Origin of the sequence: Mesorhizobium shangrilense (genome assembly GCF_040537815.1) — a bacterium.
Classification (GTDB): domain Bacteria; phylum Pseudomonadota; class Alphaproteobacteria; order Rhizobiales; family Rhizobiaceae; genus Mesorhizobium; species Mesorhizobium shangrilense.
In genome coordinates this window covers 1-57671 of record NZ_JBEWSZ010000004.1, presented here as the reverse complement: position 1 = coordinate 57671, position 57671 = coordinate 1, and the positions used below count along the sequence as shown (strand labels likewise).

Annotated in this window: 52 protein-coding genes and 1 pseudogene (1 of these 53 running past the window's edge); 25 read left to right on the top strand and 28 right to left on the bottom strand. The window is 62.7% G+C overall.

All coding sequences use genetic code 11. The features are described from left to right. Positions 1–695, top strand: the end of a protein-coding gene (locus ABVQ20_RS31120; protein WP_354463528.1) for an extracellular solute-binding protein. The gene continues 1003 nt to the left of window position 1, outside the view; 695 of the gene's 1698 nt are visible here — the last part of the coding sequence; the start codon falls outside the window, past its left edge; its stop codon occupies positions 693–695. 76 nt (positions 696–771) lie between these two features. Here the strand turns inward: ABVQ20_RS31120 and ABVQ20_RS31115 are convergent, their stop codons facing one another. From ABVQ20_RS31115 to ABVQ20_RS31030, 18 genes are all read right to left on the bottom strand, one after another. Then, the gene (locus tag ABVQ20_RS31115) at positions 772–1578 is read right to left on the bottom strand and encodes an SDR family NAD(P)-dependent oxidoreductase (protein ID WP_354463527.1); all 807 of its coding nucleotides are present in this window, start codon (positions 1576–1578) and stop codon (positions 772–774) included. A gap of 11 nt (positions 1579–1589) precedes the next feature. Next, positions 1590–2447: a sugar phosphate isomerase/epimerase family protein gene (locus ABVQ20_RS31110; protein ID WP_354463526.1), complete on the bottom strand. Its 858-nt coding sequence runs from the start codon at positions 2445–2447 to the stop codon at positions 1590–1592. Between the two features lie 11 nt (positions 2448–2458). Beyond that, on the bottom strand, positions 2459–3256 hold the full coding sequence (locus ABVQ20_RS31105) for an SDR family NAD(P)-dependent oxidoreductase (protein ID WP_354463525.1): 798 nt from the start codon (positions 3254–3256) through the stop codon (positions 2459–2461). A gap of 70 nt (positions 3257–3326) precedes the next feature. After that, positions 3327–4304 carry a sugar ABC transporter substrate-binding protein gene (locus ABVQ20_RS31100; protein WP_354463524.1) on the bottom strand — a complete coding sequence of 326 codons (978 nt, stop codon included), beginning with the start codon at positions 4302–4304 and terminating at the stop codon, positions 3327–3329. A 203-nt stretch (positions 4305–4507) separates the two neighbouring features. Next, the gene (locus tag ABVQ20_RS31095) at positions 4508–5464 is read right to left on the bottom strand and encodes an ABC transporter permease (RefSeq protein WP_354463523.1); all 957 of its coding nucleotides are present in this window, start codon (positions 5462–5464) and stop codon (positions 4508–4510) included. A gap of 29 nt (positions 5465–5493) precedes the next feature. After that, positions 5494–6459, bottom strand: coding sequence for an ABC transporter permease (locus tag ABVQ20_RS31090; protein ID WP_354463522.1), 966 nt, complete (start codon positions 6457–6459; stop codon positions 5494–5496). Between the two features lie 35 nt (positions 6460–6494). After that, positions 6495–8006, bottom strand: coding sequence for a sugar ABC transporter ATP-binding protein (locus tag ABVQ20_RS31085; RefSeq protein WP_354463521.1), 1512 nt, complete (start codon positions 8004–8006; stop codon positions 6495–6497). Positions 8007–8319: 313 nt separating this feature from the next. Beyond that, on the bottom strand, positions 8320–9528 hold the full coding sequence (locus ABVQ20_RS31080) for a serine hydrolase domain-containing protein (protein ID WP_354463520.1): 1209 nt from the start codon (positions 9526–9528) through the stop codon (positions 8320–8322). Positions 9529–9539: 11 nt separating this feature from the next. Continuing rightward, on the bottom strand, positions 9540–10469 hold the full coding sequence (locus tag ABVQ20_RS31075) for a MurR/RpiR family transcriptional regulator (protein WP_354463519.1): 930 nt from the start codon (positions 10467–10469) through the stop codon (positions 9540–9542). A gap of 13 nt (positions 10470–10482) precedes the next feature. Then, complete coding sequence (locus ABVQ20_RS31070; protein WP_354463518.1) at positions 10483–11937, bottom strand: amidase; 1455 nt, start codon at positions 11935–11937, stop codon at positions 10483–10485. Positions 11938–11940: 3 nt separating this feature from the next. After that, a complete protein-coding gene (locus ABVQ20_RS31065) occupies positions 11941–13593 on the bottom strand; it encodes an ABC transporter ATP-binding protein (protein ID WP_354463517.1) in 1653 nt (550 codons plus the stop codon). Beyond that, positions 13590–14384: an ABC transporter permease gene (locus ABVQ20_RS31060; RefSeq protein WP_435528465.1), complete on the bottom strand. Its 795-nt coding sequence runs from the start codon at positions 14382–14384 to the stop codon at positions 13590–13592. The genes ABVQ20_RS31065 and ABVQ20_RS31060 overlap by 4 nt, the downstream gene beginning before the upstream one ends. A 68-nt stretch (positions 14385–14452) precedes the next feature. Then, positions 14453–15391 (bottom strand): ABC transporter permease, encoded by a 939-nt coding sequence (locus ABVQ20_RS31055; RefSeq protein WP_354463515.1) that lies wholly within the window; start codon positions 15389–15391, stop codon positions 14453–14455. 65 nt (positions 15392–15456) lie between these two features. After that, positions 15457–17004, bottom strand: a complete 1548-nt coding sequence (locus ABVQ20_RS31050) for an ABC transporter substrate-binding protein (RefSeq protein ID WP_354463514.1) — start codon at positions 17002–17004, stop codon at positions 15457–15459. 327 nt (positions 17005–17331) lie between these two features. Then, positions 17332–18183, bottom strand: coding sequence for a TlpA family protein disulfide reductase (locus tag ABVQ20_RS31045; RefSeq protein WP_354463513.1), 852 nt, complete (start codon positions 18181–18183; stop codon positions 17332–17334). A 1-nt stretch (position 18184) separates the two neighbouring features. Then, a complete protein-coding gene (dsbD, locus tag ABVQ20_RS31040) occupies positions 18185–20020 on the bottom strand; it encodes a protein-disulfide reductase DsbD (protein ID WP_354463512.1) in 1836 nt (611 codons plus the stop codon). Positions 20021–20040: 20 nt separating this feature from the next. Beyond that, complete coding sequence (locus ABVQ20_RS31035; RefSeq protein WP_354463511.1) at positions 20041–20706, bottom strand: DsbA family protein; 666 nt, start codon at positions 20704–20706, stop codon at positions 20041–20043. A gap of 61 nt (positions 20707–20767) precedes the next feature. After that, positions 20768–21616 carry a thioredoxin family protein gene (locus ABVQ20_RS31030; protein ID WP_354463510.1) on the bottom strand — a complete coding sequence of 283 codons (849 nt, stop codon included), beginning with the start codon at positions 21614–21616 and terminating at the stop codon, positions 20768–20770. On the opposite strand from ABVQ20_RS31030, the gene ABVQ20_RS31025 reads away from it, so the two are divergent. Next, positions 21507–22181, top strand: coding sequence for a L,D-transpeptidase (locus ABVQ20_RS31025; protein WP_354463509.1), 675 nt, complete (start codon positions 21507–21509; stop codon positions 22179–22181). The two genes, ABVQ20_RS31030 and ABVQ20_RS31025, sit on opposite strands and share 110 nt — an antisense overlap. Before the next feature lie 44 nt (positions 22182–22225). Here ABVQ20_RS31025 and ABVQ20_RS31020 read toward each other — a convergent pair whose 3' ends face one another. Both ABVQ20_RS31020 and ABVQ20_RS31015 read right to left on the bottom strand, forming a co-directional pair. Then, positions 22226–23584 carry an ATP-binding protein gene (locus tag ABVQ20_RS31020; RefSeq protein WP_354463508.1) on the bottom strand — a complete coding sequence of 453 codons (1359 nt, stop codon included), beginning with the start codon at positions 23582–23584 and terminating at the stop codon, positions 22226–22228. Further along, the gene (locus ABVQ20_RS31015; RefSeq protein ID WP_354463507.1) at positions 23584–24246 is read right to left on the bottom strand and encodes a response regulator; all 663 of its coding nucleotides are present in this window, start codon (positions 24244–24246) and stop codon (positions 23584–23586) included. The genes ABVQ20_RS31020 and ABVQ20_RS31015 overlap by 1 nt, the downstream gene beginning before the upstream one ends. Before the next feature lie 446 nt (positions 24247–24692). Between ABVQ20_RS31015 and ABVQ20_RS31010 the strand changes: the two genes are divergently transcribed. The 12 genes from ABVQ20_RS31010 to paaZ all read left to right on the top strand — a co-directional run bounded on the left by ABVQ20_RS31010 (position 24693) and on the right by paaZ (position 37621). Next, the gene (locus ABVQ20_RS31010; RefSeq protein WP_354463506.1) at positions 24693–25673 is read left to right on the top strand and encodes a sugar ABC transporter substrate-binding protein; all 981 of its coding nucleotides are present in this window, start codon (positions 24693–24695) and stop codon (positions 25671–25673) included. Positions 25674–25933: 260 nt separating this feature from the next. Next, complete coding sequence (locus ABVQ20_RS31005) at positions 25934–27439, top strand: sugar ABC transporter ATP-binding protein (RefSeq protein WP_354463505.1); 1506 nt, start codon at positions 25934–25936, stop codon at positions 27437–27439. Between the two features lie 56 nt (positions 27440–27495). Then, a complete protein-coding gene (locus ABVQ20_RS31000) occupies positions 27496–28452 on the top strand; it encodes an ABC transporter permease (protein ID WP_435528464.1) in 957 nt (318 codons plus the stop codon). A gap of 11 nt (positions 28453–28463) precedes the next feature. Further along, on the top strand, positions 28464–29474 hold the full coding sequence (locus ABVQ20_RS30995) for a LacI family DNA-binding transcriptional regulator (RefSeq protein WP_354463503.1): 1011 nt from the start codon (positions 28464–28466) through the stop codon (positions 29472–29474). A 361-nt stretch (positions 29475–29835) separates the two neighbouring features. Further along, the gene (gene pcaF / locus ABVQ20_RS30990; RefSeq protein WP_354463502.1) at positions 29836–31041 is read left to right on the top strand and encodes a 3-oxoadipyl-CoA thiolase; all 1206 of its coding nucleotides are present in this window, start codon (positions 29836–29838) and stop codon (positions 31039–31041) included. A 26-nt stretch (positions 31042–31067) separates the two neighbouring features. Continuing rightward, positions 31068–32072, top strand: a complete 1005-nt coding sequence (paaA, locus tag ABVQ20_RS30985; protein WP_354463501.1) for a 1,2-phenylacetyl-CoA epoxidase subunit PaaA — start codon at positions 31068–31070, stop codon at positions 32070–32072. A gap of 36 nt (positions 32073–32108) precedes the next feature. Further along, a complete protein-coding gene (gene paaB, locus ABVQ20_RS30980) occupies positions 32109–32393 on the top strand; it encodes a 1,2-phenylacetyl-CoA epoxidase subunit PaaB (RefSeq protein ID WP_354463500.1) in 285 nt (94 codons plus the stop codon). Then, a complete protein-coding gene (paaC, locus tag ABVQ20_RS30975; protein WP_354463499.1) occupies positions 32393–33160 on the top strand; it encodes a 1,2-phenylacetyl-CoA epoxidase subunit PaaC in 768 nt (255 codons plus the stop codon). The genes paaB and paaC overlap by 1 nt, the downstream gene beginning before the upstream one ends. Before the next feature lie 9 nt (positions 33161–33169). Then, positions 33170–33685 carry a 1,2-phenylacetyl-CoA epoxidase subunit PaaD gene (paaD, locus tag ABVQ20_RS30970; RefSeq protein ID WP_354463498.1) on the top strand — a complete coding sequence of 172 codons (516 nt, stop codon included), beginning with the start codon at positions 33170–33172 and terminating at the stop codon, positions 33683–33685. An 18-nt stretch (positions 33686–33703) separates the two neighbouring features. Further along, complete coding sequence (paaE, locus tag ABVQ20_RS30965) at positions 33704–34777, top strand: 1,2-phenylacetyl-CoA epoxidase subunit PaaE (RefSeq protein WP_354463497.1); 1074 nt, start codon at positions 33704–33706, stop codon at positions 34775–34777. Beyond that, positions 34767–35561, top strand: a complete 795-nt coding sequence (locus tag ABVQ20_RS30960; RefSeq protein WP_435528460.1) for a Phenylacetic acid catabolic protein — start codon at positions 34767–34769, stop codon at positions 35559–35561. Before paaE ends, ABVQ20_RS30960 begins: the two co-directional genes overlap by 11 nt. After that, complete coding sequence (gene paaZ, locus ABVQ20_RS30955; protein WP_354463496.1) at positions 35561–37621, top strand: phenylacetic acid degradation bifunctional protein PaaZ; 2061 nt, start codon at positions 35561–35563, stop codon at positions 37619–37621. The genes ABVQ20_RS30960 and paaZ overlap by 1 nt, the downstream gene beginning before the upstream one ends. Positions 37622–37637: 16 nt before the next feature. On the opposite strand, the gene ABVQ20_RS30950 is transcribed toward paaZ, so the two are convergent. Next, complete coding sequence (locus ABVQ20_RS30950) at positions 37638–38105, bottom strand: Lrp/AsnC family transcriptional regulator (protein WP_354463495.1); 468 nt, start codon at positions 38103–38105, stop codon at positions 37638–37640. A gap of 138 nt (positions 38106–38243) precedes the next feature. Here ABVQ20_RS30950 and ABVQ20_RS30945 point away from each other — a divergent pair, with 138 nt between their 5' ends. After that, positions 38244–41714, top strand: coding sequence for an indolepyruvate ferredoxin oxidoreductase family protein (locus ABVQ20_RS30945; protein WP_354463494.1), 3471 nt, complete (start codon positions 38244–38246; stop codon positions 41712–41714). A gap of 97 nt (positions 41715–41811) precedes the next feature. Here ABVQ20_RS30945 and ABVQ20_RS30940 read toward each other — a convergent pair whose 3' ends face one another. The 7 genes from ABVQ20_RS30940 to ABVQ20_RS30910 all read right to left on the bottom strand — a co-directional run bounded on the left by ABVQ20_RS30940 (position 41812) and on the right by ABVQ20_RS30910 (position 47584). Next, positions 41812–42408, bottom strand: a complete 597-nt coding sequence (locus tag ABVQ20_RS30940; RefSeq protein ID WP_354463493.1) for a TetR/AcrR family transcriptional regulator — start codon at positions 42406–42408, stop codon at positions 41812–41814. 17 nt (positions 42409–42425) lie between these two features. Next, positions 42426–43736, bottom strand: coding sequence for a phenylacetate--CoA ligase PaaK (gene paaK / locus ABVQ20_RS30935; RefSeq protein ID WP_354463492.1), 1311 nt, complete (start codon positions 43734–43736; stop codon positions 42426–42428). A gap of 33 nt (positions 43737–43769) precedes the next feature. Next, positions 43770–44216, bottom strand: coding sequence for a hydroxyphenylacetyl-CoA thioesterase PaaI (paaI, locus tag ABVQ20_RS30930; protein WP_354463491.1), 447 nt, complete (start codon positions 44214–44216; stop codon positions 43770–43772). Beyond that, positions 44213–45007 carry a 2-(1,2-epoxy-1,2-dihydrophenyl)acetyl-CoA isomerase PaaG gene (paaG, locus tag ABVQ20_RS30925; RefSeq protein WP_354463490.1) on the bottom strand — a complete coding sequence of 265 codons (795 nt, stop codon included), beginning with the start codon at positions 45005–45007 and terminating at the stop codon, positions 44213–44215. Before paaG ends, paaI begins: the two co-directional genes overlap by 4 nt. 134 nt (positions 45008–45141) lie before the next feature. After that, positions 45142–45396 carry a hypothetical protein gene (locus ABVQ20_RS30920; protein ID WP_354463489.1) on the bottom strand — a complete coding sequence of 85 codons (255 nt, stop codon included), beginning with the start codon at positions 45394–45396 and terminating at the stop codon, positions 45142–45144. A 91-nt stretch (positions 45397–45487) separates the two neighbouring features. Next, positions 45488–45886: a hypothetical protein gene (locus ABVQ20_RS30915; protein WP_354463488.1), complete on the bottom strand. Its 399-nt coding sequence runs from the start codon at positions 45884–45886 to the stop codon at positions 45488–45490. 267 nt (positions 45887–46153) lie between these two features. Next, positions 46154–47584 carry an NAD-dependent succinate-semialdehyde dehydrogenase gene (locus ABVQ20_RS30910; RefSeq protein ID WP_354463487.1) on the bottom strand — a complete coding sequence of 477 codons (1431 nt, stop codon included), beginning with the start codon at positions 47582–47584 and terminating at the stop codon, positions 46154–46156. A gap of 113 nt (positions 47585–47697) precedes the next feature. Between ABVQ20_RS30910 and ABVQ20_RS30905 the strand changes: the two genes are divergently transcribed. The 10 genes and pseudogenes from ABVQ20_RS30905 to ABVQ20_RS30860 form a co-directional block, all read left to right on the top strand. Further along, complete coding sequence (locus ABVQ20_RS30905; RefSeq protein WP_354463486.1) at positions 47698–48378, top strand: GntR family transcriptional regulator; 681 nt, start codon at positions 47698–47700, stop codon at positions 48376–48378. A 3-nt stretch (positions 48379–48381) separates the two neighbouring features. Further along, positions 48382–49374: a proline racemase family protein gene (locus ABVQ20_RS30900; protein ID WP_354463485.1), complete on the top strand. Its 993-nt coding sequence runs from the start codon at positions 48382–48384 to the stop codon at positions 49372–49374. A 30-nt stretch (positions 49375–49404) separates the two neighbouring features. Continuing rightward, the gene (locus ABVQ20_RS30895; RefSeq protein WP_354463484.1) at positions 49405–50247 is read left to right on the top strand and encodes a transporter substrate-binding domain-containing protein; all 843 of its coding nucleotides are present in this window, start codon (positions 49405–49407) and stop codon (positions 50245–50247) included. Positions 50248–50338: 91 nt separating this feature from the next. Then, positions 50339–50998, top strand: coding sequence for an amino acid ABC transporter permease (locus tag ABVQ20_RS30890; protein ID WP_354463483.1), 660 nt, complete (start codon positions 50339–50341; stop codon positions 50996–50998). Further along, positions 50995–51852, top strand: a complete 858-nt coding sequence (locus ABVQ20_RS30885; protein WP_354463482.1) for an amino acid ABC transporter ATP-binding protein — start codon at positions 50995–50997, stop codon at positions 51850–51852. The genes ABVQ20_RS30890 and ABVQ20_RS30885 overlap by 4 nt, the downstream gene beginning before the upstream one ends. A 104-nt stretch (positions 51853–51956) precedes the next feature. After that, the gene (locus ABVQ20_RS30880) at positions 51957–53435 is read left to right on the top strand and encodes an aldehyde dehydrogenase family protein (protein ID WP_354463481.1); all 1479 of its coding nucleotides are present in this window, start codon (positions 51957–51959) and stop codon (positions 53433–53435) included. 14 nt (positions 53436–53449) lie between these two features. Continuing rightward, entirely contained in the window at positions 53450–55144 is a 1695-nt protein-coding gene (locus ABVQ20_RS30875; RefSeq protein WP_354463480.1) for a GMC family oxidoreductase, read from the top strand. 17 nt (positions 55145–55161) lie between these two features. Beyond that, complete coding sequence (locus ABVQ20_RS30870; protein WP_354463479.1) at positions 55162–55944, top strand: HpcH/HpaI aldolase family protein; 783 nt, start codon at positions 55162–55164, stop codon at positions 55942–55944. 25 nt (positions 55945–55969) lie between these two features. Continuing rightward, a complete protein-coding gene (locus ABVQ20_RS30865) occupies positions 55970–57235 on the top strand; it encodes an NAD(P)/FAD-dependent oxidoreductase (RefSeq protein WP_354463478.1) in 1266 nt (421 codons plus the stop codon). 55 nt (positions 57236–57290) lie between these two features. Next, a pseudogene (locus ABVQ20_RS30860) lies at positions 57291–57671 on the top strand (NAD(P)-dependent oxidoreductase); the annotation flags it as partial.

Sequence of the window (57671 nt, the reverse complement as noted above, 5' to 3'; positions counted from 1 at the left end):
CCATCCGGCGCACGCCGACTGGCTTTTCGACGGAAAATCTCGACCGCCAGCACATGCGGCCCCGGATCGACAGCGAGGCAGCGCTCATTGTCCTCGACTACATGCATCGGCTTCTCGAGATCGCCCAGCCCGGCGCGCTCGATGCCCATTGGGACGATTCCTGCGCGGTCTTCCTGAAGGGCCAGAGCGCCATGGGCTATGTCTGGACCATGCGCGCCGCCCAGTTCGATGCGGAGGTGCGCTCAGCCGTCAAGCGCCGGGTCTCCTATGTGCCGCAACCCTCTGGGCCGGGCGGTACCAACACGTCGCCGATCGGCGGGTTCCTGCTCTGCATCCCCTCCAACATCGATCCGAAAAGACTGCCGCTGGCAACGGAGGCTCTCGCCTGGATGGCGTCACGCGAAGCGATGAAGGAGCATGTGAAGAACGGCTTTCCGGTCGCGCCGCGCTTTTCGGTGAGCGCTGACCCCGAAGCGACCGGGCGTTCGCAACTGGTGCGCTTCGTCGGCAATCTCGGCAACCGCAATCTGCTCAGGAACTGGCAGCGGCCGCCGGTTCCCTTCTATACCGACATGGAGCGCATCATCGGCGAGGAGATCCATGACGCACTATCCGGTAAAAAGTCCGACCGGGCGGCGCTGAAGGATGCGCAGAACCGCCTCGACCGGATCATCGACAGGGCAATCGGCGTCTGAGGCCGGCGGTTCAGCGTTTCACGCAAACGCTGAACCGCCCGCTCTCTTTGTTCCGGCGCAATTCCAGACGGAAAACCTAGGCGATGGCACGGATCGAGCCGCCGTCGACGCCCCAGACCGAGGACGTGACGAAGGACGCCAGGTCGGAAGCCAGGAAGACGATGACATTGGCGACTTCCTCGGGTCTGCCGAGACGGCCGAGCGGAAGCTGGCGCAGGGACATCTCGTGTTCGACCGCTTTCTGCGGTTCCATGTTGTGGAACTTGCCCATGGTCTCGGCAAATCCGCCTGGCTGCGTCCAGAACGGCGTCCAGATCGGACCTGGCGCCACGGCGTTGATACGGATGTTGTTGGCGCCTTCGCTGCGGGCCAGTCCCTTGGTCAGCGCCAGCACCGCCGCCTTGGAAGCCGAGTAGTCGATCGGCACGCCTTCCGGTTGCCGGGCAAGATCGGAAGCGTTGTTTATGATCGCACCCTTGCCCTGCTTGCGCATCACCGGCAGCACGATGCGCGTGGTGCGTACATAGCTCATGAAGTTGAGCGAGAAGGTCTTGTCCCACTCTGCATCGCTCAGCTGGTCGAAAGTGCGCACCGCGCCCGAGCCGACATTGTTGACCAGCACATCGAGCGCGCCACCAAGATGGGCGATCGCCGCGCCGACCTTGTCCTCGATATCGGCGGCGGAGGAGAGATCGGCCTTGAACGCCGCCGCCTGTCCACCGGCATCCGCAACGGCGTCCGCCGTTTCACCAAGGCCAGCGGCATCGATGTCGAGCAGCGCCAGGCGGCATCCCTCGCGCCCGAAGGCAACAGCGGTTTCGCGGCCGATGCCCTTGGCGGCGCCGGTGATCAGCACCGTCCTGCCCTTGAGATTGGTTTCCATCCTATCCTCCCTTACTTCTTGGCGAACTGCGCCATCGTGGTTTCAAACGATTGCCGCGCCGCTTCCTCGAGCGGCAGGACACGGTGCTTTTTGGAGATCACTTCGACCGAGTAGAAGCTGTCGAAGCCCGTCTTCTGGACGGCGTCGATAAAGGCCGGCGGATCGAGCACGCCTTCACCGCAGAGCCGCCGCTGATAGATCGTGTCTTCCCAGAGCGTGCCGACGACCTCGGCATCGGCATCGTCGAGTTCGACGGACACGACATACTGCCCGGGGACCTTGGCCACCGCCTCGTAGGGGATGCCGCCGCGACCGATATGCCAGATGTCCAGCAGCAGGCCACCGTTCGGCTGTGCCGCGCCCTCGACGAGGGCGCGGGCGGTTTCCAGGGTGCTGACATTGGAAAAGGGCATCACCTCCAGGGCGATGCTGGTTCCGTAGCGTGTCGCGTCCTGGCAGATCTCGGCAAAGCTTTCTGTCACATGTGGCAGGTCGATGCTCCTGGCGTCGAATTCCGGCGCGATCTTGACGTCGCGCGCACCAAGCGCCTCCGCCGCTTCGAACAGCTCCCGGCGCACCTTGTCGGAGGCGACCTTCAGTTCGCCGCTGGAGAACCAGTGCGTGATGAATTCGAGCTCGACATGGGGCATGCCATTGGCATCGAGAATGCGCCGCATTTCCTTGAGGCCGATCTGCTCGCGCGTGGCCTGGAGGTCGGCATGGATGAGGCCGACGCCCTTGTAGCCGGCTTCTGCCGCCGCCTCGACACGCCGGGCAAAGGGAAACGGGCTGATCTCGTTCGGCGCAAAGGGATAGACGTCGCCCGCGATCGTCCAGTACGCCGCAACGAGTTCGATGGTCTTGCTCATGGCTCGCCTCCTCAGACCGACGCGCCTTCGGAACCGGTCCGGAAGTCGAAGCTGGTCGTCAGGCCGCCATCCGCGATGATTTCGGCGCCGTTGAGCGCGGTGGACGCGTCCGACAGCAGGAACAGGGCCGCGCGAGCGACTTCGCCGGGGTCAAGGATCCTGCCGAAAGGCTGGCGATTGGCACGCGTGGCTAGGAAGCGGTCTGGATCGTTAGCCGACTTCATATGCCGCTCGAAAAGACCCGCCAGCATCGGCCCGGGGCTCAGCACATTGGCGCGAACGCCCTGGCGGGCGTGGTCCATGGCCACGGTCCGCGTCAGCTGGCGCACGGCGCCCTTGGAGGCCGCGTAGACAGCGAGCTGTTGCTCGGCGAATGTCGCGTCGATGCTGGCCACCGCGACGATTGGACCGCCGCCGCGCTCGATCATCAGCGGCAGCAGCGCGCGGAAGGCAAGCGCGGTGCCGATGAAGTTGACGGACATGGTCTTTTCCATGGCCGCCTTGTCGAACTCCAGCAACGTACCGACGTTCAGCATGGCCGCCGAGGTGACCAGCCCCAGTGTCCCTGGATCGGTGGCGGCCACGGAACTGGCGATCCCGTTCCAGGTCTCCTCGAGGGAGACGTCACCCTGGACATGCGTGTAGAGCTCGTTGGACAGTTCGGCGGGCGCCGGCGCCAGATCGACGCCGATGGTGCGCACACCGCTTGCGACCAAGAGTTGGGCGATCTTGGTGCCCAGACCGGAAGCCGTGCCCGAAACCACGACGAGTTCAGGCAGAACATTGGTAAACAGTGGCTCCTCGGCCATGGGGTACTCCTTTGTTGTAGGTCAAGTCCTGGGAGGCGCGGCGGGACGACCGCCGCACCTCAAATCGAAATCAGCGCCCGATGGCGGCGTCGCAGTCGGAGACGTTGGCCTTGGTGATGATCTCGTGCGGCAGGTAGATCTCCTTCTCGACTTTCTTGCCGTCGAGGAGGTCGACCACCGCGTTGGCCGCGTATTTGCCGTCGTCGATCGGCGACTGCAGCACGGTCGCGTATTGCGTGCCGTCCTTGATCTGGTTGACGCCTTCGATCGAGCAGTTGGACCCGACGAGGACGAGGCTGGCCGGATCGATGCCCGCGCGCTTGGCGGCCACGATCACGCCCGACATCATGTTGTCGGCCTGGGCGTAGACGCCCTTCACGTCCGGGCCTACCTGGGTGAAGAGCGCGGCAGCGGCGTCGGTGGCCTTCGTCTGGTCCCAGTTGCCGTTCTGCTTGCCGGCGACGACGATGCCCTTGGCCTTCTCGCCAAGCACGTCCTCCAGGCCTTTCGAGCGCGCGATCTGCGGCGGCGTTCCGGGAACGCCCTCGACGATGACAATCTTGCCTTCAGTGCCGAACTTCTTTTCGGCGAAACCCTTGATCATGGCCTCGCCGGCGGACTGGCCGTTGCCAAGATCGGAGGGGCCGGTGAAGACGCTCCAATAGTCGGCGTATTTGTCGTCCGGCTTCGAATTGGTGATCACCAGCGGAATGCCGGCCTGCTTGATCTTGCGCAGCGACGGCACGATGGCGCTGGCATCCGCCGGCCAGAGCACGATCGCGGCCGGGTTCTGGGCAATCGCCTGGTCGACCTGGGATGCCTGTTCGGCGGCATCGTAGTTGGTGATCTTCACGTCGACATCGACGCCGGCGGCGCTGGCGACTTCCTTGAAGGCGCGCTGGTGGAGCGCGCAATATTCGCATTCCTCGGTCACCGTCAGCAGGATCACCTTCGATCCCTTGGCGCCGGCGAATGCCATGTCGGGCATCGCCAGTCCCATGAACGCGGTGGTCGCCAGCGCGAGCTTGGTCAGTTTTGAGAAATTCATGTCGTCTTTCCTCCCGTTTCAGGTTGCACGTCGCCCATCCCCGCCGCCCAACACGGCGCAGGCAGAACTGGGTTTCGTCGGTTACTTCCGCTAGAGCATGATGCTGAAAAGTGTGAAGCGGTTTTCGGACGACATCATGCTCTATCTCTTTGATTTAGAGGCGGATTCAGATTTCAGATCGATTGATCTGAAATCATCCGACTCTAGGCGGAATGTCTGGCCCGCGATGCCGCGAACCGTTCGCTCATCCATGCGCCCAACTGTCCGTCGAGCAGCACGATTCCCATCAGCACGAGCCCGTTCGCGAACAGGATCCCCGTTGCGCCCATGCCCATCAAACTCAATCCGTTGTTCATCACCGTCAGGATCAGCGACCCGATCAGCACATGCAGTGGCGAGCCCGACCCACCAGACAGGGCCACGCCGCCGACGATTGCCGCCGACACGGCTTGCAGCATGAGATTGCTCCCAGTGGTCGCGGCAGCACTGGCCAGGCTCATCGACAGGAGGCTGCCGGCCATTGCAGCGCAAAGAGCGGAGATGATGAAGACGATAAAGAGGGACAGGCCGACCTTCGCGCCGCTCGCCGCCGCCACCAGGCGCTTGCTGCCGATGACTCGGATGTCGCGGCCCATCAGCGTGTGGCGCGTGAACAGGCCGGCCAGCAGAAAAGCCGCCAGCGTGATCAGGCTGCGCCAGGAGAAGATCGTCAGGATCGGATTGTCGAGCGCAAAGCCGGGATCGAAATTGTCGGTGCTGATCACCTTGCCGCCGGCAAGCCAGAAAGCAAACCCTGAGAGTGCCATCATCGATCCGACGGTGACGACCAGCGAGGACACGTTGAAGCGGCTGACGACGAAGGCGTTGGCCGCACCGATTGCCACCGCGAAGGCGAATGCCACGCACATGCCATAGGCGAGATTGCTCTCGCCGGTGACCAGCGTCAGCAGTCCGCCGACGGCAACCATGGACCCCACGCTAAGGTCGAATTCGCCGGCGATCATGGTCAGCGACAGGCCGAGCGCCACCAGGCCCAGCAGCGCGAATGACTGCATCAGCGCATAGATGTTGCGGCCGCTGACGAAGGCCGGATTCCAGGACGCAAAGACAATGATCAACGCGATCAGGAGCGCGATGCGCAGCAAGGTGGCCGTGGACATGGGCTGGGACTTCCGTGGCGATGCCATGGTCATTTCCTCGCGCCGAGCGCCAGCGCGCCCAGGATGACGGAGGCGATCACGACCAGGCCTTTCACGATCAGCTGGATTTCCAGCGACAGGCCCTTGAGCAGCAGGATGTTGGTGATGATCGCCAGGAAAACCGCGCCGATGGCGGCGTCGAGAATGCGTCCCTGACCGCCCTTGATCGCCACGCCGCCGACAAGCACCGCGGCGATGGCGTCGAAATCGAGACCCGCGCCGAGCTTGAGATTGCCCTGGGCCGCCTGCGAACCGTAGAGCGCGCCGGCAAAGGCGGCGGCCGCGGCCGCTAGCACATAAGCGATCACCAGGGCTCGGCCGACGCGCAGGCCGGTGAAATGCGCGGCCTTCGGATTGAGACCGATCAGGCGCAGTTCGCGGCCGAAGCGTGTCCGCTCGACGATGAAGCTGAAGACGAGTGCCGCGAGCAGAAACAGCACGATCTGGTTGGGGATACCGGCCATGCGGCCAATAGCAAGCCAACTCGCGTCGCCCTGTCCGACAACGGTCAGGCCGCCGGAATAGAACGACCCGGCGCCGGTGATGATCGAAGCCATCGCGATGGTGGTGATGATCGGGTTGGTCTTGAAGACGCCCACGGCCATGCCCTGGGCAAGGCCGAACAAGGCACCGACCAACACCACCACGGCGATGCTCGGGAGGAGTCCGAGATGCAGACAGGATGCGAACACGATCGTCGATACGGCCGCCGTCGCGCCCATCGAGAGCATGAAGAGATTGCCCGAGAGGGTGATGAACGCCATGCCGACGGCGGCTATGCCCACCGCCGAAGTCGAATACATGATCGCGGAAATGTTGGCGCTGGACGCAAAGCCGGGCACCGTCACGCCAGCCCAGGCCGCCAGGAGGACCGTGCCCATCCAGACGGCCGTGGACTGGATGCGCTCCGGGCTCAGCAGTGCCGCGCCCACGGATTTCATTTCAACAGCGGCCAAGCCGGAACCTCCGCTTCCTGTCCTTGTTTCGATGCTCATGCCGCCCTCGCCATGCCCGGTCCGCGCACGACATCGCCCAGGATCGAGTCCATGGCGGTCTCCTCGACAGGCAAGTCGTTGACGATCTCGCCCCGGAAAACGGTGATCACGCGTTGCGACAGTTCGCGGATTTCCTCGAGGTCGGTCGAGAAGAACAGGACGACCAGACCCTGGCGCGCGAGCGCCTGGAGTTCGCGGTAGATCTCGGTCCGCGCCCCCACATCGACGCCACGCGTCGGCTCATTGAGCACCAGCACCTTCGGTTCGAGGGCCACGGATTTGGCAATGGCGACCTTCTGCTGGTTGCCGCCAGAAAGCGTCGACGCGGCCAATGGCAGCCGCCTTCCATCGATCTGGAAGCGGCGCGCCAGGTCGAGCGCCCGCTTGCGGGCCTCGCCGAGGGAAAGCACGCCGGCGCGGTTCAGGCGGTCGAGTATCGCCGATGTCAGGTTGACCTCGATCGGCGCGCCGAGGAACAGGCTCTTGCCGCCCCGATCCTCCGAGACATAGGCAATGCCACAGGATATCGCCGCCGACAGCGAAGTGACATCAATGGCGGCGCCATTCAGGATCACGCTTCCTTCATGGCGGGCTTCCAGGCCGGCCAGCGTCTCGATCAGTGCATTGGCGCCCGATCCAAGCTGGCCTATGACGCCAACGACTTCGCCGGCGCGAAAGTCCAGCGTCACCGGACGGTATTTTCCGGCGACCGAGAGCGCCTTGAGCTCAAGAACCTTGGGCGCGTGCTGGAGATCGGTGCGGTCACGCACCGAATGGGCTGGCTTGACCTCGCGGCCGATCATCTCGGCGACGAGTTCTTCGCTGGTCCAGTCGGCTGTTGGCTTGGTGAGAACCCGCCGACCATTGCGAAACACGGTTGTGCGGTCGGTGAGCGCGAAAATCTCGGGCAGGCGATGGCTGATATAGATGACGGCGGTGCCGCTCTCGCGCAGCCAGCGAACCGTCTTGAAGACGCGCTGGATCTCGGCGTCGGAAAGGCTCGCGGTCGGCTCGTCCAGGATCAGGATGCGGGCGCCACGCATCACGGCGCGACAGATTTCGAGAAGCTGCTGCTCGGCGATTGCCAGGCGACCGGCCTCGACGTCGAGCGGAACTTCGGAGAGGCCGAGCTGGTCGAGGGTCTGGCGCGCGCGGGCCGCATAGCGCTTCCGGATGTAGAGCTGGCCGACGTCGGGATCGCCGAGAAGCACGTTGTCCAGAACGGACAGATGCGGGATGATCGACAGTTCCTGATAGACGACCGAGACCTGCTTCACACTGGTCAGCTGGCCCGGCTTGAGCAGATTGCCATCGATGCGGATCTCTCCCTCGTCCGGGCTCATCAGCCCGGCGATCATCCGTACCAGCGTGCTTTTGCCGGCGCCGTTCTCGCCGCACAGCGCATGAATTTCGCCGGCCTCAAGATCGAAGTCGACGCCATTCAGCGCCTGGACACCGCCGAAGGATTTCTGCAGGCCCGTGACCGTCAGAACGGCTCGCCTCTCCATCATTTCCTCCCTGACCGGCGGTTGGCCGCCGTGGGAGCTACGCTACAAAATGATGGCGCCTACGACACAGCTATCTGGTCCAGATTGGACTAAGCGTCCGATCAATGGCTGGATAAACACAGTCACTATCAGGCGCGGTGCATAAGTGGGTTGATGGACTCTGCAGCCAATCGCCTATTCAGCCGTGGCGATTCTGATCCTGAAGAGAACTCTGGAAGGGCAACGCGAAGATCAACTCATGGAGCCGCCAGAGGCCGTCGGCAGACTGCTCCATAGGCCCGGCATCCCGCGGCTCTTGAACCACACTCGGATCTTACCGGGACAATCTGTCTCGTATGGCCCTTACGGCAGCCAATGCAGTGCGGCTGCGCTTGGCGTCCAGGAATTCCGGCCAGCTTGACAGCTTCACAGCAGCGAATTCGGCGGCGGGATCGATATAGATGAGCTGTCCGAATACACCTCGCGCCATATAGGCTCCGCGCATGGTGTCCTCTATCCAGAACTGGTTATGATAGGCACCCTGCGGAAGGACGTCGCGATAGACGTCGCCGAAAAGATCGGGATTTCCACAACGGATCTCCCCGATCCAAGCGGCCGGGACGATCTGCCGGCCATCGATCTGGCCATGGCCGAGATGCAGCAGGGCGAAGCGGGCGTAGTCGCGCAAGGTGGCGTTGAAGCCGCCATCACCCAGTGCATAGCCGGCCGGATCGACAGTGAAATAGGCGTCCTCCTCCGCACCCATCGGCGCCCACAATTCGCGGCTGACCAGGTCCGCAAGCGGCATTCCGGAGACCCGCTGCAGAATGAAGGAGAGCACGTCGGTTTCGATCGAGCGATAGCGGAACGCTGCGCCGTGCGCGCATTCGCTCTGCTTCAAGGTCAGGATCAGCTCCCACACGTTTGTCGGCCAAGCCGGGTGCTTGCGCTCCTTCCATCCGCAAGCGACGTCCATTTGCGCCATATGCGAATCCAGCGCGGTGTAGGTCTCGTCGAAAACAACACCGCTGGTCATATCCAGCACGTGCTGCACCGTCGCGCCGCGATAAGCCGTTGCGCCGAGCTCCGGCAGATAATGGGTAACGGGCGCCCCCGGATCGACCAGACCGCGCTCGATCAGGATACCGGCGACGGTGCCGACGATCGACTTTGCCACCGATTGCGACAGATGCGGCGTCCGCGCGGTCATGCCATTCATGTAGCGCTCAGCAACGACCTTGCCGCGATGCAGGACGAGAAACCCGTCGGCATAGCTCGATTGCAGAAAGGCGCCGATTGTCTCGCGTCTTCCGTCGATCTCGAAGCCGATGGCATCAATCTCTTGCAAAGCAACAGGCAACGGGCTCGCCTGGCCTTGGCCGCGCCACACCTGCGTCGTCGCCACCATGTCGCGCACATGCTGGAAGGTCCAGCGGTTCCATGGCGCGCGGTCCCAATCATCGCGCGGGATGATCGGTGCTCCGGGCATTGTGGGATCGCGAAACCAGGAAGTGGCGTCGGCATTCATGCTGTGATCTTTCATGCTGGAAGGTCTCAGTCCTTGCGGCGCAGATAGCTCCCGCCAACGAACTCGCCGAACAGATTTCCCATGTCGCTCATGGCGGCGAAATTGCGTTTGGCTTTTGGACCGAGCCGTATGGCAACCGTGTCGATCATCAGGTTCAGGATAACACCGAGGCTGGCTGTCGAATCCCAGAACGTCTTCACATGCGTATGCCCTTCGAAGACGAAACGTGTGTAGGCGAAGGCCCAATGACTGAACTTGTCGGTGACGACGATCAGTGGCATTTCCAGCGATTTCAGCTTTTCAGCCAGTTTTATGCCGCGCGCCGCATAAGAGGCAGTGTCCACCAGTACGACCAAGCTCTGTTTCGGGTCGGCGGCGATGATCTCGCCAAACGTGCCGCTCGTATTGTCGACAAAGATGACGTTCGGACGCGCCCAAAGCAGGCGGCTGGCAAAATCCATCGCCAGCCCTTTGGATGCCTGGAACCCAACGACATAGACCGTCCGGGACTTGGCGAGCGCAGCGGCGGCTTCGTCCCAAAGGTCGGTCGCGGTTAACGCATAGGCCTTGACGATGGCGTCGAGATCCAGGCGCAGGCTTTCCTGCAGCGCCTCCTGCCGGCTGTTGCGCACCTGGAAACGGCCCATGTAGTCGTCAATGTCGCTGTCCTTCTCGGCGACCGAATGGCGCAGCCGATTCTTGAGATCGCGGAGGCTTTCAAAGCCGAGACCGCGGACGAAGCGCGTCACCGTCATCTCGCTCACGCCGACCGCCTGGGCGATGCTGCTGCCAGTCTCGAAAGGCAGCATATGGACGTTGTCGAGCATGTGGGCAGCGAGGTTTTGTTCGGAAGGCGAAAAATCGGCCATTCGGGCGCGCAGGATCGCCTCGATGTCGATCTTCTCCTCGCTGCCGTTTTGCTCCGTGGCCGTCTTGGAGTTCCGCTTTTTCCCCATGACCGATCCGCCCTTAATGTCTACCTGCGTGCACGTCGGGCTTGCCCTGACCCCAGATGCCGGTGCCGCGTTCCAATCCTTCTTCGAGTTGGCGCGCCACGGCAAGTAGCAGATCCTCTCTTCCGAAACGGGCCACGAGTTGGACGCCGATCGGCAGGCCGGTCTGGCTCAAGCCCACCGGCAGAGAAATGGCAGGCTGCCCGGTCGCGTTGAAAAGGGCGGTGAAGCTTTCCTTCGGCGCGAGGTCGTCGAATACACCGTTCACGTCGATGTCGGGCCGGGCTGGGTCATAGGTGCCTGTGCGTTCCGGCACGATCGTGCAGGTGGGCGTGAGCAGCAGGTCATAGCCGGCGAAAAATCGACCGAGCTGGCGGGTCACCTCATCATAGACGGCAAGCGCGTCGATCAACTGGGTAGCGCTCAGCGTCAGCCCGTGGCGGTAGAGCGAAAGTACGCTGGCGCCGAGCGTCGTTTCATCGATCGCGCGGCCCATATGCCCGGCGATGTCAGCCAGGCCGGCAGCGCTGTCGGACGCCCAGATGATCTTCTGTGCGGCCAGAAACGCGGCGTAGTCGAAGCCTGGCGAGGCCTCCTCGACATGATGGCCGAAGGACGCAAGTCTTGCGGCGGTGCCTATCGTGACGGCCGCGACTTCCGGATCGATTGCGCGGCCGGACCAGGGAATGGTGCAGAGCGCAATGCGCAACGGTCTCGGCGGACGCCCGATCGCGTCGCGGTAGGAGTCTGCCGGCGGCGTGATCTCATAACCGTCGCCGGCATCGGGGCCATGGCACAGGTCGAGCAGCAAGGCGGTGTCGCGGACCGAGCGGGTCAGCATGAACGCGGTGGCGAGGCCGAGCAGAGGCGCGTTAGCGCCGGGCGAACCGGTGACGCGGCCGCGCGACGGCTTCAACCCTATCAGGCCGCAGAAGGAGGCGGGCATGCGGATCGACCCGCCGCCGTCGCTTCCTTGCGCGAACGGGACGATGCCGGCAGCGACCGCCGCCGCCGCGCCGCCGCTCGATCCCGAGACGCCGTGCTCGATGTTCCAGGGGTTGCGTGTCGCACCATAGAGCAGCGTTTCGGTAGCCGCCGGCACGCCGAATTCCGAGCTCGTCGTGCGGCCGGCATTGACAAGGCCGCCCTTGCGAAGGCGGGTCCAGTAGACAGCATCGTGCGTCGCGCGAAAACCCTGCGCAAGGCAGCTACCGAATTCGGCGGGGCGGCCGGCCTCGATCGGGAAATCCTTGGTCAGCGTCGGAATACCATTGAACGGGCCGCCGAGCGCTGCCTCAGGGAGCGCATCGATCGCGTCGCCGTAGAGTTCGACAACTGCATTGATCTCCGGATTGACCACAGCCACAGCCTCCGTGACGCAGCGGCCAAGGTCTCTCGGCGTGATCTTGCCTTTGGCCAGCAACTGGCTGAGGCCGATCCCGTCGTAGGTGACATATTCATCAAGGCGCATGATCTAGACCTGAAATGGGATTTGAGGGGAGGCGGCGGGCGCCAGATGGGAGAGTGACCCAACGAGCTCCTGCGTGTACGGATCTTTCGGAGTGGTCAGCACCTGTCGCGCGGGCCCGTTTTCGACGATCCTGCCGGCCTTGAACACATAGACCCGCTGGCAGATACTGCTGACGACAGAAAGATCGTGTGAGATGTAGAGCAATGTGAGCGCGCGTTCGCGCTGCAGTCGGGTCAGCAGTTCGAGAATCTGCGCTTGGGTGGTGACGTCGAGCGCCGACGTAATCTCGTCGGCGATCAACAGTTGCGGCTGCAAGGCGAGCGCCCGTGCCAGGCCGACACGCTGGCATTGGCCGCCGGAGAGCTGACGCGGTTTGCGGCTGCGCAGCGCGCTTGGAAGTTCGACCATGTCCAGAAGCTCGTTGGCCTGGATTTCCGCTGTCCGGCGATCGGCAAGGCCGTGCCGCCAGATCGGTTCGGCAACCGCTTGCGATATGGTCATGCGCGGGTTGAGCGAATCGTAGGGGTTCTGGAACACCATTTGGACGCGGCGCCGAAAACGGGTGAGCGCGTCACCGGTGAGCGCATTGATGTTCTGTCCCTCAAGCCTGATGACACCAGTGCTCGGCCGATTTTGCCGGATTATGGCGCGGGCAAGCGTGCTCTTTCCCGATCCGCTTTCACCGACGATGCCGACCGTTTCTCCAGTGGCAATCTGGAGATCGACGCCATCGAGTGCAAGGAATGCCCTGGCGCTTGCTTTCGCGAAACCTCCGACCAGGTCGCGTCTGACGGGAAAGGAAACCGAGAAGTTTTCGACGCTAAGCAACGGTGCGGCCGTTGCGCTGGGCAAGGCGGAAAGGCTCCTTCGCCCTGGCTGGGAATCGATGAGGAGCCGTGTGTAGACATGCTGGGGGCGGTTGATGACCTCGTCGATAGGCCCCTGTTCCACGATCTCGCCATCGCGCATTACCACGACGCGCGAACAGATATCGGCGACGACACCGAGATCGTGCGAAATCAGGATGATGGCCAGCCCGCGTTCCTGGTTAAGGTCTTTCAGAAGCTTGAGAATCCTGGCCTGAACGGTGACGTCGAGCGCCGTCGTCGGCTCGTCGGCGATGAGCAGTTTCGGGCCGCAGCCGATCGCGGCCGCGATCATGGCACGCTGCTTCATGCCGCCGGAAAACTCGTGCGGATAGGAACGGGCGCGCATTTCCGGGTCCCGGATACCGACATCGTCGAGCAGCTTTACCGCACGGTGCAGCGCTTCCCGTCTGCTGATGCCGAGGTGCCGGACCAAGGGGGCGGCAATCTGCTTGCCGATGCGGCGCAGTGGATCGAGATGCGAGGCCGGGTTCTGGAAGATCATGCCCATGTCACGGCCGCGGATGGCGCACCAGTCGGGTTCGCTGAAGTCGAGCAAACCACGACCTTCAAGCTTGACGCTGCCACCCGCCTGCGCGGTGCCAGGCAAAAGGCCCATCAAGGCCCGGCAAGTGATGGATTTCCCCGAACCGCTTTCACCGACGATGCCAAGGATTTCGCCCGGGCGTATATGGAACGAGACGCCCTTTACCGCCGTCACCGAACCGAAGGCGATGGTGAGGTTGTCCACTTGCAAAAGCGGTGGCGTCATGGTTGGAGGCGCGTTCATATGGCGACCTGCTTGCGTTGCATTTGCCCGAGGCCGTCGCCCAGGAAGGCAAAGCCGAGACCGAGCGAAATGGCGGCAAGACCTGGAAACAGGCAGACCCACCACGCCTGCTGCACAAAGGCCTGGCCGTCGGCGATCATCACGCCCCATTCGGCAAGCGGCGGCTGCGCTCCCATTCCGAGAAATCCGAAACTGGCGCCGGCCAGCATGACCAGAACAGCATCGCTGACTGCGTAGGCGATGATGGGGCCGATCACGTTGGGCAGGACGTGGCGAAACAGGATCGCGCGTCGCGAATAGCCGAGACATTGGGCCGCCTGGATGTATTCGCTCTCGCGAACCGTCAGCACCTCGGCCCTGACCAGCCTTGCATAGCTGACCCAGCCGACAAGGGTGAGCGCGATGACGAAATTGACCAATCCGGGGCCGATGACGCCAACGATTGCCAGAACCAGGACGAAGAATGGAAAGGCGACGGTCAGGTCGTAGAGCCGCATGAAAAGGCTGTCGATGACGCCGCCAAAGTAACCACTTGTGAGCCCGACGATGGTGCCGATCAGGAGGGGCGGCAGGACGCCGACCACACAGAGGAAAAGGTCGACCCGCGCGGCGAAGAGGACTCGCGAAAAGACGTCGCGGCCGACCTGATCGGTGCCGAACCAATGCTCGGCGCTCGGCGGTGCCAGCATGTTGATGATGTCTACGGCGGTGGGATCGTACGGCGCGATGATCGATGCGGTCAGCGCGACAAAGAACCATCCGCCAAGGAGAACGACGGCGACGATCATCATGGGGCTCAAGCGGCCTGCGCGGCGCGTGGCTGCAGGCAGGGCTGGTGCGTTTGACATTGCGAATATCCTCATAGCCGGACGCGCGGGTCGATGAAGGCTGTCAGCAGATCGACGGTCAGCGTGACGAGGACTGTCGCGGCGGCGAAGATCAGGGTCAGGCCCTGCACGACGTAGTAATCTCGCCCGAGAAGCGCGCTGATCATTAGTGAGCCAAGGCCCGGGACGGCATAGACCGTCTCGACGATAATGGCGCCGCCGATCATGAAGGCGACCATGACGCCCAGCAGGTTGAGCGTGGGCAGAACCGCGTTCGGCAGAATGGTTCTCCAGAATATTTCCCTTTCGCTCGCCCCCTGAGCGCGCGCGGCTGTGGCGAAATCCGCCGTGGTCTTTTCGATCAGCGCGGCGCGCAGGCTTTGCGTAAGCACGGGCACGAGCCAGATCGACGTGGAAACCGCAGGCAGGAACAGATGGTAGAGATGGCCTGTAAAACCCTCACCGTAGCCAGAGACCGGAAACCAGCCAAGGCTGACGCCGAAGAAGCGCGACATCATGATGGCCAGCCAGAAGACAGGAATGGTAAGGCCGGCGATGCCGATGACGCGGATCGCCTGGTCGGCGGCTCCACCGGGCCTGCGCGCACTGGCGATCGCCAGCGCGACAGTCGGCGGTACGGCGAGGCAGACGACATAGCCGGTCAGGAACAGGGTCGGCCACATGAACCGTCCGATAAGCTCGCTCACTGGCTTTTGGAAGCGCAACGACTGGCCGATGTCGCCGCCGAGCAGATTCAGGAAATAGGTGAGAAACTGCCGCCAGAGCGGCAAGTCCAGCCCGTATTGCGTGCGGATCGCTGCGATTGTTTCGGCGCTTGCGCGGTCGCCGGCGAGCAGCCGCGCAGGGTCGCCTGGTGCCATGTGCAAGAGCAGGAACGTGACGATGGTGATTCCGACCAGCACGCCAACCAATTGCAGCAAGCGCTGCGCGATGAGAGATAGCAGGTTCAATCCAGTCCTCCGGCGCGTGAATGCCGGCGGCGCGGTTTCGCCCGCGCCGCCGCATTGTTTTCAGCTCACTTGGAGATTGTGGTGTCTTCAAGCGTCCACTGCAGGGAGGGCGTCAGCTTGATGCCGCTGAGACGCTTCGAATAGGCGACCGCGTTGGGTGCGTAGTAGAGCGGGATCTGCGACACTTCCTCGGTCGTGATCTTCTGGATTTCCTTGTAGATCCCCGCGCGCTTGACTGGATCGGCCTCCTTCGTGCCTTGCTCCACCAGTTCGTCAACCTTGGCGTTGCTGTAGAAGGTATTGTAGGAATTCGAGCCACAAGTGCCGCAGAGCGCCCAGCGCACGGCCAGGTCCGGGTCTGGCGTCTCATTGTACCACCAATTCGCCGCAGCATCGTAGTCGCCCTTGCCGGTCGCATCCCACCATGCGCCGGAATCGACATTCACGATGACCGGCTTCAGGCCGATGGCCTGCCACTGCGCCTGCAGAAGAAGCGCCATCTGCTGCTCGGTGGCACCGGCGGTTGCGAGGATCTTCACCTCCCGGCCTTCCATGCCGGACTCGGCCAGCAGCTGCTTCGCCTTGGCGGTGTCGACCGGGATTCCGGGATTGTCCTTGTCATGGAAATCGACAGCGCCAGGCAACGTGGTGTTGGCTGGCTCTGCATAGCCGCGTGTTATCGCCTTTGTCATCGCCTTGTTGTCGATGGCATAGGCCGCGGCCTGGCGCGCTTTCATATTCGAGAAGGGCTCGCGCTTCTCGTTCAGCAAGGTCATGTAGATGGTGGTCGAAGGTTCGAGCCGCATGTCGATATTTTCCATGGTTTTCAGACCGTCGATCTGCGACCACGGCACCTCCCGCATCACGTCGACTTCCCCAGCCTTCAGCATGGCTGCACGGGTTTCGGGAGAAGCGATTTCACGAAGCTCGACGGTGGCGTCCGACTTGGGATAGCCCTTGCGCCAATAATGTGCGTTGGGCTGTAACACCAGCTTCTCGTTCGGCTTCCACTCCTTGACGGCATAAGGGCCGGACGTGACCGGCGCAGTCGAGAATGCCTTTTCGGCCCCTTGCTTCTCGACATCGGATTTGGAAACAATGCCCATGTTCCAGATTTCGAGATTGCCGAGAAATGGCGCGAAAGCGGATTTGAGCTTGATGACGACGGTCTTCGGATCCGCGGCCGTTGTCGATTCCACCGCACCCAGCGGAGCCGGATAGGCCGACTGCTTGTCGCTGCGAATGCGATCCAGGCTGAACGCCACGTCGGCGGCGGTAATCGGCGAGCCGTCGGAGAATTGCGCATCGCGCAGATGAAACGTGTAGGTGAGGCCGTCGGCGGAGACATCCCAGCTTTCGGCAAGGGCAGGCTCAAGCGCGCCGCTCACGGGATTGCGCAGGAGCAGCCGCGCATAGAGCTGGCCGTAAGTTTCAATGTTGCCGGCGGCGGCCGAGCGCATCGGATCGAGTGTTGTGGTCTGATAGGGCGAGACGATGCGGATCACTTCAGCCGCCAGGGCTGGTGCTGCGACGATGGATGTAAAGGCCACCGAGACAGCGCCATACAATGCCGCGTTCAAGGCCAGTGTCCGGGCCTTTCTCAAAATACCCATTTCGCGTTCTCCCAAAAATGTTTCTTGATGGGACCTCCCGAGCCCCGCGCCATGACGCTATGTGATATTAATAGCATCTGTCAAACTTTATGTTGAAAAGATAACATTGCCGGCTGCGTCAGGGGCAGCCCTCGAAATCAATCTCGCACTTCATTCGACCGTTTCGGTGCAAGGATGGAGCACGATTCAAATGCGAGATGTCAGTGCTCGATCGTCGCTCGGGCAAGACAGGGTCCAGAGAATGACCCAGCCGTCGCGAAACAACCCTGGGCGGGATAAGAGAAAAATGGATAAAAGTCAGAAGCGAGTTGAATAATTGGTCCAGGACTATCTGTCGGCCGACGACCCGATGGAGGCAGCTGCCATCGGGACGCCCTGGCGCTCCTGCAGAGCTTCGATCCCTTCGGCCAGCTTCTCCCTGGAGATCTCGCCCATGTGGATGGAGCGCAGCTTCCCGTCCCCGCCTATGAAGAGCGTTGCCGGCAGGCCAGGCACGGCATAATGGCGGCCAAACAGGCCGAGCGAATCGAGCAGGACGGTTTCAAGCGCGATCCCTTCGGAGGCCATGTAGGAACCGACGGCGTCGGCGCCTTCGCCCTGATTGACGAAGATGAAGGTCACGCCTTGCGCTGTCGCGGCGACGCCCGCCATCATCGGCATTTCACGGCGGCAGGGTGGACACCATGTCGCCCAGAGATTGATGACGAGTGGCGCTCCTTGAAGGTTTTGGGGAACGATTGTCCGACCGTCGAGGGTAAGGAACTGTCCCGGCGGCAGCGGGGTTGCCGGTGCGCCTGCGGTCAGCTGGATGATGGCGACAGCGATGAACGCCGCTGCCGCCGCGGGCAGGGGAGTCCACAGCGCGGTCTTGAGATTGCGGCGGAAGAAGAAGAGCGTGAACGCTGCTGCCGCCGCGATGCCTGTCCATACCAGGAAACCGCCCTGCCACAATGCCAATACACGCAACGGCTCGGCGCTGAAGCTTCCGGCGTGCTGGACGATATGGCCCAGCCGCGCGCCGACGACGAACCACAGGACCGCCTGCCAGTTCCATGAGGAAAAGCAGCGATCGACCTTGCGCGACAGGATTTCGCCGGCGGCCAGGAAGGCGGCGATCGCCAGGATCGCGGCAAAGCGGTCGGTGGCAAAAAACAGAGGGCCGATGGTGACCGCGTTCATCCTAGCGCACCGCCCGAGCCATCGAAGTCTTGAGCGGTTCCGCCGTCACATCGCCGACCAGGCGTGAGTTCGGGATTTCGCTCGCCTGGGCATTGAAGAAGATCATCGTCGGAGGCCCGACAACAGCCAGTTCCCGCATCAGGGCCTGCTTGTCCTGATCGAGGGTGGAGAGGTCGACCTTGATGCGCTGGAAGCCCTGCAAACCGGCGATTGCATCGCGCGCGGGCAAGACATCCCGCTCGATGACCCCGCAGGTCACGCACCAGTCGGCGGTGAAATAGACCAGCGTCGGCCTGCCTCCTGCGGCGGACAGGTCCTGCTTGAGCTCCGCAACGGAGTTGGCGTGCCCAAAGACCAGTTCGGGAGGCGCATTTGACCCGTCCCGTTCACCGGCGAAATGCGCGAGCGGGCGTAGCGGATCTGTTGCGCCGGACGCCGCTCCGATCGCCAGGATGCCTGCCCCCAGCGACAGAGCAAGCCCTGCCGTCTTGCGGAAACGCGCGCCGTTGGTTGCGTTGCGGGCCAGCGGCTCGGCGACGCCGACGAACACGGCCGCGCCGAGCAGCAGCATTGCCCAGAGCGCGAGCGTTGCCGGCGGCGGCAGCATCCGCGAGGCCATCCATATGGCGGCCGCGATGAAGACGAAGCCGAACACATGCTTGATCTGCACCATCCACGCGCCGGCTTTCGGCAAGGCCCGGCTTCCCATCGTCCCCAGGGCGATCAGGGGAATACCCTGTCCCAGTCCAAGTGCAAAGAGTGCTGCTGCCCCAAGCCCGGCATCGCCGGTCTGGGCGATGTAGAGGAGTGCGGCGGCGAGCGGCGCGGTCACGCATGGGCCAACGATCAGGGCGGATGTGAACCCGATTGCCGCCGCGCCGATCACCGAGCCGCGTCTCCCGCCCTGGATGCCGGCAATGCGGTTCACCCAGCCGGCCGGTAGTTGCAACTCGAACAGGCCGAACGTCGAGGCTGCGAGCACGATGAAGAGTACGGCAGCAGCGCCGACCGCATAGGGTGATTGCAGGATGACCTGAAGATTCTGACCCGACCACGCGGCAACGATGCCCAACAGGCCGAAGGCCGCCGCCATCGCCAGCACATAGGCCGACGACAAGACGAAGCCGCGACGGGCGGTCAGTGCCTCGCCTTCGCGCGCCAGCGTCGCACTCAGGATCGGGTACATCGGCAGGACGCACGGTGTGAACGCCAGAAGAAGGCCGAAGACCAGGAAGCTGCCGACAACCCAGAGCGCGCCACCGCTCTCCAGAAGCGACGCGATCATCCCGCCGCCGCTCGTATCCTCGGCAAGCTGGAAGCCGGAGGACGCCGCCGTGGGTTCACCCGTTGCGGCCGGCTCGGACGTGAGCCCGAAACCCACGGCAGCGGTGGTTATCTGAAGGCTGCGCGTATCGACGGTCTGGGTGATGGGTGGATAGCAGATCGAGTTTTTCTTGCAGCCCTGGAACGTGACCGAGACCCGGGCCGGCGTGGCCGGATCGAGCCTTGCCGCCGCTTCGGTGTAGTAGACTTCGGACGATCCGAAGTTCGGATCGTCGGATTCGACCGTGCCTGGATAGGTCTGAAGGGTGACCTCGCTTCCCGTCGAGGCATCGCGTACCTTCAGATGGTCGCGATAGAGATAATAGCCGTCCGCAATCGCCCAATGAAGGCCGATGGCGCCATCCTCGCCCCGGTCGACCGAGAGGCGAAATGCGTCCTCGGCCTGCAGCAGATTGGCTTGCTGCGCCGCCGCCGGGAAACTGCCGGCAGCGAGAACAATGAATGCCGCAAGCCACACGAAGAGCGGGAGACGGAAGGTCGAGATCTTTGGCATGGCGTTGGACACCACGATACTCAGGAGGCTTTTCGCGTATCGGCGATCACCTGGCGGAACCCTGCTTCATCGAGCGCGGAGGCGACGAGGAACTGGCCGATCAGGAAGACGGGCGTGCCGCGCAAACCCAGTCCCTCGGCCTGGGCATTGTTGCGTCGAAGCAAGGTCGTGATCTCGCTGTCCTTTGCCCGCGCATCGCGTTCGACACGTGCCATATCGAGATCGGCCGCGGCCACCACGGCGCGCATCTGTTTCTCGGTCACGCCATTCCCCTTGACGCTCATGAGCGCGTCGTGCGCGGCCTCGTATTTGCCCTGGTATTTCGCGGCCAGGGCCAGTTTCGCGCCATAGGCCGACGCGGCCGACAGAATGGGCCAATCCTTGTAGACCAGCCGCACCTTGCCGTCGGCACGCATCACCTTTTTCAGCGGCGCGACCGTCCGTTTGCAGAACGGGCAATTGTAGTCGAAGAAACTCACGATCGTGACATCGCCGCGCGGATTGCCGCCGGTCGGCGCCGCCGGATCGTTGAGGATCATTTCGGATGAGAGATCGTCGGCGCTTGCGCCAGCGGTCAACCCCACCGTCGCCAGCGCGGCAAGAGACAGAAGTGCGCTACGCCGGTTCATGGCTGACAGGTTGGTTGAGCTCGCTACAAGCGAGCGTGTCGGGCGCGGAGATTGCATGGAAGAGCCTCGGATTGCTGCGGGTCTGAGCCCGAGAAGCCGCGACGACCTTAAGGCAGACTTAAGGAGGAGCATTGATCTCATACGGTTCAGAAAATGGGCGGAGCCGTCGGATAAGATCGTCTTTTCGAAAGGCGCCGACGGATCGTGTGCCGCGATATTCGCCGCCCGACGCGATCTTGACCATGAAAAGGGTCGGCGGCCCATCAGCGCGCAGATGGCGCAGCAAGTCACGGTTCTCCTGATCCATCGCAGTGACGTCCACTTTGACCAGGCCGACATGTTCCATCAGTCGTCTGACGTCGGGATCGGGCAGAATGCGATTCTCCAGGGTTTGACAGAATGCGCACCATTCGGCGCCGATATCGATCAGCGCGGCGCGATATCGGCCTGAAAGGCCGTCGAGTGCCGCCTGATATTCCTCGATCGTCCTGGCCGTAATGGCCATGTTCCTCTCGGCCGCGACACTTGGGCCACTGGCTCCAGCGAATGCCGCGCCCATGCCAAGGAGACAGAGCCGGAGAATACGCCGACGGTCGTATCTGCCCGGTTTATTGCCTGAGCTACCTGCTGAGCCGCTGATGTCGAGGGCCGTGCCCAGCCTGTTCGGTCCGCTCGTCCCGCTGCCTGATCTGATCATGAAATCACCTTCCGCCTTGCCGGGCGGCATCGACGGCGCATCCCTTAAGGCAGGCTTAAGGTTCAGGCCGCCCGACGGGTGATCCATTCCCGTAAGCAAGGACGTTGCAGTGAAATCGAGGCGTGAAGATAATGGGGGCCGGATCGGCCGGCGAGGCTTTTTGATAGGGGCGAGCGCGTTCGCGTTGGCGGGTTGTGTGTCGACGCCACCGACTGCCACCAGCGTCGCTGTCGCGATCGACCGGGTGCGCAAACCCGAGCCGCCGCTCATGTATGCTGCCATGCCTGACGAACTGTTCCCCGTCCCGGCCGTGGATATCAGCAAGGTCGATCCGCGCTGGTGGCGCGCGGAAGTGGACTATGACACGGCCGAGAAGCCCGGAACGGTCATCGTCGATACGCCGGCCAGATATCTCTATCATGTCAATCCCGGCGGGCGGGCGACCCGTTACGGCATTGGCGTTGGCCGCGACGGCTTCTCATGGTCGGGGCGAGCGATCGTTGCCTACAAGCGCAAATGGCCGCGCTGGACCCCGCCCGACGAAATGGTCGCCCGTCAGCCGAAGCTGAAGCCTTACAGCATTGCCAATGGCGGCATGGGCCCAGGGCTGAACAACCCCCTGGGGTCGCGGGCGCTTTACATCCACCAAGGCGGCCGGGACACGATCTACCGCATTCATGGTTCACCGGAAGCCAACTCGATCGGGAAGGCGGTATCATCGGGCTGCATTCGCCTGCTCAACCAGGACGTCATCCATCTGTACGACCAGGTGCGCGACGGCAGTCCGATTGTGGTCATCCCCGACCCCGCCATGGGCCATCTCATGGTCGGCTGATCCCGAAGCGGGACATGGACCGCTGGTCCATGTCCCCTTGAGATCTATCGGGCAGTTCCAGCCACAGACGACGAAGGGATCACCATCATCGCGGCAAGACCACGATCCCTGCGATTGAGAAGTTCGAGGCGGCAACCGGCGCGGCTCAGCGCCAGCTCGACAATCGCCAGCCCCAGCCCGCTTCCAACGGGCGCCTTGTTGCGCCCCCTGAAGAACCGCTCGGTCACCCGTGGAAGCTCATCGGCGGGTATGCCTGGACCTTCATCCTCGATGGCGATGTTCATGCGGCCTTCTTCTTCGACCAGACCGCAGACGACAGCGCCGCCCGGCGGGGAATGATTGACCGCGTTCTCGATGAGGTTTCTCGCCGCGAGGCGAAACACGCCGGGATCGATGTCGAGCCGAACGCCTTCGAGGGCGGGGGACACGGTGATCGAGACCTTGCCGGTTGCAAGTTCTCCCATGATCGAGCGGATCGTGTCGGCCGGGCTGAAGGAGCCCGCCCGTTCCCGTTCACCGCCGGATTCGGCTTCCGCTATATCAAGCAACTGCCGCACCAGACGGCCGGTCCGATCGACGCCGACGACGATCTGGCGCAGCGCCTGATCGCGGATTGCGCGATCATCGCTCGCCAGCGCGACCTGGGCCTGGGTTTTCAGACCCGCGAGCGGCGTGCGCAGTTCATGGGCGGCAAAGGCCGTGAAGTTGCGCTCTCGCTCGCGAAGCCCGGCGACCCGCGCGAAAAGCCCGTTCAGGGACTGCACGACGGGCGTTATCTCCTTGGGAGTATCAACGCTTCGCAAAGGTTGCAGGTCGGAGGCATGCCGTGCCGAGAGATCGCGCGCGATCGCGTTGAGCGGCGCAAGCCCGCGGCGAATGCTGAGCCAGATGAGCGCGGCGAGGGCTGGCAAGATCAGCAGGGCCGGGAGCAAGAGCCCGCGGATGACATCATTCACCAAGCCGTCGCGAATGCGCATATTGTCGCCGATCAGGACACGCACGCCGAGCGCGGGGTTCTGCACCGCGAAAACGCGCCACCGCTCCCCGTCGATGATCGTGTTCGAAAAGCCATCCATCTGATCGGAGAGCTTTTGTTCAGGCGCTCCGCCGGAGCGGCTGATGAGGGTGCCTTGCAAGGACCATATCTGGCAGGAAAGCTGGCGGTCGTAGGAGGAATGTACCTTGAGCGGCAAAGGCGCAGCGATCGGCTTGTTCGGACTAGCGTCGATGTCCTGACTGACGAGGAGCGAACTGACCATTCGGCCGGCTTCCATGAGCCGGGCGTCCAGGACGTGTTCGACCTCCGCGCGCGTGCTGAGGAAAATCCAAACGACAGCCGATAGCCAGACAAGACCGGTCGTGAGCGTGAGGATGAGAAACAAGCGCGAGCCGATCGACCGCATCACTGTTTCTCCCCGAGACGATAGCCGAGGCCGCGAACGGTCTGGATGATGCCCGTGCCGAGCTTGTTGCGCAGATGATGGATATGGACCTCGATCGTGTTGCTCTCGACTTCTTCCTGCCAGCCGTAGAGCTTATCTTCCAGTTGCCCCTTGGACAGGATCAGTCCGGGATGTCCCATCAGCGCGCGAAGCACGGAGAATTCCCTTCGCGACAAACGGATGGGAATGCCTGCCTGCTTCACTGATTGATTTGATGGGTCGAGCTCCAGGTCACGCCATTCGAGCACACTGCGTGTCCGGCCGGCCGCGCGTCGAATAAGCGCGCGTAGTCTGGCCGCGACCTCGTCCAGATCGAACGGTTTGCCAAGGTAGTCATCAGCGCCGGTATCGAGACCCGTTATGCGGTCGGCGACGCTGTCCCGCGCCGTCAACAAGAGAACCGGCGTATCATCCCCTCGCGCGCGCAGTATCCTCAGAACGTCAAGCCCGGACCCATCGGGGAGCATCAGGTCAAGAATGATCGCGTCGAAGCAATGTCCCTTGAGTACAGCTTCCGCATCCTCGCATGTCTCGACGGTATCCGTGGTAAACCCATTGATCGACAGGCCGACCTTGAGACCGTCCCTGAGTACGGGATCGTCTTCCACGATCAATGTTCGCATTCCATACGTCTCCGTGTGTCGTCCAGCACTTCCCACAGACTTAAGGCATCCTTAAGGGAGGATATTTCTGGCCAAGGAAATGATGCCGCGACGGGCTGTGCAGCAGGCCGCGGGTAGCGTCACTGTTGCGAGCATCAGGGCCGCGACAAGGAAGCGGGAAGTCCAACAGTTCTTGTGCGTGATCGCCGCCGCCATGGCCAGTGCCGGTCACGTGGAGCAGGAGACTGTCCGCCGAGCCGCCGCGCACATTTAGGTCGGCGGGCCCTGTTTCTTCGGCGCCCGCCACGCATTCACGAGCGAGTCAGGGATGCTGCGCAATGCCGCACCTGTGCCAATGTAACTGGTTACGTGGATCAATCGTTCCAATGGATAGCGGCGACGTAATCGGTTACGTAATCGTTTGTGTCGTGAAAATTGACCTGAACCGACACTCAAGGGAGGAAAACATGAGTGACAAGCCAACATTCCCGAACGCATTGCATCTCGACCTGTTTTCGCGCCGGCAATTCATCAAGACCAGCATGGTGGCGGCGGGCGCCATGGCGCTGCCTTTCGGCGCATTTGCGGCGGACAAGCCCAAGGTCGGCCTGGTCATGAAGTCGCTGGCGAACGAGTTCTTCAAGCAGATGCAGGCCGGCGCGGATGAGTACGCGGCCAAGAACAAGGACAAGTTCGATTTCGCCACCGTCGGCATGAAGGACGAGCGCGACTTTGCCGCGCAGGTCGACGCCATCGAGAACTTCATCACCCAGAAATTCAATGTCATCGTCGTCGCGCCCGCCGATTCCAAGGCGATGGTCACGCCGATCTCCAAGGCCCTGAAGGCCGGCATCAAGGTCATCAACATCGACGTCTCGCTCGATGAGGAAGCCAAGAAGAAGGCCGGCATCGACCTCGCCTTCTTTGGGCCGGACAACCGCGCCGGCGCCAAGCTGGCCGGCGACGCGCTGGGCAAGGCACTCGGCAAGGGCGGCAAGGTCGTCATCCTCGAAGGCAACCCCGAGGCTGACAACGCCAAGGAACGCAAGCTCGGCTTCGACGACGCTGTGAAGGAAAACGGGCTGGATCTGCTCGATAGCAAAACCGCTCACTGGGAGACGGAAGAAGCCAATACGCTCATGACCAACTTCATGACCCAGCACCCCGACATCCAGGGCGTCATGGCCGCGAACGATTCGATGGCGCTGGGCGTCGTCAAGGCCATAGATGCCGCGGGCAAATCGGGCCAGATCAAGGTCGTCGGCTTCGACAACATCCCTGCCGTCAAGGCGCTGCTCAAGGATGGCAAGATGCTGGCGACGATCGAGCAATACGGCGCGCAGATGGCAGCCATGGGCATCGATTACGGCTTGCGTGAGCTTGCCGGCGAGAAATTCTCCGGCTGGGTCAAGACCAACATCAAGCTCATCACCGACAAGGATATCTGACGGGCACCAAGCCCCTCCGAGGCCGGCGCAGCGCTCCGGCCTCGGCGATGCTGCCATCGCTGCGGGTGTTTCTCAGCGGCGTGGATCATCGGATTTATCCGAAATCCGCTTGGCGTCCTGTCGGTAGGATGCTCCGAGAGTGTATCCGCCCGTTCCGTCCAGATAGAGCCGGATTGGCTCTATCTGTTGTTCTGTTTTTTTGGGTGCTCCAGGCGACCGCGCCGCGCACGAGCGTGAGGGCGCATTGAGGAAAGAGCGTCATGCAGGCAACCGACACGCTGCTGGTCCTTGAAGGGGTCGGGAAGGTCTTTCCCGGAGCCATCGCCCTGAGCGGCGTGTCGCTGGCAATCGAGCGTGGCGAAACGCACATCATCCTGGGCGAGAACGGTGCCGGAAAGTCGACCCTGATCAAGCTGCTGGCCGGCATCTACCGTCCCGACAGCGGCGAGATCGTCTTCAACGGCGCTCCCTACCATCCCAAGACACCGCATGATGCGCAGGTGAAGGGCATCCGCATCGTCCATCAGGAGCTCAATCTCCTGCCTTATCTCAGCATCGCCGAGAACCTGATGCTGGAGAGCCTGCCGCGACGCTTCGGCGTCGTCGACAGGGCGGCCCTGGGCCGACGCGCCACTGCCCTCCTGAAGGAGGTCGGCCTGGACATCGACCCGAAAACGCGCGTCGAGGAACTCGGCGTCGCGCAGATGCAGCTGGTCGAGATCGCCAAGGCGCTCTGCTACGACAGCAAGCTGCTGGTGCTCGACGAGCCGACCGCGACACTGACGCCGCCGGAGATCGAACGCCTCTTCGCGATCCTGAAGCGCCTGAAGGCCAAGGGCGTGACGATCATCTACATCTCGCACCGTCTCCACGAGGTCTTCGAGATCGGCGACCGGGTGACGGTGTTGCGCAACGGCCAGCTCGTCACCACCCGCGACCTGCAAGCGCTGACCGTGCCTGATCTCGTTCGTTTGATGATCGGGCGCGATATCGCCGACGAATACGGCTTCGACGCCTCGATAGTACCGGGGAGGGTGGCGCTTGCCGTTACCGACCTGAAGCGCGACGCCACCACCCCCGCAATATCCTTCGAAGTGCGGAGCGGTGAAATCCTGGGCGTCGCTGGCCTTGTCGGCAGCGGCCGCACCGAGGCCATGCGCGCGCTGTTCGGCGCCGACCCCAAGGCCGGCGGCACCATCGCGGTGGACGGCAGGCCGGTTGCGATCTCCACGCCGAAGGACGCGGTGCGCCATGGCCTGAGCCTGCTCACCGAAGACCGGAAGGGGCAGGGGCTGCTGCTCGACATGCCGGTCGCCCAGAACATGACCATCACGGACCTCAGCAAGATCTCGCACCTCGGCCTGCTTGACCGCGGCAAGGAAACGGCCGCGGCGACCGATCTTGTCGGCCGCCTGCGCGTCAAGACCACTTCAATCGCGCAGGCGGTGCGAAACCTCTCGGGCGGCAATCAGCAGAAGGTGGTGCTGGCGAAGTGGCTGTTTCGCGGCACCTCGACGCTTATCCTGGATGAGCCGACCAGGGGCGTCGACATCGGCGCGCGCCGCGAGATCTACCAGCTGCTGTGGATGCTGGCAGCCGAGCGCAAGGGTATCATCATGGTCTCGTCCGACCTGCCCGAGCTGATGGGCATGTGTCACCGCATCATCGTCTTTTCCAAGAACAAGATCGTCGGCGAAGTGCCGCGAGCCGCATTCGACCAGGAGCGAATCCTGTCGCTCGCCTATCAGGAGTATGTGCGACTATGAGCGATACGTCCGAAACCGCCGCATCGACGGCCGTCTCCGCCAACAAGGCGAGGATCATGCGCTTTCTCGTCCGCGACGCCGGCGTGCTGATGGCGCTGGTGCTGATCACGCTCTTCTTCTCGTTCACCGCGCCCTATTTCGCGACACCGGAGAACGCGCTGAAGATCTTCGTGCAGATCGCCATCAACACCGTGCTCGCGGCGGGCATGACCTTCGTCATCCTCACAGGCGGCATCGATCTCTCGGTCGGATCGGTGCTTGCCTTGTGCACCGTGGTCGGGGCGACCATCATGACGAACGAGACCATGACACCAGCCGTCTCCATCACGCTGGCACTGCTCGGCTGCATGGCGACGGGCGCGGTCTGCGGCGCTCTGAACGGCCTCATCTCGACGCGTTGGAAGATCCCGTCCTTCATCGTTACGCTGGGCATGCTCAACATGGCCGCCGGCGCGGCGCGGGTGGTGAGCGACAATTCGACGATTACCGGCCTTCCGCAGGGCTTCGTCGATTTCGGCAATCTTATCATCGGCGGCTTCCTGCCCTCGATCTTCCTGATCGCCGTGCTGGTCATCGCTGTCGGCTGGTTCGTGCTGCGCTTCACCGTGTTCGGCCGGATGATCTTCGCCACCGGCACCAATGACGAGGCGGTGCGCCTATCCGGCCACAACCCGGACATCTACAAAGTCGCCGCCTTCACCATCAGCGGCCTGACGGCCGGCATCGCGGCCATGGTCTATCTGCTGCGCCTCAACATCGGCAGTCCGATCGCGGGCGTCGGCTACGAACTGAACGCCATCGCCGCCGTCATCATCGGCGGCACCAGCCTCAATGGCGGCAAGGGCTCGATCATCGGCACGCTGGTGGGCGCCTGCATCCTGCAGGTGCTCAGCACCGGGCTCCAGCTTCTGGGCGTCGGCGACAATTTCAAGCCGATCGTCATCGGCCTCGTCATCGTGCTGGCCGTCATCCTCGACGCCTACCGGGAACGGTTGCTACGGATCATGCGCTAGGAGCCACCGCCATGACGACGATCGCTGATGTTGCGCGAGAAGCCAAGGTATCGGTCGCGACCGTCTCGCATGTCATGAACGCGACGCGCCACGTCGAGCCGGAAACGGCTGAGCGCGTCCGGGCGGCGATCCTGGCGCTGCGCTACAGTCCCAATTCGCTGGCGCGGGGTCTGCGACGCGGCGTCACCAAAACCATTGGCCTGCTCCTGCCGGACAACTCCAACCCCTTCTTCGCCGGCGTCGCACGCCAGATCGAGGATGCCGGCTTCGTGGCGGGCTACACGGTGATCCTGTGCAATTCCGACGGCAAGCCCGAGAAGGAGGAACGCTACCTCTCGGTGCTGATGGCCAAGCAGATCGATGGCCTTATCTTCGCCGGCTCCTCCGACCATGCGCGTGTCTTCTCACGCCTTTCGAAGTCGAACATACCCGCCGTGCTCCTCGACCGCGAAATCCGGTCGGTCAACGTGGATTCCGTCCTGGTGGACCACCGTCATGGCGGTCGTCTCGCCGGCCAGCACCTGGCCGGGCTCGGCCATCGCAAGGTCGGCGCCATCGGCGGCCCGCGCGATTCCAGTTCCAGCCCGGCCCGCCTGCGCGGATTTGCCGAGGCGCTCCATCACGCTGGCCTGCGGCTGCCGAAGGAGGCGGTGGTGGATGCCGACTATCATTTCGCCGGCGGCCGTGTCGCGATGGAACGCCTGATGGCCCAGGCACCCCACATTACAGCGGTTTTCGCCTGCAACGACCTGATGGCCATGGGCGCTCTCAGCGCCTTGCGCGCGCGGGGGCTTCGGGTTCCCGACGACATGTCGGTGATCGGCTTCGACGATATCCCCTATGCCGCCACCACATGGCCTCCGTTGACGACGGTCGCCCAGCCCGTCGACAAGATCGGAACGCGGGCCGTGGCGCTGCTGCTGGAACGCCTGAACCAGCCGGCCGCGCATTCCCGGCATGAAACGCTGACGCCTACCCTGGTGGAAAGAGAAAGCTGCGCCTCACCAGGCGGGAAATCTTGAGCGCGCGCCTCTCTTCGCTCGAACGGTGAGGATCTAATGTTCCGCGGCGGGATATCCTGGGCGGTCACCGATGTCGCCAGGCTGCTTGTTGAAGTTGAACATCCTGCGGGTCGCTACAAAGAGCAACGGGATGAACAACACATCAAGGCATCCACGCCGGGAATGGTGCGGTCCATAATCTCCTGGTCGACCGCCCATCGGATGCATTGCCAATCAGCCCGGGCAGGGCGTCCGGATCGAGATTCCGCGGATCTCCGTTGACTCAAAAAAATCCCGCTGGCGTCTTGTCCGTAGCCGTCTCATGCGCTAATACATGACCGACCGGTCGGTTAATGTAAGCCGAAAGGCCTGGGAGGGATCGATGCCGGAAGCCTTCATCTGCGATGCCGTGCGTACGCCTATCGGCCGCTATGCCGGAGCACTTGCGGCTGTTCGGGCGGATGACCTCGCCGCGTTGCCGCTTACCGCATTGATGCAGCGCAATCCCTCGGTCGACTGGAGCCAGGTCGACGATGTCATCCTCGGTTGTGCCAACCAGGCGGGCGAAGACAATCGCAACGTGGCGCGCATGGCGGTGCTTCTGTCGGGCTTGCCGGTCGATGTCCCCGGCACGACAGTCAATCGGCTGTGCGGCTCCGGTCTGGATGCGGTCGGTTTGTCAGCGCGTTCGATCCGTGCCGGCGACTGCGATCTGATGATTGCCGGCGGGGTCGAAAGCATGTCGCGGGCGCCATTCGTGATGCCGAAATCCGAGAGCGCATTCTCGCGCGCCAATTCCGTCTACGACACAACGATCGGCTGGCGCTTCGTCAATCGCAAGATGCTGAAGGCGCACGGTACGGACTCGATGCCCGAGACAGCCGACAATGTGGCTGCGGACTTCGGTGTTTCGCGCGCCGATCAGGATGCCTTCGCGTTGCGCAGTCAGCAGCGCTGGGCGGCCGCTCAAAATGCCGGCGTCTTCGCCGACGAATTGATCCCGGTCAGCATCCCCCAGAAGAAGGGCGATCCGCTGGTGGTCGACCGCGACGAGCATCCCCGAGCGGATGCCTCGGCGGCCCAACTGGCCAAATTGAAGGGCGTCAACGGTCCCGACCTTTCGGTTACCGCGGGCAATGCATCCGGCGTCAATGACGGCGCGGCCGGCCTCATCATCGCCAGCGAGGCAGCAGTGAAGGCGCACGGGCTTACCCCGCGCTCCCGCATCGTCGCGATGGCGGCGGCCGGCGTTCAGCCGCGCATCATGGGCATCGGCCCGGTCCCTGCCGTGCGCCGCGTGCTCAAGCGCGCCGGGCTGACCATCGAACAGGTGGACATCATTGAATTGAACGAGGCCTTTGCCGCGCAGGCCCTGGCTGTGCTGCGAGACCTCGGCCTGCCTGACGATGCCGAGCACGTAAACCGCAACGGTGGTGCAATCGCTATTGGGCATCCGCTGGGCATGAGCGGCGCCAGGTTGGCCACCACCGCGACCTGGCAACTGCAGCGCGGGGGAGGACGTTATGCGCTTTGCACGATGTGCGTGGGTGTCGGACAGGGAATTGCGTTGATCCTCGAGCGCGTCTGACGCGCCAGCTTGCGAAGGAGACGGTCATGTATGCGCAGATGGTGAAGACTGACGCGGCCAAGGTGAAGTCGCTGGATGAGATGGATCCGGTCGAGCGCGCCTTTCAGGAGCGCATCGACGATGGCCAGAAGATCGAGCCGAAAGAGTGGATGCCGGAAGGCTATCGCAAGACGCTGATCCGTCAGATCAGCCAGCACGCCCACTCCGAGATCGTCGGCCAGCTCCCTGAAGGCAATTGGATCACCCGCGCGCCGACGCTGGAGCGCAAGGCGATCCTGCTGGCCAAGGTGCAGGACGAGGCAGGCCATGGCCTCTACCTCTATTGCGCCGCGGAGACGCTCGGCATCAGCCGCGACGAGATGTACGAGCAACTGCATTCGGGCAAGGCCAAGTATTCCTCGATCTTCAACTATCCAACGCTGAGCTGGGCCGACATCGGCGCGATCGGCTGGCTGGTCGATGGCGCGGCGATCATGAACCAGGTGCCGCTGCAGCGCTGCTCCTATGGACCTTATGCGCGCGCCATGGTGCGCATCTGCAAGGAGGAGAGCTTTCACCAGCGCCAGGGTTTCGACATCATGAACGTTCTGTGCAAAGGCACGGAAGAACAGAAGGCGATGGCGCAAGATGCGTTGAGCCGCTGGTGGTGGCCATCGCTGATGATGTTCGGCCCTTCCGACAATGCGTCGGTCCATTCAGCGCAGTCGATGGCCTGGAACATCAAGCAGGATTCCAACGACGAGTTGCGCCAGAAATTTGTCGACCAGACCGTGCCGCAGGCGACGTTCCTGGGCCTCACCGTTCCCGATGCTGAGTTGAAGTGGAATGAGGAAAAGGGCGGCCATGACTTCGGTCAGCCGGACTGGAGCGAGTTTTTCGAGATCATCGCCGGCAACGGGCCCTGCAACCGTGAGCGACTTGAAGCCAGGCAAACGGCCTGGAACGAAGGCGCCTGGTTCCGTGATGGATTGACGGCCTACGCGAAAAAGGCAGCCGCGCGCAAGGCAGCGGTGCCTGTGGCGGCGGAATAGCGAAGTTACCATGGCAGCCAGATAAGGAGGCATCCTATGTCCAGCGAATGGCCCCTGTGGGAGGTCTTCATCCGAGGTCAGCATGGCCTCAACCACCGGCACGTCGGAAGCCTTCATGCGCCTGATGCCGAAATGGCCATCCACAATGCTAGAGATGTCTACACGCGCCGCAACGAGGGCGTGAGCATCTGGGTGGTGCGCTCCGCGGATATCGTCGCCTCCGCGCCGTCGGACAAGGGTCCTCTCTTCGACCCCGCGAATTCCAAGGTCTATCGTCACCCGACATTCTTCGACGTGCCGGATGAAGTGGGGCACATGTGATGGGCGCTCCAATAGCCACGTCAGGGATCGCGGAGTTCGCCCTGCGCATGGGCGATACATGCCTGATCTTGGCCCACCGCAACTCCGAGTGGTGTGGCCACGCGCCCGCACTGGAGGAAGACATTGCACTGGCCAACACCGCGCTCGACCTGATCGGCCAGGCGCAGCTCTGGCTCGGGCTCGCCGCCGACGCGGAGGGCCGTGGCCGTAGTGCCGACAGCCTGGCCTATCTGAGGGACGCTGCCGGCTATCGCAACCTGTTGCTGGTCGAGCAGCCGAACGGCGATTTTGGTCGCACGGTCATGCGGCAGTTCCTGTTCGATGCCTGGCACTATCCCTTGCTGGTTGCCCTGAAAACATCGTCGGAACATCGCGTCGCCGAGATCGCCGAAAAAGCCTCCAAGGAAGCAGCCTACCATCTGGAGCGAAGTGTCGACCTGGTGGTCCGCCTGGGTGACGGCACCTCGGAAAGCCGTCAACGGATGCAGTCCGCCCTGGACGTTCTGTGGCCGTACACCGGCGAGATGTTTCTTGCCGACAGCATCGATGACGAGCTTGCCGAGACCGGAATTGCGCCGGCCCCCAGGGGCCTGCGTCCGGCGTGGGAGGCCACGCTGGGCAGAGCACTCGCCGATGCAACATTGAAGGCGCCGGAAACGACATTCGCCCACAAGGGCAGCAAGCGCGGCGTGCACAGCGAACATCTCGGTTATATCCTGGCGGAGATGCAGTTCCTGCAGCGCGCTTACCCCGGCGCGAAGTGGTAGGAGCGCACGATGGGCGAACCCGGCTTCCGCCAAGGCAGCGCGAATTCTCCGGTGGACCAGATCTGGTCCTGGCTGGCGGAAGTGCCCGATCCTGAAATCCCAGTCATTTCACTGGTCGATTTGGGGATCATCCGGGGCGTTGCGTGGAATGGCGAGACGCTCGAGGTCACTGTCACACCCACCTATTCGGGATGTCCCGCCACCAGCGTGATCAATTTCGAGATTGACCGGAAGCTGCGTCAACATGGAATTGAGAAGATTGCCCTGAAGCGGCAGCTGTCGCCGGCGTGGACGACCGCCTGGATCAGCACGGAAGGCCGCGAGAAGCTCAGCGCCTATGGCATCGCACCGCCGATCGAGGGCACCGCCGCATGTGTTGGGGCCCTCAAGGTCTTGAAAGTTGTTTGTCCGCGTTGCGGGTCGCAAAACACGGAGCGGGTCAGCCAGTTCGGCTCGACGCCCTGCAAGGCCTCGTGGCGCTGCGCGGAATGCCTTGAGCCGTTCGACTATTTCAAGAGCATCTGACCCGTTGAGGAACGCTTGATGGCTCGTTTTTTCCAGCTTGAAGTCGCGGATGTCCGCCGCGAAACGCGCGACGCGGTGGTGGTGACGCTGAGCCCCCGAGCCGAGGACCGCGCCGCCTTCGACTTCACGCAAGGGCAGTATCTGACGTTCCGCCGCACCTTCGAGGGGGAGGAGTTGCGGCGTTCCTACTCGATTTGTGCTGGCAGGGACGAGGGCTTGTTGAAGGTCGGCATCAAGAAAGTAGAAGGCGGAGCCTTTTCGACCTGGGCCAATGACGAACTGAGGCCCGGCGATTTGCTGGAGGCGATGCCTCCCATGGGTGCGTTCCATGTGCCACTGGAGCCGGAGCGCGGACGCAGCTATCTCGGCTTTGCCGGCGGCAGCGGCATCACGCCGGTGCTTTCGTTGATCAAGACAACCCTGGCACGCGAGCCAAGGTCACGCTTCACGCTGATCTACGGCAACCGCTCGATCAACGCGATCATGTTTCGCGAGGAACTCGAGGACATCAAGAACATCTACCTTGGCCGTTTCAGCATCATCCATGTGCTGGAAAGCGAAGCCCAGGACATCGATCTGTTTTCCGGTCGCATCGACGCCGAGAAATGTTCGAGACTGTTCAAGGGATGGATAGACATCAAGGCGGTGGATCTCGCCTATATCTGCGGCCCGGAACCGATGATGCTGGCGATCGCCGCGTCCTTGCGGGAGCATGGGTTGCACGACGACCAGATCAAGTTCGAGCTGTTCGCCTCCGCGCCGCGTCGGGCCCGGCATGTCGCCAAGGCCGCAAGCAGCAATGACAGGGCGGAGACCTGCAAGGCGACAATCACGCTGGACGGCACGACCCGCGTCATCGACATGCCCAAGCGAGGCCAGTCGATCCTCGACGCCGCACTTGGTGCCAGCCTTGAGGCACCCTACGCCTGCAAGGCGGGCGTCTGCTCCACCTGCCGCGCCATGGTGCTGGAGGGTGAGGTTGAAATGGAGACCAACCACGCGCTTGAAGATTACGAGGTCAAGCGCGGCTATGTGCTGACATGCCAGTGCTACCCAATCTCGGACTCCGTGGTGGTGAGCTATGACCAGTGAAACCCCGGCAGCCATGTCGGAAACCATGCCCATCGAGGACTATCTCGCTCAGGGCGGCAAACTGACCTCGCCGGAGAACGCGCCGGCGCGCTACCGCGGCGAGTTGATGCGGCTGATGGCGACCTTCGTCGACAGCGAACTGGCCGGGGCGGCGGGCTTTGCCGAAATCATCAATGCAGGCCCCGGCATCAAGGAGCGTATTGCCGCTTCGCGCATCGTGCTTGAGAAGCTCGACCATGCCGAGCGCGTGCTGGAAATCATGGGCGAGTTCGGCGCCGACACATCGCGCTACGCGACCCACCACCCCTGGACCGAACGCGTTCCACGCAACAGCGATCTGGGCGCCGCGCGGCACGGCACGGACATGCGCCTTGCTGTCTTGCACTACCCTCTGGATGGCTGGACCGATGCCGTGGTCATGAACGTGCTGATGGGCCGCGCGGTCGTCATCCAGCTCGATGAATTCACACGTCTTTCCTATCAGCCGCTGGCCGAGGTCTTTCGCGCCATCCTGCCGCGCGAGCGTCGGCACATGGAACTCGGTGAAGAAGGGCTGCGCAAGATACTCGTGGACCGGGCAGCGCAGGCTGAGGTGACCACCTCGATCGACTACTGGCGCCCACGCGTCGCCGCCAGTTTCGGCGCGGCTGCATCCACGCATTTCGAAACCCAGAAGCGGTTCGGCCTGCGACACACCGCGAATGCCGAACTGGCCAGCGCCTGGTCGAAACAGATTGGCGATATGCTGGTTGAACTGCGCTTGTCTCCCGAAGGAGCCACCTGATGAACGCACCTTTCAAGACTGTCCGCCAGCTGGAAAGCTACATTGGCGGGCGATGGGTGCGTGGTGCTGGCCAGGCGGTTCCTCTGCTCGACGCATCGACGGGCCAGCCAGTGGCGCTGATCGATGCCAGCGGCATCGACTTTGCGGGATCGCTGGCCCATGGCCGGTCGAAAGGCGGACCGGCGCTGCGCAAGATGAGCTTCCACGAACGCGCGCTCATGCTGAAGGCGCTTGGCCAGAAACTCATGGAGGGCAAGGATGAGTTCTACGCCCTGTCGACGGCTACCGGCGCGACGCGTACCGACAGCTGGATCGATATCGAGGGTGGCATCGGCACGCTGCTCTCCTATGCGTCCAAGGGACGTCGCGAATTGCCGAACAGCCGTGTCCTGGTTGACGGCGAGGTCGAGCAGTTGTCGCGCGACGGCACGTTTTCCGCTCAGCACGTCATGTCGCCTTTGGAAGGCGTGGCTATCCACATCAATGCGTTCAATTTCCCTTGCTGGGGCATGCTGGAAAAACTGGCGCCGACAATTCTTGCCGGGATGCCGGCGATCATCAAACCGGCCAGCCAAACCGCCTATCTCACCGAACTGATGGTGCGCCGCATCGTCGAAACCGGAATCTTGCCCGAGGGCGCACTGCAGTTGATCAGCGGATCGGTTGGAGATCTGCTGGATCATGTCGACTGCCAGGATGTCGTTACCTTTACGGGCTCGGCAACGACGGGTCGCAAGTTGCGCACGCACCCGGTCATTGTCGAGAATTCGGTTCGCTTCACCATGGAGGCAGATAGCCTGAACGCGGCGATCCTTGGGGCGGACGCGGTGGCCGGCACCGAAGAATTCGCTCTCTTCGTCAAGGAGGTGGCGCGCGAGATGACCGCAAAGGCCGGCCAGAAATGCACGGCCATCCGCCGTGTCATCGCGCCGCGCGGGTCGGTCGAAGCGCTCATAAAGGCGCTCGGCGACAGGCTTGCCAAAGTTGCCCTCGGCAATCCCGCTGATGAGTCGGTAAAAATGGGTCCGCTGGCCAGCCTGGCCCAGCGCGACGAGGTGCGCGCGCGGATTGCTGATTTGAAGGCTAATGCCGAAATCGTCGCTGGCGATCCCGATCGACCCAACATCATCTCGGGCGACGTGGAGGCCGGCGCCTTCCTCAATCCGGTGCTGCTCTATTGCGACAAGCCCGGCAGTGCCAAGGCAGTCCATGACGTCGAGGCATTCGGCCCGGTCAGCACCGTCCTTCCCTATGACACGATCGACGAGGCCGCCGAATTGGCACGGCGTGGCAAGGGCAGCCTGGTCGCATCCGTGTTCACCAACGATGCCGCATTTGCTCGCGAGGCGGTGGCAGCGCTCGGCCCCTGGCATGGCCGCATCATGATTGGCAATCGGGTCAGCGCGAAGTCTTCCACCGGTCATGGCTCGCCGCTGCCCGTCCTCGTCCATGGCGGACCGGGCAGGGCAGGGGGCGGCGAGGAACTTGGCGGCATGCGTTCGGTCAAGCACTACATGCAGCGCACCGCCGTGCAGGCGGCACCGTGGCTGCTGTCGGAGGTGACTGGCCGCTGGATGGCGGGTGCCATTGCCCGCAACGACACTGTCCATCCGTTCCGCAAGTCGCTCGCCGAGCTTGAGATCGGTGACCAGTTGATCACCGCCACACGCACCGTGACGCTGGACGACATCGAGCATTTCGCCAATTTCACCGGCGACACTTTCTACGCCCACATGGACGAAGAAGCGGCCCGGGCCAATCCGTTCTTCGACGGCCGGGTGGCCCATGGCTATCTCATCGTCTCCTTTGCCGCCGGCCTGTTCGTCGACCCGGCGCCCGGTCCGGTTCTGGCCAATTACGGCGTAGACTCGTTGCGCTTTCTCACACCGGTCAACCCGGGCGACACCCTTGGTGTGACGCTCACCTGCAAGCAGATCAATCCGCGCGAGACGGAGGACTATGGCGAGGTGCGTTGGGACTGCACGGTGACCAACCAGGAGGCCCAGGTGGTGGCTCAGTATGACGTGCTGACCATGGTGGCAAAGACCTGGCCGCAATAGCAATGCGGTCGCAGCACTACGCCGGAACCTTGCCGTGCAGCTTGATTTCCTTCAGCACCAGATTGGTGCGCACATGGGCAATTCCCGGCAGACGGAACAGGAATTGCTCGAGGAAGATATTGTAGTCATCCTTGTCGCGGCAGACGACGCGCAAGTGGTAGTCCGCCTCGCCGGTGGTCGAGAAACATTCCAGCACCTCGGGTTGTTGCGCGACGCGCGTGATGAAATTGGTCACGTGGTCGGCCTCGTGGCGCACCAACGTCACATGAACAATCGCGCTGAATCCAAACCCTGCCTTTCCGGCGTCGACGAGCGCCATGTAGCCGGCGATCACGCCGGCGTCCTCCAGCATCCGCACCCTTCGCCAGCAGGCAGACGCGGACATGCCGGCTTTGTCAGCCAGATCCTGATTGGAGATGCGGGCATCGGACTGCAGAATCTCAAGCAGCTTGCGGTCCTGGGCAGTTAGTTCGGGTTTTGTCATTTGTGGTAAATCCTGCCGAATTTTCCGATAATATCGGCTTAATCTACCGAAATCATGTCAAATACCATAAAGAGAGACAGGCTATTTCGCAAGGAGTTGGTAGAATCTACCCATAGTAGCGTTGATGCGGAGGTTTCATTGCCAGCTCTCACTCCGATCGCTGACTACGCGCTTGGCGATCGCTACACGAAGACCTCCGGTCGCGTGTTCATGACCGGTACGCAGGCCCTGGTGCGCATCGCGCTGGACCGGGCGCGGCGCGACAAGGCGAACAGCTTGAACACCGCCGGTTTCATCTCAGGATATCGCGGCTCTCCGCTTGGCGGCGTCGATATGGAACTGTGGCGCGCCAAGGACCTGGTCAAGCAGCACAATATCGAGTTCCTGCCCGCGGTGAACGAGGACCTTGCGGCGACCGCCGTGCTCGGCTCGCAACAGGTCGAGACGAACCCGGACAGGCAGGTCGAGGGCGTGTTCGCGATGTGGTACGGCAAGGGTCCGGGCGTCGACCGAGCCGGCGATGCGCTGAAGCATGGCAACGCCTATGGCTGCTCGCCGCATGGCGGCGTTCTCGTCGTCGCCGGCGACGATCACGGATGTGTTTCGTCGTCCATGCCGCACCAGTCCGACGTTGCCTTCATGGCCTGGTTCATGCCGACGCTGAACCCGTCGTCGGTGGGCGAATATCTGGATTTCGGCGAATATGGCTACGAACTGTCGCGCTTTTCCGGCATGTGGGTCGGCTTCAAGGCGATCTCGGAAACAGTCGAAAGCGGCCAGTCGGTGGACATTGCGCCGCCGCGCGAATTCAAGCAGCCCGCCTACACCGCACCGGCTACCGGCCTGCACTATCGTTGGCCGGACTTGCCAGGGCCGCAGATCGAGGAGCGCATGGAGGCGAAGAAGATGGCGGTCTTCGCCTTCGCCGAGGCCAATCCGATCGACCGTCGCATCTATGACATCCCCGATGCCGAGTTCGGTATTGTAACGACCGGAAAGGGCCATCTGGATCTGATGGAGGCCTTGCGGCTGCTTGGCCTTGACGAAGCGGCCTGTCGGAAACTCGGCATCGACATCTACAAGGTCGGCATGGTCTGGCCGCTGGCGCGGCGGGATGCGCTGGAGTTCGTGCGCGGCAAGAAGGAGATCCTTGTCGTCGAGGAGAAGCGCGGCATCATCGAGAGCCAGCTGAAGGAATACTTCTACGACTATCCCGGCGACAAGCCGCACGCCATGGTCGGCAAGCGCGACGAGGACGGCAACCGGCTGATCTCGTGGATCGGCGAACTGTCGCCCGGAATGCTGGTCCCGATCGTCGCCAGGCGGCTGGACATGATGTTTCCCAATCTGCGCCTGCTCGAACGGGCAGCGAAGCTGGTCCCCGAGGCCGCACGCCTTATCCAGGTGCCCGGCGCCACGCGCACGCCCTATTTCTGTTCGGGCTGCCCGCACAACACGTCGACCAAGGTGCCGGAAGGGTCCAAGGCGCTGGCCGGCATCGGCTGCCACTTCATGGCGAGCTGGATGGACCGGGAGACGACCTCGCTGATCCAGATGGGTGGCGAGGGGGTTAACTGGGCAGCCTCGTCGCTTTTCACCGGCAAGGGTCATATCTTCCAGAACCTTGGCGAGGGGACCTATTACCATTCCGGATCGATGGCGATCCGCCAGGCGATCGCGGCCAAAGCCAACATCACCTACAAGATCCTCTACAATGATGCCGTGGCGATGACCGGCGGCCAGCCGGTCGACGGGCCGATCAGCGTTCACGCGATTGCGCAGGAGGTGCGCGCCGAAGGGGTCGAGCGCATCGCTCTAGTGTCTGACCAGCCGGAGAAATTCTCCCCGTCCAGCCTGCCCGCCGGCATCACCATCCACCACCGGCGCGACCTCGACGCCGTGCAGCGCGAACTGCGCGAGGTGAGGGGTGTCTCGGTGCTGATCTATGAGCAGGCCTGCGCGACCGAAAAGCGTCGTCGCCGCAAGCGCGGCACGATGGAGGACCCGAAGCGCTTCGCCTACATCAACGATCTCGTATGCGAAGGCTGTGGCGATTGTTCCGTCGAGTCGAACTGCCTGAGCGTCGAGCCGAAGGAGACGCCGTTTGGGCGTAAGCGCAAGATCAACCTGTCGAACTGCAACAAGGATTTCTCCTGCCTGAACGGCTTCTGCCCGAGCTTCGTGACGGTGGAGGGCGCCGTCAGGCGCAAGAAAGCCGATATCGAAGGTGACTTCGTTTCTCGCGCTGGCGGGCTCGCCGCGCCGGACCTGCCACCCCTCGACAAGCCGTTCGACCTACTGGTCACCGGGGTCGGCGGCACCGGTGTCGTGACGGTCGGAGCTCTGGTTTCCATGGCTGCCCACCTCGAGGGCAAGGGCAGTTCGGTTCTCGATTTCACCGGCTTTGCACAGAAGTTTGGCCCGGTGCTGTCCTTCATCCGTCTTGCCGAGACGCCGTCGGCCATCAACCAGGTCCGGATCGACAATGGTGCCACTGATGCCCTGATCGGCTGCGACATTGTCGTGTCCTCCTCGCCAAAGGCATCGGCAACATATCGGCGCGGCATGCGCGCGGTCGTCAATCTTGCGGAGATGCCGACCGGTGACGTCGTGCGCATACGCGACGCCGATCTCGCCACACGCCGCCGGCTACGGGAAATCGAGAAGGTGGCAGGAACCGGAAATGTCAGCGCTTTCGATGCCAACGCCATGGCGGAGAAGCTTTTCGGCGATGCCGTCTTTGCCAACGTCATCATGCTGGGGTTCGCCTGGCAGCAAGGGCTGGTGCCTGTCTCGCTTGCGGCGCTCGATCGCGCCATGGAGCTCAACGGTGTCTCGGTCGAGAAGAACCGGCAGGCGTTCGCGGCCGGGCGTCTGGCCTTCGCCGAGCCGAACTCTCTCAACAAGAACGAAGCGCCAGGCCCGGAGTCGATCGACGACGTGATCGCACGCCGCGTGGAATTTCTCGTCGGCTATCAGGATGAGGCCTGGTCGCGGCGCTACCGCGACACGGTCGAGCGCGTCCGGGCCGCGGAGGCGCGGTTCAACTCGACTGCATTGACCGAGGCAGTGGCGCGCTCGCTGTTCAAGCTGATGTCGTACAAGGATGAATATGAGGTCGCGCGGCTGCACATGCGAACCGGGTTTCTTGCCGAGCTCAGCCGAGAGTTCGAGGGCGACTTCAAGGTGAACTACCACTTCGCGCCGCCTATGCTCGCCGCCGGCAAGGATGCAAGGGGCCGGCCGCTGAAGCGCCAGTTCGGCCAATGGATCCAGACGCCGCTGCGTGCGCTGGCACGGCTCAAGCGGCTGCGGGGCACCGCATTCGACGTCTTCGGCTACACCGCCGAGCGCAGGATGGAGCGGGGTCTGATCGATTGGTACGAAGAGATCGTGGCGCTGCTGCTGGAACGCATGACGCAGCAGGGACCAGCGGCAGTGGTGGAGATCGCCAAAGCGCCGATGGACATTCGTGGCTATGGTCCGGTCAAGGACGCGGCAACCGGGCAAGTGAAAGCACGCGTAAGCGAGATGCTCGCGCAGGCGACCCAAACGACGCCAAGTAAGGAGAATGATCGACAGTTGGAGAAGGGCGCCGTGGGCCGTTAGAGGGGTTCATCGTTTCACGGAAACGCCGAACCGCTCTATCTCTTGTCTTGACGCAATTCCGGACGGAAAACCGCTACACACTTTTCCTGGAATTGCTTTAACGGATGGCTTTCACACCGTCCAGGAAGAGAGAGGCGACCAGTTCCGCATAGCCTTTGCGCGTCATTGCCCCACTCGGTTTGAACCAGGTGTGCACCCAGTTCAGCATGCCGAAAAGCGACATCGTCACCGGCATCACCATCGCGCGCCGTTCGACCAGCGCTGGATTGATCTCTTCCACAATTCCTGAAAAAGCGCGGATGATGCGTCGTTCGATCTGATTGAGTTCGGCTTTCTGGATCTCGGACAGCGAGCCGGTTCCGTTCAACAAGACCTGCTGATAGTTGGCCGCGTGACGATAGTTTTCGAGCACCGCGGCGATCAGCAGGGCAAGCCGCTTGTCCGGGGCCTGACTGGGTTGATCGGCTCCAAGAATCGCCGCCTCGAGCTCGACGAGGTGGGTGCGGCCGATGTCGAAAATCAGAAGTTCCTTGCTCGGGTAGTAGTGGTAGAGCAACGCCTTGGAGACATTGTTCTCCCTGGCGATCTGCGCCATCGAGGCGTGTTCCATGCCGAGCTTGGCAAAGACGGCTGCTGCACTGTCCAGAATGCTGCGGCGTTTCTCATCGAAATCTGCAGCCTTCGTCCTTGCCATTGCCTATCCCTCTGGGCCTATCCTTTTGGCCTGTTGTCGACGACGCGTTTAGCCTTGCCTGCCGACCGCTCGACGGAATCCGGATCACCAACCTTGATCTTGGTGCTTACCCCAACCACGCTTTTGATGTGATGCGCAAGTTCCTTCGCGGACGCCGAACGCTCGGCTCCGCCCGTTGCGTGCGGCATCGCTTCGACATGCACCACCATGTCGTCCATTCTGCCGGAGCGCGTCAATTCGATCTGGAAATGAGGCGCCAGGCCACTGCATTTCAGGATCTGTTCCTCGATCTGGGTCGGGAACACATTGACGCCTCGCAGGATCATCATGTCGTCCGAGCGGCCGGTGATCTTCTCGATCCGTCGCATCGAGCGCGCTGTGCCCGGCAACAGCCGCGTCAGGTCGCGGGTGCGATAACGGATGATCGGCAGGGCTTCCTTCGTGAGCGAGGTAAAGACCAGTTCGCCCAGTTCGCCGTCCGGCAGCACGTCTCCCGTTTCCGGGTTGATGATCTCGGGATAGAAATGATCCTCCCAGACATGCAGCCCGTCCTTCGTCTCGACGCACTCATTGGCCACGCCCGGCCCCATCACCTCGGAAAGGCCGTAGATATCGACCGCATGCATGTCGAAATCCTTCTCGATCTCCTGCCTCATGGCATTCGTCCAGGGCTCGGCGCCGAAGATACCCACGACCAGGGACGACTCCCTCGGGTCGAGGCCAAGGCGGCGATATTCATCCAGGATCGACAGCATGTAGGAGGGCGTGACCATGATGATGCGCGGCCTGAAATCCTGGATCAATGTCACCTGGCGTTCGGTCATGCCTCCGGAGATGGGCACCACCGTGCAGCCGAGCTTCTCGGCCCCATAGTGTGCGCCCAGGCCGCCGGTGAAGAGGCCATAGCCATACGCGATATGGCAGATATCGCCGGGCCGCCCGCCCGATGCCCGAATGGAACGCGCCACGACCGAGGCCCAGACATCGATGTCGTTCCTGGTGTATCCGACGACGGTCGGCTTGCCCGTCGTGCCGGAGGAGGCGTGGATGCGCACCAACTTTTCGCGCGGCACGGCGAACATTCCAAACGGATAGGTGTCCCGCAAATCCTTCTTCGTCGTGAACGGAAACCTGGCGAGATCCCCGGGCGTCTTGAGGTCATCCGGATGCACCCCGGCGTCATCGAACTTGGCCCGGTAGTGCGGCGAGTTCGCATAGGCATGGGCCAAGGTCGACTTCAGACGCTTGAGCTGCAAGCCCGTAATCTCGTCGCGCGACGCCGTTTCGATCGGCTCGAGGTCGCCTGGGCGAGGCGCAAGATCTTCCATTGAACACTCCTCCAAATGCTCTCTCGGCCGCCGTCAGGCAGGGGTGGGCAAATGCGTCCCTTTGATCGTTCGGGAATGGCCACGAAACTCCGCGACAGGCTCACCATTCTGGTTCGTGATCCGGACGTCGTAGATGCCATTGCGGCCCATCGACGAAATTTCGCGCGCGACAGCCGTCAACCTGTCTCCGGCAAAGGCCGGCCTCAGGAACGCGACAGTACAGTGTTGTGCGACGGCATGGCGGTTGTAGCTGTTGCAGGCAAAGGCGAATGCCGAGTCGGCCAGCGTGAACATGTAGCCGCCGTGACAGGTGTCATGCCCGTTGGTCATGATTCGCGTAACGGTAAAGGAGAGCGTGGCCGTGCCAGGCGCCACGTGGTCCAGGGTCATGCCGAGATTTTGCGAGGCACGATCGTTCTTCCACATCGCATCGGCCGATGCCTTGGCGACCGCTACCGGGTCGTTCAGGTCGACAGTCATTTGCCCTTGAACTCCGCCGACCGCTTGTCGAGGAAAGCGGCAACGCCTTCGGCGTAGTCGGCACTTCGCCCGGCCTTGCGCTGCAGGTCACGTTCGAGATCCAACTGCTGATCCAGAGTGTTGACTGCCGCGGCCTGGATGGCCTGCTTGATCAGGCCGAGGCCGTATGTAGGCCCGGCGGCTAGCTGCCCGGCCAGCGCCAGCGCCTCGTCCATCAGCTTATCATCATCAGAGACTTTCCAGATCATTCCCCACGCTGCCGCTGTCTCGGCCGGCAGCGGCTCCGCCGTCATGGCGAGACCCTTGGCCCGCGCCTCGCCAAGCAGGCGCGGCAGGCTCCACGTGCCGCCCGAGTCCGGCAACAGGCCGATCTTCGAGAAAGCCTGGATGAACTTGGCCGAGCGTGCCGCGATGACGATATCGCAGGCCAGTGCGATGTTGGCTCCGGCTCCCGCCGCGACGCCGTTGACGGCACAAACGACGGGTTTGTCCAGGCTGCGTATCAGCCGCAACAGCGGGTTGTAGAAGGTCTCGATCGTGTAACCCAGGTCCGGTGCTTCGGTCGAATTGCGGGGGTCGCGGTCTCCCAGATCCTGCCCCGCGCAAAAAGCGCGTCCAGCACCTGTAAGCAGCACGGCACGGATCGTTGCATCATCATGGGCTCGCTCGATCTGCGCCCTGAGGGCCCGATGCATTTCCTCATTGAACGAATTCAGTTTGCCGGGGCGGTTCAGCGTCAATGTCATGACGCCGTCGCTGACCGCGACAAGCACTGTCTCGGACGGGTTCAATGGCTTCCTCCCAAATCTCGTTCGAACGTACCGTGGACGAGCATTCCAGATAGGTTTGCATAATCCGACCGGTCGGTCAATAATAATAGCGGGAGTGCATGCTCCTGCTTTCGGCTCGCCCAGACTATCGCAGGTCAATCCGCCGTGCGATTGGTCTGTCGATGTTTGAACATGCCAATGGCATCTTTCTGGTTGTCGATGGAGTAGCTCTGATGCTCGGTCGACATGCGCACATATTGCGCCGCGCGTACTCTTTGCGCATCCGCGATGGCAAGATTGGCCGTGTAAGCCTTTTCCATTGTTTGCCGCCAGCTATGGCAAGGCGCATCGTAAACGAACCACGCTATCGCGCCCGGCGCTACGATCTCGTCGATGTCTGTATTGTCCACCTGGAGCGGGGCATAGATAGTTTCGGGTCTTCAAAGGGAGCTCGGGGATAAGCGGCTCTTTGACTCCGGTCGGAAGGGCTCTCTCAGGCCGTCAACAATAGTCGTCGATCGGATCGCCATACTCCTGTCCAGTCAGCTCACAAAAGTGCTTCAAGGCACCCTGAAGTTCGAAGAAGGTGGCCTCACTCCGGTGACAGAAGAAGCGACCTTTGATCGAGACATGCGCCACCGCCCAGTCTTTGACGGCCTCGTCCCCGAACCGCGTGAGCACAACAAGGCTGTCGCCCGTGAGACAGGAATTCACCACCAAGCTCCTATTGTAACCGTTCTGAGCGAACACGCTGCCGAACGTAAGGCGGGCGGCGTACTCCTCCAGTGCATGTTCTGAGACGATCTCCGGACAAGCCGGGAACTCAGTTGGCACCTTCCAGCGAATTTGGACAACCGTCGGCGTTAGGGACGCATATTGGGGCTCGTCAGACAAAGACATGTACCTTCTCTCACACCGGCGGAAGCGCCATGTGGGAAGCGTTGTCGCGAGATCGGGAAATGGTAAAGACCAGTCGAGCCTAAATCGACACGTCCTGTCACTAGACGCATATGTCGTGCTTTGCGTACAAAACATGCGCAGTGTTGCATATATGCTTCACATGTAGGCACGACGAAGTGCCGGCGCGGCGACTCGCGGCTGGCTGTAGCAACTGCTTGAGTCGCCTGGACCACCCGCCGAGCGCGGACGCCCGCTCGTTGGAACGCTCTACATTTCGGTCACGAATTTCGTCCGCAGATAGGCGTCGAGGCCTTCGATGCCGCTCTCCGAGCCATAGCCGGATTCATTGACGCCGCCGAAAGGCGTTTCCGGCGTCGATACCATCATGTGGTTGACGCCCACCATGCCGGCTTCCAGCGCCATTTCCGTCTTCTGGGCAAGGCTGAGATTGCGGGTGAAGACAAAGGAGGCCAGCCCGTAACGCAGGGAATTTGCCCGCTCGATCATGTCGTCGAAGTTTGAGAACGTCGTTGTAGGCGCGATCGGCCCGAACGGCTCTTCCGACATGATGCGCGCCGTGTCCGGCACGTCCCGCAGCAGCGTCGGAGCAAAGAAATAGCCCTTGTTGCCGATGCGCTTGCCGCCGGTGACGACGGTGGCCCCCTTTGTCGTGGCATCGCTGACCAGGGCGTCCATGGCATCGAGCCGGCGGGGAGCGATCATTGGCCCCATCTGCACGCTCGCGTCGAGGCCGTTGCCGATCTTGAGCTTTTCGGTGCGTGAGGCGAAGCCGTCGATGAAGCGGTCATAGATAGCCTGATGCACGTAAAAACGGGTCGGCGAGGTGCATACCTGGCCAGCATTGCGGAACTTGAAGGTCACGACCGTATCGAGTGTCTTTTCGAGGTCGGCATCCTCATAGACGATGACGGGAGCGTGGCCGCCAAGCTCCATGGTGCAGCGCTTCAGCGTATCCGCAGCCTGTTTCTGCAAAAGCTTTCCAACGGCCGTCGATCCGGTCAGCGAGACCTTCTTGGGGATCGGCGAGGCGACGAGATAGGACGAGACCTTGGCCGGCTCGCCGAAGACGATGTTGAGCACGCCCGCCGGCAGCCCGGCGTCCTGGAAGCAGCGGGCGATGGCGACGGCCGTTCCAGGTGTTTCCTCCGCCGGCTTGAGGATGATCGAGCAGCCGGCGCCGAGCGCACCCGCGATCTTGCGGATCACATTGCTGGCCGGAAAATTCCAGGCGGCGAAAGCGATGACCGGGCCGACCGGCTCCTTGAACACCATCTGCCGCACGCCGGGCAGCCGGGCTGGGACGATGCGCCCATAGGCGCGTTTGCCTTCCTCGGCATACCAGCGCGTCGCGTCGGCGGCGAACTGCACCTCGCCGGTGGCTTCGGCCAGTGCCTTGCCGTTTTCCATCGTCAGTATGCGGGCGATGGTGTCCTTGCGCTGCTCTATGAGATCGGCCGCCTTGTCCATGATCGCCCACCGCTGCATCGCGGTCATCGCCTTCCACAGCTTGAAGCCTTTTGCCGATGCTGCGAGAGCGTGGTCGAGGTCGGCCTCCGTCGCATGCGGCACGATTGCCAGCGCTTCCTCCGTGGCGGGATTGATCAGCGTTTCGGACTTGCCGTCCGATCCCTGGCACCACACGCCGTCAATCAACAACTCGATCGTCTCTGGATACATGTCCTGGCCCTTTCCAGCCCGGCGGTCCGCGGAATGGCCGCCGGCAAACTGCGCGTCGAAAGAAAATGTCCGCGATGGCTTGACCTGTACATTGTATACAGTATGGTGTCGACATGATTTTAGCGCGCATCCAGAAATTGTCGGTCGCCATTCCCGAGAACCTCGCGGAGATGCTGGAGGAAGAGATCATCTTCGGCCGCATCAAATCCCGGGAGCGGTTGACCGAGGAAATGGTCGCCGAGCGCTATGGCGTCAGCCGGTCACCGGTGCGCGAGGCGCTGCGGCTGCTGGAGCGCGACGGCCTGGTGATGCGTGAAGCCAGGCGTGGCATCTGGGTCTCGCCAATGTCGCAGCGCGATTTCGACGAGGTCTATACCTGCCGCATCGAACTCGAAGGGCTGGTCGCCAAGCAGGCCGCCGAATCCGCCGACATTGAAAAGAAAACCGAGTTCAAGAACCTGCTGTCCGAGCTGAAGCAGGCCCAGGCCAGGAACGATGCGCGGCAGTTCTTCATTGTTGACGTGCGCGGCTCTTTCCTGACCTACACCCTGGCCGGCAACAGGACGCTGACGCGCCTGCTTGGCGGGCTGGAAAAGCAGGCCCTGCGATACCGCTATCACGCCTATGAGCAGGATCCCAAGATCATCCAGCTGTCCCTGGATGACACGGCCCGCATCTACGACGCGATCACCGATGGCGACGGCGAAAGCGCCAAGGCGATGACCGAAAGCCTCATTCGGGAAATCTGGCAAAGCATGCGGGCCGGCATTCGCGATGCCTTCGGAGAGGGTTAGGTCGTGTCCACCTTCTCGTCAGCGTTCAGTGTCATTGATTCCCATACCGCCGGTCACCCTACGCGGGTTATTCTCAACGGCGTCCCAAGACTTGCCGGCTCGACCGTGCGGGAGAAGCGGGACCATTTTCGCCGGCATTTCGATCATCTGCGCCCAGCGCTGCTGCACGAGCCGCGAGGTCATGCGGCCATGGTCGGTCTGGTCCCGGTCGCCTCGGATGTCGCCGACTATGGCGCGTTCTTCATCTCGTCCTATGTCTACCTCGACATGTGCGGTCACGGCACGATCGGCTTTGCCAGGACGCTGGCCTTTAGCGGGCAGATCAGCGCTGAAACGGGTGACAGCTTCACGCTGGAAACGCCGGCCGGCATCGTGACGGCTCATCTGCGCTGGAACCAGAACGGCTCCCTCGATCGGGTGCGGATTGCCAACGTGCCAAGCTATGTCGGGCTGGAGCATCTGAGCGTTGCCGTCGAAGGCGTCGGCACGGTTGATGCCGCCATCGTCTATGCCGGCATGTGGTATGCGCTGGTCGACGCGGCCTCGCTTGGCTTCCAGCTTGTCCCGGACAACGCGTCGGCCTTGATGCAGGCCGGCGCCACGATCAAGGACGCGATCAAGGCGGCGACGAAGGATCTGCCGCTGTTGGCCGGGGCCGCCGCGCCGAGCGTGCTTTTCTATGACGCCGACAGCGAGACGTCGGCGACGCATTTTCTGGTGCTGGAATCGAACAAGTTCGACCGTTCGCCTTGCGGCACGGGGACTTCGGCGCGCCTGACATATCTGTTGGAGAAGCGCCTGATCGGCCCCGATCAAACCTACCATGCAAAAAATATCTTCGGCATTCCGTTCGAGGCGCGCCTGCGACGGCGCGTCAAGGAGGATGGCCGCGAGGCGATGATCATCGAGATCGAAGGCTCCGCCTTCATCACTTCGACCCAGACAATCTACTTCGAGAACGGCGACCCCCTCTCGCAGGGCTTCCTAAGCCGGTAACCACCCAATAACTCAGAAAAGGGGAATGAAATGAAACTGACAGTAATGCGTACGTTCATGGCCGCCTTGACCATTGGCCTCGGTCTGCTCACGGCGCCTATCGCCGCTTCGGCGGACGACAATCCATCCGCCGTCATCGACCAAATCCGCGCCAGCGGTGTCCTGAAGGTGCCGGTGATGACCGGCGAGGAGCCGGGCTACATCAAGGACCCGGCCACCGGACAGTGGAGCGGCTTCTACTACGAATTTCTCGGCGAAATCGCGACCCAACTCGGCGTCAAACTTGAGCCCGTTGAGACGACATGGGGCAACCTGGCCGCCGACTTCCAGTCCAACAAGATCGACATCGCCATCGGCGTCAACCCGAACCCGAAGCGCGGCCTTGTCGTCGACTATCTGTGGGAGCCGCTGTTCACCGACGCCTGGGCCGTGCTGACGCCTCCCGGCAAGCCGGTCAAGACGTGGGCGGAACTCAATTCGCCGGACAAGACCGTCGTCGTGCAGAAGGGCAGCACCATGCAGGTCGTGGCCGAGGCCTTGCTGCCGAAAGCCAAGATCACGCCGGTCGAGGATCGCGGCCTGGCACTGATGGAACTCCAGGCTGGCCGCGCCGATGGCGTTGTCTTCTCGGTCTTCGACGCGCTGCAGATCACCAACCAGAAGATCGGCAACGTGTCGTTGCCTGAGCCGATCCTGCGCAATCCCGCCACGCTCGCTGTGGCGCGCAAGCCGGGCAATGCCGGCTTCATCAACTTCCTGACCAACTGGATCCTGCAAGAGCGTTCGCTCGGCCTCGCCCAGGGCAAGCTTGCCCGCGCATGGGAAGCCCGCGGCATCGACCTGTCGATCCTGCCGGCTGGCTTCAGCTTCTGATCGCAACAGCCTGGCCGCAGCATGACGCGGCGGTCAGGCTTCCACTGGCGCGTCTCCCAGGCTGGACGTGCATCGCACCAGTGAGGACAACATGCTGTTCGACTACTCTGTCATAACCAACAATATCGGGCTGCTCTGGCAGGGCCTCCTGATGACGCTCTACTTTACCGTCATCACGATCGGCGCGGGCATGCTGATTGGCCTGTTCATCGGGCTTATCCAACTGAGCACCTTCAAGCCGCTGGTCGTACTCGGCCAGATCTATGTCGAGTTCTTCCGCAATATCCCGCTGCTCGTCACGCTGCTGTGGGTCTACTACGCTTTCCCGATCTTCGCCGGCATCAATGTCACGAAATTCTGGGCCGGCTTCATCGGGCTGAGCTGCTACGTCGGGTCGTTCTATGCCGAAATCCTGCGCGCCGGCGTCCAGTCGGTCGACCCCGGCCAGACGGATGCCGCGACGGCGATCGGCATGTCCTATGGCCAGCGCATGCGCCGGATCATACTGCCGCAAGCTTTTCGCAAGATGATCCCGCCATTGGCCGGACAGTCGATCATCCAGATGAAGAACACGACGCTTCTGTCGATGATCACGGTCCCGGACCTTCTCTATCAGGCCAGCTACATCTCGAGTTTCACCTATCGGCCGATGGAAGTTTACACCGCCGTCGGCGTCATCTTCCTGATCATCCTGGTTCCGTTGACGCTGCTGTCCCGGAAACTCGAAAGAAGCGGGGCCAGCGTAAAATGAACGCCACACAATCAAACGCTGTGCCGGACAAGAGCGACAAGCCCGTCCTGCGGTTGGATGGCATCTGTCTCAAATTCGGCGACAAGCGCGTTCTGAACGGCATCGATCTCTCTGTCGTCGAAGGCGAGGTGGTGGTGCTGATCGGTGCCAGCGGATCGGGCAAGACATCGCTGCTGCGCTGCATCAACCTGCTCAATGTTCCGACCAGTGGCAGCATCGTCATCGATGACGAGACGCTGTTCAACAGGCACGCCGACGGTAAGGGCGCCCAGATACCGGTTCAAGAGGTCAACCGCATTCGCTCCAAGACCGGCATGGTCTTCCAGCAGTTCAATCTCTTTCCGCACATGACCGCGCTCGAGAACGTCATGGAAGGCCCGGTCATCGTCAAGAAGGAGCCAAAGGAGCAGGCGCGTCAAACGGCGCTGAAGCTTCTCGATGTCATGGGTCTGGCCCAGCATGTTGAAAAATATCCGCGCCAGCTTTCCGGCGGCCAGCAGCAGCGCGTGGCGATCGCCCGGGCAATGGCCATGCAGCCGAAGGTAATGCTGTTCGACGAACCGACGTCGGCGCTCGATCCCGAACTGGTCGGGGAAGTCATGAAGGCTATGGTCGAACTGGCCAGGAGCGGCATGACCATGGTGATCGTCACCCATGAACTGGGCTTTGCCTTCGAGGTCGCTGATCGAGTGGTGTTCCTCGATCAGGGGCGGGTCGCCGAGCAGGGCCCGCCCTCCAAGGTGCTGCTGCACCCTGAACATCCGCGTCTGAAGACATTTGTCGGACGCTTCCATGAATCGGCGGATCTGCTTCGCCCGTTCCTCGAGGCGCGTGAAGCGGAGAAGGCGTGCTGAAGGCACGCTGCTTCACGCGGAAACAGTCAAGTGGCCATCGTCGGCAGAGGGACCGCACCAGTTCATGCGGCCCCCTCGATCTGGCCGCATAAGGAAACATATCAATGACGTTAAGTTTTGATCCGGCCACGGTCGCTATTCCAAGGGGGCATCACATTGGCGGGCAGTATGTTCAACTGCCTGGCGCGGAAATCGAGGTTTTGCGGCCTTCCGATCTCCAGCACATGGGAATGATCGCCGATGGTGGCGAGGCCGCGGTGCAACGGGCCGTTGACGCCGCCAAGAAAGCCTTGGCCCAGAGCCGCTGGGCGAAGATCGCGCCACGCGACCGCGCTGCCGTGCTCATGCGTTTCGCGGGGTTGATCGAAGAGAACGCCACCTATCTCGGACAGTTGGAGGCGATGGGGTCGAGCCGGCTGATCTCGATGACCATCACCCGCGATGCGGTCCGCACCGCCGGCGTCGTGCGCTATTACGCCGAATTCTGCGACAAGATCGAAGGCACGGTTACCTCGACCGAGGCGAATGCGCTCAGCATCGTCAAGCACGAGCCCTATGGCATTGTCGGCGCGATCGTCCCCTGGAATTTCCCGATGATCACGGCGGCATGGAAGTTCGCCCCGGCGTTGGCCGCCGGCAATGCGGTGGTGATGAAGACGTCGGAACTGACCCCGCACAGCCTTCTGGCGCTGGCGGAACTTGCGGCAAGGGCAGGCGTTCCGGCGGGCCTTTTCAATGTCGTCAACGGCTACGGCCACACGACGGGGGCGGCGATCGTGCGCCATCCCGATATCCTGAAGATCTCGTTCACCGGCTCGACGCAGACGGGTGCCGCCATCATGACGCTGGCGGCCCAGTCCGGCATCAAGCCTGTTACGCTCGAGCTTGGCGGCAAGAGCCCGCAACTGGTGCTCGCCGATGCCGGCGATATCGATGTGGTGGCGGGCCGTGTCGCGGCTGCGTTCATGGACAACGCCGGCCAGGTCTGCACGGCGGGGTCGCGGCTGATCGTCGAGGACAAGATCGCCGACGAACTTGTCGAGCGCGTCATTGCCCGCACCAAGGCTATCAAGGCAGGACCGACCTGGGACGAGGCGACGACCTTTGCTCCGATCATCAGCCGCAAACAGCTTGAGCGGATCGACACGATGGTGCGCGCCAGCATCAGTGAGGGCGCGTCCGCGGTCACAGGCGGAACGGTGCTGGAAGGCCGCAACGAAGGCAGCTTCTATGCCCCGACGGTCCTGGAGAACGTCTCCGACGACAATATCGGCTTCAAGGAAGAGTTTTTTGGTCCGGTGCTGACGGTACGTACCTTTGCCGATCTCGACGAAGGCCTCGCCCAGGCGGCGCATCCGGTCTACGGGCTCGCCGCCAGCGTCCATACCACTGACCTGAAGAAAGCGCTCAAGGCGGCGGATTCGATCGAGGCCGGCATGGTCTGGATCAACCAGCACGGCCGCGGCCCCGAGTTCACCTATCCGGCCGGCGGCTACAAGGGGTCCGGCTTCGGCAAGGACATGGGCCGTGCCGGCATCGAGGCGTTCCTACGCCAAAAGGCCATCTGGGCCAACTACGCCTGAGCGAGCGCAAGCACATGCAATTCGATTACATCATTGTCGGCGGCGGTTCGGCCGGAGCCGTGCTTGCCAGCCGTCTCTCGGAAAACGGCACCAAACAGGTGGCGCTTTTCGAGGCCGGGCCCGACACCCCGCCGGATGATGTTCCCGAGGTGATCGCCGACAGCTATCCCGGTCTTTCCTACTTCGACCCGAAGTACCACTGGACGGAACTGCGCGTCTTCAACCGATCGCCGAAGCAGAATGCGCAAGTGGTCAAGACGGCCAAGCTCGAGCAGGCCAAGGTGATGGGTGGCGGCTCCAGCATCAACGGCCAGTTCGCGGTGCGCGGCCTGCCGCACGACTATGACGAATGGGAAGGGCTCGGCCTCGCCGGATGGGGATGGGACGGCATGCTGCCCTACCTCAAGAAGCTCGAGCGCGATCTCGATTTCGACGGCGATCTTCACAACAAGACCGGCCGTATTCCGATCCGCCGCGTCTTTCCGCAGGACTGGGCCGGTTTCACCAGATCCGTCCTCAAGGCCACGGAAGGCGAATATCCCTACCGGCCGGACTACAATGGCAGCTTCGAGGATGGCTCGTTCCCGCTGCCGTTGTCGAATGAGAACGACCGCCGCGTTTCGACAGCGATCGGCTATCTCGACAGCGACGTGCGCGCCCGCAAGAACCTGCATATCTTCGCCAATGCCTTCGTCGAAGGGCTGGTGACCCAGGGAACACGCATCACCGGCGCCAAGGTCACCATCGCCGGCCGGACCAAGACCTACAGCGCCAACGAGACCATCGTTTCAGCGGGCGCCCTGCATTCTCCGGCCATCCTGCTTCGCGCCGGCATCGGGCCGGCGGCGCAGCTGAAGCGGCTGGGCATCGAGGTCATCGCCGACCGCCCCGGCGTCGGCGAGAACCTAACGGATCATCCGCATCTGGCCGTCGGCGCGCATTTCAAGAAGTCCGCGCGCTTGCGGCCTGGTCAGCGGCGCCACATCTTCCTGGGTGTCAGATACTCATCCAATTACGCCGACTGCCATCCCGGTGACATGCTGCTGATGCCCGTCAACCGCGCCGGCTGGCATCCGCTTGGCAAGGCGATGGGCGCGCTCAATGTCTGCGTCAACAAATCCTACTCACGCGGAACCGTGACGTTGAAGTCGGCCGTTCAGACCGAAGAGCCGATCGTCGATCTGAATCTGGCTTCCGACGGTCGCGACCTGATGCGCCTGGTCGATGGCTTCAAGCGCATTTGCAAGATCATGGAAACGCCGGATGTCCGGCAGCACGTCAACACCTGGTTCCTGGCCGGCTACAGCGACGAGGCTCGCGCGCTTAGCGTCCGCAAGCCGTCGAACTGGGTGAAGACCGCGACCGCGGCCTATCTCTTCGACTATGCGCCGTTCTTCCGCGAGACCTTGCTCAGGCGCAAGTTCGGTACCACCGACCGCATCCACGCAATGCTGGGGAGTGAAGAGCTGATTGCCGATTGGGTCAAGCAATCCGTCTGGTCGGGCTGGCATGTCTCCGGCACCTGCAAGATGGGCGCCGACGGCGATCCGCTGGCGGTGCTCGATGCCGATTGCCGTGTGCGCGGCGTGCAAGGCCTTAGGGTCGTCGATGCCTCGATCATGCCGACCATCGTTGCCGCCAACACCAACATCACGACCATCGCCATCGCTGAAAAAGCGGCGGACCTGATTTTGAACTCACGACAATAGCAAAGGACCTGAAGGCAATGCGCAAGAATAAGGTGAAGGACATCTGGGCCGCCGGCGGCGAAGTGGTGACGGGTTGGCTCGGCATTCCGTCGTCTATCTCGGCTGAACTGATGGCTCAGCAAGGCTGGGACGCGCTGACCATCGATCTCCAGCATGGCGCGACCGACTATGTCGATGCCGTGCCGATGCTGCAGGCGATCTCGACGACGGACACGACGCCGATGGTGCGTGTGCCGTGGAACGATCCGGCGATCATCGGCAAGGTGCTCGATGCCGGCGCCTATGGCGTAATCTGCCCGATGGTCAACACCGCCGAGGAAGCAGACGCCTTCGTCAAGGCCTGCCGTTATTTCCCCAAGGGCGGCCGCAGCGTCGGTCCGCTGCGCGCCTCGCTCTATGCCGGCGCGGACTATTTCCAGCACGCCAACGACACGATCATCACCATGGCGATGATCGAGAGCGAGCAGGCGGTGAAGAATCTCGAAGACATCCTGAAGACGCCCAATCTCGACGCCATCTTCGTTGGTCCGTCGGACCTTGCGGTCACCATGGGTGAGGCGCCCGGTTTCGATCCGCGCTATCCGGCGGTCTACGAGGCGATCGAATACATCGCCGCCAAGTGCAAGGAGGCCGGCGTCATTCCGGGCATCCATTGCGGCTCGGTCGCCTATGGCGTCGACATGCGCAAGATGGGCTATCGCTTCATGGCTTATCTCTCCGACTTCCGCATGCTGCAGCAGATGGTGTCGCGTTCGCTGCCGGCTTTCCGCGCCGGCACGCCGAGCGCGATCGCGCCCTGACTTGCCACGTTCCGGATCGATAGCCATGACATCGACAAGCACCCGGCGCGGCAAGGTGACGGTGATCGGCGCCGGCATCATCGGCGTCTGCACCGCGAATTACCTGCTCGAGCAGGGTTTTGCGGTGGAGGTGGTCGATCCGGCCTTGCCGGGGTCGGAGGAGCAGTGCTCCTTCGGCAATGCCGGCGGCATCTGCCCGGGATCCTGCATCCCGAATTCGATGCCGGGCGTGCTTCGCAATGTGCCGAAATGGTTGATCGATCCGGAAGGGCCGTTGATCGTGCGGCTGGCCTATCTGCCGCACGCGCTGCCCTGGCTGCTGCGCTTCCTCGCCGCCAGTCGCAAGCCGCGTGTGGAAGAGATATCGACGGCGATGCGTTCGCTGCATCGCTACACATTCGAATGCTACGAGCCGCTGATCAAGGCGGCCGGCTGCGAGGACCTACTGCAGAAACGTGGCCAGCTCTTCGTCCACGAGACGGTGGATGGGCCGTCCAAGGGTGCCTATGGCCTCGGGCTGCGGCGCGAGCATGGCGTCAAGGTCGACATCCTCGATGCCGACGAAATCCGCCAGCTCGAACCGGCCCTGGCGCCAATCTTCAAGGGCGCTGTTTACCTGCCCGAACAGGGGCAGTGTCCGAATCCCGGCCGGCTTGTCGCCAGGCTCGCCGAACATGCGGCGCGTCAGGGCGCTCGCTTTACCCGGGCAAAAGTAATCGGCTTCGAGATGGCCGCCAACGGTCCGTCAGCACTGCGGCTTGAAGGCGGTGGACGCATCCCGGTCGAAACCGTGGTGCTGTGCGCCGGCGCCTGGTCGGGCGATCTTGCCAGAAAGCTCGGCGACCGCATTCCGCTCGAGAGCGAGCGCGGCTACCACATCATGGTCAGGGGCGCCGATACCGGCCTGCGCATCCAGACCATTTCGGCCGACCGCAAGTTCGTCGCTTCGCCGATGGAAGACGGGCTGCGGATCGCCGGCAATGTCGAATTCGCAGGCCTGAAGGCGCCCGCGAACATGAACCGGGCGGATGTTCTCCTCAAACAAGCGCGGCCGATGTTCCGGAAACTGGAGGTCGGGGAGGTCACGCGCTGGATGGGACATCGGCCGGGCACGCCCGACAGCATTCCGGTCATCGACCGGTCATCGCGGGCGAGGAACGTCATCTACGCCTTCGGCCACGGACATCAGGGTCTGATTGGCGGCGCCGTCACCGGCAAGATCGTGTCGCAGCTTGCCGCTGGTCTGCCGCCGGCGATCGATCTGACACCCTTCCGGGCGGATAGGTTCTGAATCAGAGCGTGCTGCCATACCGGCAGTCCTTTCCGTTCTTGCTTGGGGAAACGACGTGATCGCAAACACAACTACGCAGGCAATGCAGCCAGTCGACCCTGAGAGCGCCTACGCCGTGCTGATCTGCGACCTGGTCGGCCTGCGGTTCGGAGCTGACGGCAATCCCGATGCCAGCGAAGTGCAGGCCCATATCGAAGCGAAGGGTGGTCGCTTTCATGCGGGCGCACTCGGCAACAAGGCCAGCCTCGAACACGGCCGCGTCCATTTCTTCTACCAGCCGGATCTCAGCACGCGAGAGGAATTGATCGAGGCTGCCGGCGACGGCCGCTACGACGCAGTCATCGCGGCGGCGACCTTCCTGCCGGCCGAGACCGTCTTTCCGCTTGCCGGCGTGCGGATCGGCGCCGGCACCGGCAATATGGGGTCGCGCTCCTGG

What these genes read in the sequence shown, in the direction of transcription:
- paaZ (WP_354463496.1), top strand. Translation starts at nt 35,561, where the DNA reads ATGAACGCACCTTTCAAGACTGTCCGCCAGCTGGAAAGCTACATTGGC.
- ABVQ20_RS30880 (WP_354463481.1), top strand. Translation starts at nt 51,957, where the DNA reads ATGACGTTAAGTTTTGATCCGGCCACGGTCGCTATTCCAAGGGGGCAT.
- ABVQ20_RS30910 (WP_354463487.1), bottom strand. Translation starts at nt 47,584, where the DNA reads ATGTATCCAGAGACGATCGAGTTGTTGATTGACGGCGTGTGGTGCCAG.
- ABVQ20_RS30875 (WP_354463480.1), top strand. Translation starts at nt 53,450, where the DNA reads ATGCAATTCGATTACATCATTGTCGGCGGCGGTTCGGCCGGAGCCGTG.
- ABVQ20_RS31060 (WP_435528465.1), bottom strand. Translation starts at nt 14,384, where the DNA reads ATGATGATCGTCGCCGTCGTTCTCCTTGGCGGATGGTTCTTTGTCGCG.
- paaD (WP_354463498.1), top strand. Translation starts at nt 33,170, where the DNA reads ATGGGCGAACCCGGCTTCCGCCAAGGCAGCGCGAATTCTCCGGTGGAC.
- ABVQ20_RS31100 (WP_354463524.1), bottom strand. Translation starts at nt 4,304, where the DNA reads ATGAATTTCTCAAAACTGACCAAGCTCGCGCTGGCGACCACCGCGTTC.
- ABVQ20_RS31110 (WP_354463526.1), bottom strand. Translation starts at nt 2,447, where the DNA reads ATGAGCAAGACCATCGAACTCGTTGCGGCGTACTGGACGATCGCGGGC.
- pcaF (WP_354463502.1), top strand. Translation starts at nt 29,836, where the DNA reads ATGCCGGAAGCCTTCATCTGCGATGCCGTGCGTACGCCTATCGGCCGC.
- ABVQ20_RS31005 (WP_354463505.1), top strand. Translation starts at nt 25,934, where the DNA reads ATGCAGGCAACCGACACGCTGCTGGTCCTTGAAGGGGTCGGGAAGGTC.
- ABVQ20_RS30950 (WP_354463495.1), bottom strand. Translation starts at nt 38,105, where the DNA reads ATGACAAAACCCGAACTAACTGCCCAGGACCGCAAGCTGCTTGAGATT.
- ABVQ20_RS31030 (WP_354463510.1), bottom strand. Translation starts at nt 21,616, where the DNA reads ATGAGCGGCGGCTCGGGTTTGCGCACCCGGTCGATCGCGACAGCGACG.
- ABVQ20_RS30915 (WP_354463488.1), bottom strand. Translation starts at nt 45,886, where the DNA reads ATGTCTTTGTCTGACGAGCCCCAATATGCGTCCCTAACGCCGACGGTT.
- dsbD (WP_354463512.1), bottom strand. Translation starts at nt 20,020, where the DNA reads ATGCCAAAGATCTCGACCTTCCGTCTCCCGCTCTTCGTGTGGCTTGCG.
- paaE (WP_354463497.1), top strand. Translation starts at nt 33,704, where the DNA reads ATGGCTCGTTTTTTCCAGCTTGAAGTCGCGGATGTCCGCCGCGAAACG.
- ABVQ20_RS31000 (WP_435528464.1), top strand. Translation starts at nt 27,496, where the DNA reads ATGCGCTTTCTCGTCCGCGACGCCGGCGTGCTGATGGCGCTGGTGCTG.
- ABVQ20_RS30940 (WP_354463493.1), bottom strand. Translation starts at nt 42,408, where the DNA reads ATGGCAAGGACGAAGGCTGCAGATTTCGATGAGAAACGCCGCAGCATT.
- ABVQ20_RS30890 (WP_354463483.1), top strand. Translation starts at nt 50,339, where the DNA reads ATGCTGTTCGACTACTCTGTCATAACCAACAATATCGGGCTGCTCTGG.
- ABVQ20_RS31015 (WP_354463507.1), bottom strand. Translation starts at nt 24,246, where the DNA reads ATGCGAACATTGATCGTGGAAGACGATCCCGTACTCAGGGACGGTCTC.
- paaA (WP_354463501.1), top strand. Translation starts at nt 31,068, where the DNA reads ATGTATGCGCAGATGGTGAAGACTGACGCGGCCAAGGTGAAGTCGCTG.
- paaK (WP_354463492.1), bottom strand. Translation starts at nt 43,736, where the DNA reads ATGGAAGATCTTGCGCCTCGCCCAGGCGACCTCGAGCCGATCGAAACG.
- ABVQ20_RS31080 (WP_354463520.1), bottom strand. Translation starts at nt 9,528, where the DNA reads ATGAAAGATCACAGCATGAATGCCGACGCCACTTCCTGGTTTCGCGAT.
- ABVQ20_RS31045 (WP_354463513.1), bottom strand. Translation starts at nt 18,183, where the DNA reads ATGAACGCGGTCACCATCGGCCCTCTGTTTTTTGCCACCGACCGCTTT.
- ABVQ20_RS30995 (WP_354463503.1), top strand. Translation starts at nt 28,464, where the DNA reads ATGACGACGATCGCTGATGTTGCGCGAGAAGCCAAGGTATCGGTCGCG.
- paaB (WP_354463500.1), top strand. Translation starts at nt 32,109, where the DNA reads ATGTCCAGCGAATGGCCCCTGTGGGAGGTCTTCATCCGAGGTCAGCAT.
- ABVQ20_RS31105 (WP_354463525.1), bottom strand. Translation starts at nt 3,256, where the DNA reads ATGGCCGAGGAGCCACTGTTTACCAATGTTCTGCCTGAACTCGTCGTG.
- ABVQ20_RS30885 (WP_354463482.1), top strand. Translation starts at nt 50,995, where the DNA reads ATGAACGCCACACAATCAAACGCTGTGCCGGACAAGAGCGACAAGCCC.
- ABVQ20_RS31095 (WP_354463523.1), bottom strand. Translation starts at nt 5,464, where the DNA reads ATGTCCACGGCCACCTTGCTGCGCATCGCGCTCCTGATCGCGTTGATC.
- ABVQ20_RS31065 (WP_354463517.1), bottom strand. Translation starts at nt 13,593, where the DNA reads ATGAACGCGCCTCCAACCATGACGCCACCGCTTTTGCAAGTGGACAAC.
- ABVQ20_RS31085 (WP_354463521.1), bottom strand. Translation starts at nt 8,006, where the DNA reads ATGGAGAGGCGAGCCGTTCTGACGGTCACGGGCCTGCAGAAATCCTTC.
- ABVQ20_RS30870 (WP_354463479.1), top strand. Translation starts at nt 55,162, where the DNA reads ATGCGCAAGAATAAGGTGAAGGACATCTGGGCCGCCGGCGGCGAAGTG.
- ABVQ20_RS31075 (WP_354463519.1), bottom strand. Translation starts at nt 10,469, where the DNA reads ATGGGGAAAAAGCGGAACTCCAAGACGGCCACGGAGCAAAACGGCAGC.
- ABVQ20_RS31035 (WP_354463511.1), bottom strand. Translation starts at nt 20,706, where the DNA reads ATGCAATCTCCGCGCCCGACACGCTCGCTTGTAGCGAGCTCAACCAAC.
- ABVQ20_RS31020 (WP_354463508.1), bottom strand. Translation starts at nt 23,584, where the DNA reads ATGCGGTCGATCGGCTCGCGCTTGTTTCTCATCCTCACGCTCACGACC.
- ABVQ20_RS30895 (WP_354463484.1), top strand. Translation starts at nt 49,405, where the DNA reads ATGAAACTGACAGTAATGCGTACGTTCATGGCCGCCTTGACCATTGGC.
- paaC (WP_354463499.1), top strand. Translation starts at nt 32,393, where the DNA reads ATGGGCGCTCCAATAGCCACGTCAGGGATCGCGGAGTTCGCCCTGCGC.
- ABVQ20_RS31070 (WP_354463518.1), bottom strand. Translation starts at nt 11,937, where the DNA reads ATGCGCCTTGATGAATATGTCACCTACGACGGGATCGGCCTCAGCCAG.
- ABVQ20_RS31050 (WP_354463514.1), bottom strand. Translation starts at nt 17,004, where the DNA reads ATGGGTATTTTGAGAAAGGCCCGGACACTGGCCTTGAACGCGGCATTG.
- ABVQ20_RS30905 (WP_354463486.1), top strand. Translation starts at nt 47,698, where the DNA reads ATGATTTTAGCGCGCATCCAGAAATTGTCGGTCGCCATTCCCGAGAAC.
- ABVQ20_RS30865 (WP_354463478.1), top strand. Translation starts at nt 55,970, where the DNA reads ATGACATCGACAAGCACCCGGCGCGGCAAGGTGACGGTGATCGGCGCC.
- paaI (WP_354463491.1), bottom strand. Translation starts at nt 44,216, where the DNA reads ATGACTGTCGACCTGAACGACCCGGTAGCGGTCGCCAAGGCATCGGCC.
- ABVQ20_RS31115 (WP_354463527.1), bottom strand. Translation starts at nt 1,578, where the DNA reads ATGGAAACCAATCTCAAGGGCAGGACGGTGCTGATCACCGGCGCCGCC.
- ABVQ20_RS31010 (WP_354463506.1), top strand. Translation starts at nt 24,693, where the DNA reads ATGAGTGACAAGCCAACATTCCCGAACGCATTGCATCTCGACCTGTTT.
- ABVQ20_RS30960 (WP_435528460.1), top strand. Translation starts at nt 34,767, where the DNA reads ATGACCAGTGAAACCCCGGCAGCCATGTCGGAAACCATGCCCATCGAG.